The sequence below is a fragment of the Sphingorhabdus sp. EL138 genome, assembly GCF_945882965.1.
Taxonomy (GTDB): domain Bacteria; phylum Pseudomonadota; class Alphaproteobacteria; order Sphingomonadales; family Sphingomonadaceae; genus Sphingorhabdus_B.
Map to the genome: position 1 here is coordinate 55,980 of NZ_CAMCWY010000003.1, position 57,397 is coordinate 113,376.

55 protein-coding genes (2 of these 55 only partly in view) are annotated in these 57,397 nt (G+C 53.4%); 25 read left to right on the forward strand and 30 right to left on the reverse strand.

Translation table 11 applies throughout. The annotated features are described in order from the left end of the window. Positions 1-137, forward strand: partial view of an Hsp33 family molecular chaperone HslO gene (locus tag Q0N43_RS02010; protein WP_295441731.1) — the 3' end only. The gene continues 784 nt to the left of window position 1, outside the view; the window shows 137 of its 921 coding nt (coding positions 785-921); its start codon lies off the left edge, out of view; it ends in the stop codon at positions 135-137. 701 nt (positions 138-838) lie between these two features. Here Q0N43_RS02010 and Q0N43_RS02015 read toward each other — a convergent pair. After that, the gene (locus Q0N43_RS02015; RefSeq protein WP_295441733.1) at positions 839-2,023 is read right to left on the reverse strand and encodes an acyl-CoA dehydrogenase; all 1,185 of its coding nucleotides are present in this window, start codon (positions 2,021-2,023) and stop codon (positions 839-841) included. 253 nt (positions 2,024-2,276) lie between these two features. Here Q0N43_RS02015 and Q0N43_RS02020 point away from each other — a divergent pair, with 253 nt between their 5' ends. The 3 genes from Q0N43_RS02020 to Q0N43_RS02030 are packed head-to-tail and all read left to right on the forward strand — an operon-like array spanning position 2,277 to position 5,135. Further along, positions 2,277-3,251 carry an aldehyde dehydrogenase family protein gene (locus tag Q0N43_RS02020; protein WP_295441735.1) on the forward strand — a complete coding sequence of 325 codons (975 nt, stop codon included), beginning with the start codon at positions 2,277-2,279 and terminating at the stop codon, positions 3,249-3,251. Then, complete coding sequence (locus Q0N43_RS02025; RefSeq protein WP_295441738.1) at positions 3,248-3,661, forward strand: aldehyde dehydrogenase family protein; 414 nt, start codon at positions 3,248-3,250, stop codon at positions 3,659-3,661. Before Q0N43_RS02020 ends, Q0N43_RS02025 begins: the two co-directional genes overlap by 4 nt. A 19-nt stretch (positions 3,662-3,680) precedes the next feature. Then, positions 3,681-5,135 carry a carotenoid oxygenase family protein gene (locus Q0N43_RS02030; RefSeq protein WP_295441740.1) on the forward strand — a complete coding sequence of 485 codons (1,455 nt, stop codon included), beginning with the start codon at positions 3,681-3,683 and terminating at the stop codon, positions 5,133-5,135. Between the two features lie 175 nt (positions 5,136-5,310). On the opposite strand, the gene Q0N43_RS02035 is transcribed toward Q0N43_RS02030, so the two are convergent. Next, positions 5,311-5,580 carry a hypothetical protein gene (locus Q0N43_RS02035; RefSeq protein ID WP_295441978.1) on the reverse strand — a complete coding sequence of 90 codons (270 nt, stop codon included), beginning with the start codon at positions 5,578-5,580 and terminating at the stop codon, positions 5,311-5,313. A 256-nt stretch (positions 5,581-5,836) separates the two neighbouring features. Between Q0N43_RS02035 and Q0N43_RS02040 the strand changes: the two genes are divergently transcribed. Genes Q0N43_RS02040 through Q0N43_RS02060 form a run of 5 tightly spaced genes read left to right on the forward strand, consistent with a single transcriptional unit; the run spans position 5,837 to position 11,951 of the window. Further along, on the forward strand, positions 5,837-7,513 hold the full coding sequence (locus Q0N43_RS02040) for an NAD(P)/FAD-dependent oxidoreductase (RefSeq protein ID WP_295441742.1): 1,677 nt from the start codon (positions 5,837-5,839) through the stop codon (positions 7,511-7,513). Beyond that, positions 7,510-8,304 (forward strand): SDR family NAD(P)-dependent oxidoreductase, encoded by a 795-nt coding sequence (locus tag Q0N43_RS02045; RefSeq protein WP_295441744.1) that lies wholly within the window; start codon positions 7,510-7,512, stop codon positions 8,302-8,304. The genes Q0N43_RS02040 and Q0N43_RS02045 overlap by 4 nt, the downstream gene beginning before the upstream one ends. Positions 8,305-8,319: 15 nt before the next feature. Beyond that, the gene (locus Q0N43_RS02050; RefSeq protein ID WP_295441747.1) at positions 8,320-9,336 is read left to right on the forward strand and encodes an amidohydrolase family protein; all 1,017 of its coding nucleotides are present in this window, start codon (positions 8,320-8,322) and stop codon (positions 9,334-9,336) included. Between the two features lie 27 nt (positions 9,337-9,363). Further along, a complete protein-coding gene (locus Q0N43_RS02055) occupies positions 9,364-10,554 on the forward strand; it encodes a CoA transferase (protein WP_295441749.1) in 1,191 nt (396 codons plus the stop codon). A 26-nt stretch (positions 10,555-10,580) separates the two neighbouring features. Continuing rightward, positions 10,581-11,951: an MFS transporter gene (locus tag Q0N43_RS02060; protein ID WP_295441752.1), complete on the forward strand. Its 1,371-nt coding sequence runs from the start codon at positions 10,581-10,583 to the stop codon at positions 11,949-11,951. Here Q0N43_RS02060 and Q0N43_RS02065 read toward each other — a convergent pair. Further along, entirely contained in the window at positions 11,946-13,571 is a 1,626-nt protein-coding gene (locus Q0N43_RS02065) for an AMP-binding protein (protein WP_295441754.1), read from the reverse strand. The genes Q0N43_RS02060 and Q0N43_RS02065 overlap by 6 nt on opposite strands. 188 nt (positions 13,572-13,759) lie before the next feature. Between Q0N43_RS02065 and Q0N43_RS02070 the strand changes: the two genes are divergently transcribed. The 9 genes from Q0N43_RS02070 (at position 13,760) to Q0N43_RS02110 (ending at position 22,137) form a co-directional block, all read left to right on the forward strand. Beyond that, positions 13,760-14,899, forward strand: a complete 1,140-nt coding sequence (locus Q0N43_RS02070) for an acyl-CoA dehydrogenase family protein (RefSeq protein ID WP_295441756.1) — start codon at positions 13,760-13,762, stop codon at positions 14,897-14,899. 58 nt (positions 14,900-14,957) lie between these two features. Then, the gene (locus tag Q0N43_RS02075; protein ID WP_295441970.1) at positions 14,958-15,530 is read left to right on the forward strand and encodes a TetR/AcrR family transcriptional regulator; all 573 of its coding nucleotides are present in this window, start codon (positions 14,958-14,960) and stop codon (positions 15,528-15,530) included. A gap of 79 nt (positions 15,531-15,609) precedes the next feature. Continuing rightward, complete coding sequence (locus tag Q0N43_RS02080) at positions 15,610-16,083, forward strand: MaoC/PaaZ C-terminal domain-containing protein (protein WP_295441759.1); 474 nt, start codon at positions 15,610-15,612, stop codon at positions 16,081-16,083. A 155-nt stretch (positions 16,084-16,238) separates the two neighbouring features. Beyond that, positions 16,239-17,312, forward strand: coding sequence for a thiolase family protein (locus tag Q0N43_RS02085; protein WP_295441761.1), 1,074 nt, complete (start codon positions 16,239-16,241; stop codon positions 17,310-17,312). Between the two features lie 3 nt (positions 17,313-17,315). Next, the gene (locus Q0N43_RS02090; protein ID WP_295441764.1) at positions 17,316-17,720 is read left to right on the forward strand and encodes an OB-fold domain-containing protein; all 405 of its coding nucleotides are present in this window, start codon (positions 17,316-17,318) and stop codon (positions 17,718-17,720) included. 5 nt (positions 17,721-17,725) lie between these two features. After that, complete coding sequence (locus Q0N43_RS02095; protein WP_295441767.1) at positions 17,726-19,312, forward strand: AMP-binding protein; 1,587 nt, start codon at positions 17,726-17,728, stop codon at positions 19,310-19,312. Further along, positions 19,309-20,475 (forward strand): thiolase family protein, encoded by a 1,167-nt coding sequence (locus Q0N43_RS02100; RefSeq protein WP_295441770.1) that lies wholly within the window; start codon positions 19,309-19,311, stop codon positions 20,473-20,475. The genes Q0N43_RS02095 and Q0N43_RS02100 overlap by 4 nt, the downstream gene beginning before the upstream one ends. Before the next feature lie 13 nt (positions 20,476-20,488). After that, complete coding sequence (locus Q0N43_RS02105; protein ID WP_295441773.1) at positions 20,489-21,292, forward strand: enoyl-CoA hydratase/isomerase family protein; 804 nt, start codon at positions 20,489-20,491, stop codon at positions 21,290-21,292. 95 nt (positions 21,293-21,387) lie between these two features. Beyond that, positions 21,388-22,137: a hypothetical protein gene (locus Q0N43_RS02110; RefSeq protein WP_295441775.1), complete on the forward strand. Its 750-nt coding sequence runs from the start codon at positions 21,388-21,390 to the stop codon at positions 22,135-22,137. Between the two features lie 32 nt (positions 22,138-22,169). Here the strand turns inward: Q0N43_RS02110 and Q0N43_RS02115 are convergent, their stop codons facing one another. The 5 genes from Q0N43_RS02115 to Q0N43_RS02135 all read right to left on the reverse strand — a co-directional run bounded on the left by Q0N43_RS02115 (position 22,170) and on the right by Q0N43_RS02135 (position 25,316). Next, a complete protein-coding gene (locus tag Q0N43_RS02115; protein ID WP_295441973.1) occupies positions 22,170-22,604 on the reverse strand; it encodes a thioesterase family protein in 435 nt (144 codons plus the stop codon). 71 nt (positions 22,605-22,675) lie between these two features. Beyond that, a complete protein-coding gene (locus tag Q0N43_RS02120) occupies positions 22,676-23,002 on the reverse strand; it encodes a DUF4286 family protein (RefSeq protein WP_295441778.1) in 327 nt (108 codons plus the stop codon). Between the two features lie 54 nt (positions 23,003-23,056). Beyond that, positions 23,057-23,260: a ferredoxin gene (locus Q0N43_RS02125; RefSeq protein ID WP_295441781.1), complete on the reverse strand. Its 204-nt coding sequence runs from the start codon at positions 23,258-23,260 to the stop codon at positions 23,057-23,059. A 33-nt stretch (positions 23,261-23,293) separates the two neighbouring features. Then, positions 23,294-24,070 (reverse strand): enoyl-CoA hydratase/isomerase family protein, encoded by a 777-nt coding sequence (locus Q0N43_RS02130; protein WP_295441784.1) that lies wholly within the window; start codon positions 24,068-24,070, stop codon positions 23,294-23,296. Positions 24,071-24,074: 4 nt separating this feature from the next. Continuing rightward, positions 24,075-25,316: a cytochrome P450 gene (locus tag Q0N43_RS02135; RefSeq protein ID WP_295441787.1), complete on the reverse strand. Its 1,242-nt coding sequence runs from the start codon at positions 25,314-25,316 to the stop codon at positions 24,075-24,077. Between the two features lie 157 nt (positions 25,317-25,473). Between Q0N43_RS02135 and Q0N43_RS02140 the strand changes: the two genes are divergently transcribed. The 3 genes from Q0N43_RS02140 (at position 25,474) to Q0N43_RS02150 (ending at position 28,184) form a co-directional block, all read left to right on the forward strand. Then, entirely contained in the window at positions 25,474-26,433 is a 960-nt protein-coding gene (locus Q0N43_RS02140) for an AMP-binding protein (RefSeq protein ID WP_295441790.1), read from the forward strand. After that, positions 26,399-27,169 carry an AMP-binding protein gene (locus Q0N43_RS02145; RefSeq protein WP_295441793.1) on the forward strand — a complete coding sequence of 257 codons (771 nt, stop codon included), beginning with the start codon at positions 26,399-26,401 and terminating at the stop codon, positions 27,167-27,169. The genes Q0N43_RS02140 and Q0N43_RS02145 overlap by 35 nt, the downstream gene beginning before the upstream one ends. Positions 27,170-27,359: 190 nt before the next feature. Beyond that, on the forward strand, positions 27,360-28,184 hold the full coding sequence (locus Q0N43_RS02150) for an aldo/keto reductase (RefSeq protein ID WP_295441796.1): 825 nt from the start codon (positions 27,360-27,362) through the stop codon (positions 28,182-28,184). 306 nt (positions 28,185-28,490) lie between these two features. On the opposite strand, the gene Q0N43_RS02155 is transcribed toward Q0N43_RS02150, so the two are convergent. From Q0N43_RS02155 to Q0N43_RS02175, 5 genes are all read right to left on the reverse strand, one after another. Next, positions 28,491-29,684, reverse strand: coding sequence for a CaiB/BaiF CoA-transferase family protein (locus Q0N43_RS02155; RefSeq protein ID WP_295441799.1), 1,194 nt, complete (start codon positions 29,682-29,684; stop codon positions 28,491-28,493). Positions 29,685-30,055: 371 nt separating this feature from the next. Next, on the reverse strand, positions 30,056-30,616 hold the full coding sequence (locus Q0N43_RS02160) for a cupin domain-containing protein (protein ID WP_295441802.1): 561 nt from the start codon (positions 30,614-30,616) through the stop codon (positions 30,056-30,058). Positions 30,617-30,666: 50 nt separating this feature from the next. After that, positions 30,667-31,218 carry a cupin domain-containing protein gene (locus Q0N43_RS02165; RefSeq protein ID WP_295441805.1) on the reverse strand — a complete coding sequence of 184 codons (552 nt, stop codon included), beginning with the start codon at positions 31,216-31,218 and terminating at the stop codon, positions 30,667-30,669. Between the two features lie 50 nt (positions 31,219-31,268). Further along, positions 31,269-31,712 carry a Zn-ribbon domain-containing OB-fold protein gene (locus Q0N43_RS02170; protein ID WP_295441808.1) on the reverse strand — a complete coding sequence of 148 codons (444 nt, stop codon included), beginning with the start codon at positions 31,710-31,712 and terminating at the stop codon, positions 31,269-31,271. After that, entirely contained in the window at positions 31,709-33,034 is a 1,326-nt protein-coding gene (locus tag Q0N43_RS02175) for a thiolase family protein (RefSeq protein WP_366845926.1), read from the reverse strand. Before Q0N43_RS02175 ends, Q0N43_RS02170 begins: the two co-directional genes overlap by 4 nt. A 44-nt stretch (positions 33,035-33,078) precedes the next feature. Here Q0N43_RS02175 and Q0N43_RS02180 point away from each other — a divergent pair, with 44 nt between their 5' ends. Beyond that, positions 33,079-34,017, forward strand: a complete 939-nt coding sequence (locus tag Q0N43_RS02180) for a LysR family transcriptional regulator (RefSeq protein ID WP_295441811.1) — start codon at positions 33,079-33,081, stop codon at positions 34,015-34,017. On the opposite strand, the gene Q0N43_RS02185 is transcribed toward Q0N43_RS02180, so the two are convergent. The 12 genes from Q0N43_RS02185 to Q0N43_RS02240 form a co-directional block, all read right to left on the reverse strand. Then, positions 33,994-34,320, reverse strand: a complete 327-nt coding sequence (locus Q0N43_RS02185) for a hypothetical protein (protein ID WP_295441813.1) — start codon at positions 34,318-34,320, stop codon at positions 33,994-33,996. The two genes, Q0N43_RS02180 and Q0N43_RS02185, sit on opposite strands and share 24 nt — an antisense overlap. Continuing rightward, on the reverse strand, positions 34,317-34,946 hold the full coding sequence (locus Q0N43_RS02190; protein WP_295441816.1) for a 3-hydroxyacyl-CoA dehydrogenase family protein: 630 nt from the start codon (positions 34,944-34,946) through the stop codon (positions 34,317-34,319). Before Q0N43_RS02190 ends, Q0N43_RS02185 begins: the two co-directional genes overlap by 4 nt. Before the next feature lie 2 nt (positions 34,947-34,948). After that, on the reverse strand, positions 34,949-35,818 hold the full coding sequence (locus Q0N43_RS02195) for a 3-hydroxyacyl-CoA dehydrogenase family protein (RefSeq protein WP_295441818.1): 870 nt from the start codon (positions 35,816-35,818) through the stop codon (positions 34,949-34,951). A 10-nt stretch (positions 35,819-35,828) separates the two neighbouring features. Then, positions 35,829-36,995: an acyl-CoA dehydrogenase family protein gene (locus tag Q0N43_RS02200; RefSeq protein WP_295441820.1), complete on the reverse strand. Its 1,167-nt coding sequence runs from the start codon at positions 36,993-36,995 to the stop codon at positions 35,829-35,831. Next, positions 36,992-37,720: an SDR family oxidoreductase gene (locus Q0N43_RS02205; protein WP_295441823.1), complete on the reverse strand. Its 729-nt coding sequence runs from the start codon at positions 37,718-37,720 to the stop codon at positions 36,992-36,994. Before Q0N43_RS02205 ends, Q0N43_RS02200 begins: the two co-directional genes overlap by 4 nt. Next, complete coding sequence (locus Q0N43_RS02210) at positions 37,720-38,487, reverse strand: enoyl-CoA hydratase-related protein (RefSeq protein WP_295441825.1); 768 nt, start codon at positions 38,485-38,487, stop codon at positions 37,720-37,722. Before Q0N43_RS02210 ends, Q0N43_RS02205 begins: the two co-directional genes overlap by 1 nt. After that, positions 38,484-40,148, reverse strand: coding sequence for a class I adenylate-forming enzyme family protein (locus Q0N43_RS02215; protein WP_295441827.1), 1,665 nt, complete (start codon positions 40,146-40,148; stop codon positions 38,484-38,486). Before Q0N43_RS02215 ends, Q0N43_RS02210 begins: the two co-directional genes overlap by 4 nt. 16 nt (positions 40,149-40,164) lie before the next feature. Beyond that, positions 40,165-40,944 (reverse strand): enoyl-CoA hydratase-related protein, encoded by a 780-nt coding sequence (locus Q0N43_RS02220; RefSeq protein WP_295441829.1) that lies wholly within the window; start codon positions 40,942-40,944, stop codon positions 40,165-40,167. Between the two features lie 11 nt (positions 40,945-40,955). Then, positions 40,956-42,185, reverse strand: coding sequence for a CoA transferase (locus tag Q0N43_RS02225; RefSeq protein WP_295441832.1), 1,230 nt, complete (start codon positions 42,183-42,185; stop codon positions 40,956-40,958). Beyond that, positions 42,185-43,396, reverse strand: a complete 1,212-nt coding sequence (locus Q0N43_RS02230) for a CaiB/BaiF CoA-transferase family protein (protein ID WP_295441835.1) — start codon at positions 43,394-43,396, stop codon at positions 42,185-42,187. The genes Q0N43_RS02225 and Q0N43_RS02230 overlap by 1 nt, the downstream gene beginning before the upstream one ends. Positions 43,397-43,399: 3 nt before the next feature. Beyond that, the gene (locus Q0N43_RS02235) at positions 43,400-44,620 is read right to left on the reverse strand and encodes an amidohydrolase family protein (RefSeq protein ID WP_295441837.1); all 1,221 of its coding nucleotides are present in this window, start codon (positions 44,618-44,620) and stop codon (positions 43,400-43,402) included. Between the two features lie 605 nt (positions 44,621-45,225). Continuing rightward, on the reverse strand, positions 45,226-45,882 hold the full coding sequence (locus Q0N43_RS02240; protein WP_295441841.1) for a glutathione S-transferase N-terminal domain-containing protein: 657 nt from the start codon (positions 45,880-45,882) through the stop codon (positions 45,226-45,228). A gap of 164 nt (positions 45,883-46,046) precedes the next feature. Between Q0N43_RS02240 and Q0N43_RS02245 the strand changes: the two genes are divergently transcribed. Continuing rightward, positions 46,047-47,660 (forward strand): GMC family oxidoreductase N-terminal domain-containing protein, encoded by a 1,614-nt coding sequence (locus Q0N43_RS02245; RefSeq protein WP_295441844.1) that lies wholly within the window; start codon positions 46,047-46,049, stop codon positions 47,658-47,660. A gap of 356 nt (positions 47,661-48,016) precedes the next feature. Next, positions 48,017-50,395, forward strand: a complete 2,379-nt coding sequence (locus Q0N43_RS02250; RefSeq protein ID WP_295441847.1) for a TonB-dependent receptor plug domain-containing protein — start codon at positions 48,017-48,019, stop codon at positions 50,393-50,395. 241 nt (positions 50,396-50,636) lie between these two features. On the opposite strand, the gene Q0N43_RS02255 is transcribed toward Q0N43_RS02250, so the two are convergent. Genes Q0N43_RS02255 through Q0N43_RS02265 form a run of 3 tightly spaced genes read right to left on the reverse strand, consistent with a single transcriptional unit; the run spans position 50,637 to position 53,340 of the window. Further along, complete coding sequence (locus tag Q0N43_RS02255) at positions 50,637-51,131, reverse strand: hypothetical protein (RefSeq protein ID WP_295441850.1); 495 nt, start codon at positions 51,129-51,131, stop codon at positions 50,637-50,639. Beyond that, the gene (locus Q0N43_RS02260; protein WP_295441853.1) at positions 51,128-52,354 is read right to left on the reverse strand and encodes a phosphotransferase family protein; all 1,227 of its coding nucleotides are present in this window, start codon (positions 52,352-52,354) and stop codon (positions 51,128-51,130) included. Before Q0N43_RS02260 ends, Q0N43_RS02255 begins: the two co-directional genes overlap by 4 nt. Before the next feature lie 14 nt (positions 52,355-52,368). Continuing rightward, entirely contained in the window at positions 52,369-53,340 is a 972-nt protein-coding gene (locus Q0N43_RS02265; RefSeq protein WP_295441856.1) for a hypothetical protein, read from the reverse strand. A gap of 896 nt (positions 53,341-54,236) precedes the next feature. Here Q0N43_RS02265 and Q0N43_RS02270 point away from each other — a divergent pair. Continuing rightward, positions 54,237-55,793, forward strand: coding sequence for a long-chain-fatty-acid--CoA ligase (locus tag Q0N43_RS02270; RefSeq protein WP_295441859.1), 1,557 nt, complete (start codon positions 54,237-54,239; stop codon positions 55,791-55,793). 287 nt (positions 55,794-56,080) lie between these two features. Here the strand turns inward: Q0N43_RS02270 and Q0N43_RS02275 are convergent, their stop codons facing one another. Both Q0N43_RS02275 and Q0N43_RS02280 read right to left on the reverse strand, forming a co-directional pair. Beyond that, positions 56,081-56,803 (reverse strand): SDR family oxidoreductase, encoded by a 723-nt coding sequence (locus tag Q0N43_RS02275; protein ID WP_295441862.1) that lies wholly within the window; start codon positions 56,801-56,803, stop codon positions 56,081-56,083. 119 nt (positions 56,804-56,922) lie between these two features. Then, a protein-coding gene (locus tag Q0N43_RS02280) for an NADP-dependent oxidoreductase (RefSeq protein WP_295441865.1) crosses the window boundary here: on the reverse strand, positions 56,923-57,397 show its end. Its footprint extends 521 nt past the window's final position; the window shows 475 of its 996 coding nt (coding positions 522-996); its start codon lies beyond the right edge, outside the window; the stop codon is at positions 56,923-56,925.

Genomic DNA, 57,397 nt, shown 5'->3' on the forward strand with positions numbered 1-57,397 from the left:
TTCATATCCGCGATGTCATTGCCAAATTTCCCGCCGTTGACCGAGCCGAAATGGCAGATGATGCCGGAGACATCGTCGTCGACTGCGAATTTTGTTCGCGCCGCTTTCCGATAAGCCTTGCCAGTTTTAACAACTGAACTGCGCCACAATAGCGGCGTTTTGTGCATCGTTCATGAACCACATACATCGTGCAAAATGTCACAAATGATGTTACGCAAATTAAGAAAAAAGCGACTCGCTTCGCTGTGTAAGTTTAGTTTGCGGACAGAAGCTTATGAACACATTTTACCGTCTTTATGCCGTCCCCGGTGCGCTTTTGCTTTCGCTGGCTACGGCGGGCGCCGCAAAATCAGGTGGCGATATGGCGTTGCTGGACTCACTTGATCGGGGAAACTGGCAATTACGACCAACGGGCGGGAGTGTACCGACTGCCAAAATCTGCCTTGGTATATCGCAGAGCCTTATCCACATCCAACATAGCGGCTTAGCGTGCGAACAATATGTCCTGCGTTCGAGCCCAAATTCCTTGACGGTTAGCTACACCTGCGCGGGGCACGGTCAGGGGTTGACGATTATCCGTAAGGAAACAAACCGGATCATCCATATCCAATCGCAAGGTATCCGAAATAATGCGCCATTTTCGTTTTCAGCGGAAGGGCGAAGAACTGGGCCCTGTTAACCGAACACGTTCTTGGCATGGTCGATTGGCCGTTCATCAATTATTTAATATCTTGGCCTTATGAGGTCAGTTGTGTCTCTCACGAGACACGCTTTCCTTCCTATGGCTGAGAAGCCAAGCCTGGGCCGCCGCTGAAAAGCTGAGCGGCCCAATTTTTTGTTAAAACGCCGCGATTCCCGTAATGGCGCGGCCCAATATAAGCGCATGCACGTCATGCGCGCCTTCATAGGTGTTGACCGTTTCAAGGTTTACCATGTGGCGCATGACTTGATAATCCTCGCTGATGCCGTTGCCGCCATGCATGTCGCGCGCAGCGCGGGCGATATCGAGCGCTTTGCCAACATTGTTGCGCTTAACGATGGAAATCATGTCAGGCGCAAGCTGGCCTTCGTCCATCAAGCGGCCAACGCGTAAGGATGCCTGAAGCCCCATGGCAATATCGGTCATCATATCGGCCAGCTTCTTTTGATATAACTGGGTAGCGGCAAGCGGTTTGCCAAACTGGTGGCGATCAAGGCCATATTGCCGCGCGGCGTGCATGCAAAATTCGGCTGCCCCCAATGCGCCCCAACTGATGCCGTACCGGGCGCGGTTGAGGCATCCAAACGGGCCTTTTAGCCCTTGTACATCGGGCAGCAACGCGTCTTCGCCAACTTCGACATTGTCCATCATGATCATGCCCGTGGTCGATGCGCGTAACGAAAGCTTCCCCTGAATTTTCGGCGCAGTGAGACCCTTCATACCCTTTTCAAGCACAAAACCGCGAATGCCGCCGCCATGCGCTTCGGATTTTGCCCAGATGACAAAGACATCGGCAAAAGGTGCGTTGGAAATCCATGTTTTCGATCCATTGATGACATAGCCGCCATCAACCTTTTTAGCGAAGGTGCGCATGCCCGCAGAGTCTGATCCGGCGTCAGGCTCAGTCAGACCAAAGCAGCCGATCAGTGTACCCGCCGCCAGACCCGGCAGATATTTGCGCCTTTGCTCTTCTGAACCAAAAGCATGGATGGGATGCATCACCAAAGACGACTGTACCGATGCCATCGAACGATAGCCCGAATCGACGCGCTCAACTTCGCGCGCGATTAGCCCGTAAGCGACATATGACGCGCCAGCGCCGCCATATTCCTCCGGTATAGTCGCGCCAAGCAAGCCGGTCTGCCCCATCAACGGGAAAAGTTCAGGCGCGTCACATTCCGTCCGGTAAGCATCGATAACGCGTGGCTGCAATTCGCTTTGCGCAAACGCGCGGGCGCTGTCGCGGATCATGCGTTCATCTTCGGTCAGTTGGTCCTCAAGACGAAAAGGGTCAGACCAATCGAATGCTGCCAACTCGGCCATTTTTATCTCCATTAGCAATGGCCTGCTGAATAGCTACCTGCGGATTGTTTCCCTTTATAAGCGTGCGGGCAAGACAGCAACCCTTGCCATCAATTCTGCGCCTTGCCATGCTTTATGGGAATACAGGACAAAGTCTGGGGAAATAAATGGCATTAGCAGACGAAACAAAAACGCTTCTCGAAACGATGGGCTGCGCTGTTGATGGCGGCGATCTTGCGGTACACAGCCCATTGATGCTAGTCGCATCGGGGCGGTGGCGACCGCTACAGTAGATGATATCAACGATGCTGTTGAAAAATCAAACGCTGCCTTTCTAATGTGGCGCCGCGTCCCTGCGCCGCGCCGTGGGGAGCTTGTCCGCTTGTTTGGTAATGCGTTGCGTGCACAAAAATATGACCTTGCCCGTCTTGTCACCATTGATTGCGGAAAGCCGCTGTCGGAGGGACTTGGCGAAGTGCAGGAGATGATCGACATTTGCGATTTTGCCTTGGGTCTTTCACGGCAATTGCATGGCCTGACCATCGCCAGCGAACGGCCCGGTCACCGGATGATGGAGCAATGGCATCCAATTGGTCCAGTTCTTATCATTTCCGCATTTAATTTTCCGGTTGCGGTGTGGGCATGGAACGCGGCTTTGGCATTGGTGTGTGGCAATAGCGTTATCTGGAAGCCATCGGAAAAAACGCCGCTGACCGCAATTGCCGTGCAGGCCATTTTTGACAAGGCGGTGGCTACTTTTGGCGACGCGCCCGCGCATCTGTCTCAAGTTCTGCAGGGCGGACGCGACATCGGAGCCGCTTTGGTGGCTGACCCGCGCATTGCGCTGATCTCTGCCACCGGCAGCACAGAAATGGGACGAAAGGTCGGCCAAGTGGCCGCGGCGCGCTTTGCCAAAACTATCCTTGAACTTGGCGGAAACAATGCCGCGATTACTAGCGACAAGGCTGACGTCGCGCTTGCGCTTCGCGGCGTGTTGTTCTCGGCATTTGGCACAAGTGGTCAACGATGCACCAGTTTACGCCGCCTTCTTGTACATGACGCGATTTACGACAGCTTCGTTGGGGCGCTTAAGTCGGCCATTGGCTCAATGTCGGTTGGCGATCCGCTCGACAGCGGCAATCTTGCGAGACCATTGATCGACGAGCATGCGTATGCGGGCATGCAAACCGCGCTTGATGAGGCAAGGCACGCGGTGGAAATGTCATTGGCGGCGAACGTATTGCGATGAACGGCGTCTATGTCCGCCCGGCTTGTGTCGAAATGCCTGCGCATGTCGGTCCAGCCTTAAGGGAGACTTTCGCCCCTATTCTCTATATATTTCGCTATTCTGAATTGGCGGATGCCATCGCCCAGCAAAACAGTGTTGGGGCAGGGTTATCCTCGTCGATATTCTCAACCGACATGCGTGAATGCGAAAAGTTCCTGTCTGCCGAAGGCAGCGATTGTGGCATTGCGAATGTTAACATCGGCACGTCAGGTGCTGAAATTGGCGGAGCATTTGGCGGGGAAAAGGAAACCGGCGGCGGCCGGGAGTCCGGCTCGGACGCATGGAAGGCCTATATACGCCGCGCGACGAACACGATAAATTACTCCGACAATCTGCCACTTGCGCAAGGGGTGACATTCGACATAGGCTGAACGCCCAGAGGAGAGCGAAATGCGGGTTGATAAACTACCGCCGGTGAAAGCAACGCTGCAACCGAGCAACCATCCCTATCTCAATGGGGCGTGGACGCCGCAGCACGAGGAAGTCACCGCGACCGACCTTGATGTGATTGAGGGCCGCATTCCCGACGATATTGCCGGCATCTATTTGCGCAATACCGAAAACCAGTTGCATCAACCGCTTGGCCGCTACCACCCGTTTGACGGCGATGGCATGATCCACCAGATCGATTTTTCTGGCGGCAAGGCCAGCTATCGCAATCGCTTCGTCCGCACCCGCTGTTTTCAAGCGGAGCAGGATGCGGGCGGGTCTTTATGGGGTGGGTTGATGGATAAAAGCAGCCTGTCCAAACGCCCGGGATTTGGCGCGCATGGCAGCCTGAAGGATTCCTCTAGCACGGACATCATAGTGCACGCGGGCAAAGCTGTTTCCACTTTCTACCAATGCGGGGAGGGCTATGTGCTTGACCCCGAAACGCTGGAGCAAGAGGGCGTTGCGTCTTGGGTTCCGCTTGATGGCATTTCCGCGCATCCCAAGGTTGACGCGCGCACGGGTGAGTTGCTGTTCTTCAACTATTCAAAACATGCGCCCTACATGCATTATGGCGTCGTCGATCGCAGTGGCAAGCTCGCGCATTATGTCCCCATCCCGCTGCCAGGGCCTCGCTTGCCGCATGACATGATGTTCACGCAAAACTGGTCAATATTGTGCGACTTTCCGCTTTTCTGGGATGAAGAGTTGCTGAAACGTGACGTCCATGTGACGCGCCTGCATGAAGGTCTGCCATCGCGTTTCGCGCTAATCCCGCGTTATGGACAGCCAGAGGAAATTCGTTGGTTTGAGGCGGATCCTACTTTCGTCCTGCACTTCATTAATGCCTATGAAGATGGCGACGAAGTCATACTTGATGGTTATTTCGAAGAAGACCCTTATCCCCCACCGCTCGAAAACGCCGACGGCTATGGTCATATGATGGCTTATGTCGACGAACATAGCTTCAAGCCAAAGTTGCACCGGTGGCGGTTTAACTTGGCCGATGGCACAACGCGCGAAGAGCGGCTCGATGACCGCATTCTCGAATTCGGCATGATGAACCAGCGTTATTTGGGGCTGCCCTATAGATATGCCTATAGCACGACTTCTAAGCCCGGCTGGTTCCTGTTTAACGGTTTCGTGAAGCACGACATGGTCACGGGCGAGTCCTGGTCTCTCGAGCTTCCCGAGGGGCGCTACGGCAGTGAGGCACCCTTTGCCCCTCGTGTCGGTGCGGTTGACGAAGATGACGGATATCTGGTCAGTTTTGTGACCGACGAAAATCGCGGAACATCCGAATGCATATTGATCGACTGCAAACGCTTTGCAGAAGGGCCAGTGTGCCGGATTGCGCTGCCGCACAAGATCAGCAGCGGTACCCATGCGCATTGGGCAGATCGCGTGGCTCTGTAACGCAAAGTTATTGCTATCCTTTCGGCCGGCATCTGGTTTTGAATGGCCCGCCCTGGTGGTTGTAACTGATAACATGTATCTTATTGAGATAATGATATAATCTACATTGTTAATTTTGATTCGGAAACAGTTTGCTGTTTCTTGCCGAAGTTGGCGCGCTTAGTGCTTTGTGCGATTATGCGCTTGACGGTGCACGGATTTCTGGAGGAAAATCAGGAAATTTCCCGAAGTCATTGCCCGCCAGTGCGGACGGCAGCTTAAACTGTCCCCCGATCAACTGCATGCCGTCACCGCTGTCCCCGGCAAAGCGCACAACAACTGCGTCGCTTTGCATTAGTTTCGGGGAGCTAATAGTGCTTCCCATTAACTGCTGTTTTTGAAACGTTATTTCCGTTTTTGTTATTAGCCATACTGACCATGACACCCCATTATAAGGCACTTCCATAGCAACTGAAATTCTAAAAACAAACGGTTGTTTTGCGATTGGAGGCCTGCTATCTCAGTGACAAATATTATCTGAGTTACGCTGCAGGTTGAACTGGATGTGCCGGCGTTACTGGAGATGTTGGTGAGCAGCATGGAGTAGCATCTCGTGGTAGTGAAATCACTTTACAAGCATCAGTCAAATTCCGACTAAACAAAGCGTCGGCTATAATGCTAAAATGCTAAAGAAACCTAAGAAAATTGCGTAGGAGACGATAATGAGCAAGCAGCCAGATTTTGATGCAGTAGTAATCGGCGCTGGCATCACTGGAATGTACCAGCTATACAAGCTGCGTGAGCAGGGCTTTAAAGTGAAGGGCATAGAAGGTGCTCCTGATGTAGGTGGGGCATGGTTTTGGAACCGTTATCCAGGATGTCGCGTAGACTCTGAAAGTCACACTTACAGCTATTTTTGGTCCGATGAACTTAAGCAGAAGTTCAACTGGACCGAACGTTTTGCAGGGCAGCCAGAGGTTCTTACCTATCTACAAACCGCCGCTGACCTTATGGACATCCGCAAGGATTATATTTTCAATCAGCGCGTTAAAACCGCGCGCTGGGATGATGAAAACAAGTATTGGGTAATTCAGCTCGAGGAGGGTGGGTCAACCCCCATCACTTCTCGGTTTTTCTTCTCCGCTATGGGGCCGTTATCTGCACCACAGATGCCAAATGTTCCGGGCGTCTATACGTTCGAAGGCGACTGGTGGCATACGGGGCGCTGGCCACGGGACCCTGATAGCAATTATGGCGCGAAGATCGATTTTACCGGCAAGCGCGTAGCTGTTGTTGGTACCGGTGCTTCGGGGGTTCAAGTCATTCAGGAAATGTCGAAGGTCGCCAAAGAACTTTACGTATTTCAACGTTCGCCCAACTGGACCAACCCTCTAGGTAATGCGCCGGTCAGCCAAGAGGAGATGGATGAAATCAAGATTAATTACAACAAGTTGAACGAGTTCTGTGACACTACATTATCCGGCTTCCCTCACAAATGGATCGATCGCGATACGCTCGACGTTCCTGAAGAGGAGCGCAATGCGACATTCGAAGAACTGTATAAAGGACCTGGTTTCCGTCTGTGGCTGGGCAATTATCACGACTATTTGGAAAATCCTGAAGCCAATAAAGTTGTGACAGAATTCGTAGCACGCAAGATCCGCGAGCGCGTTAAAGATCCTATAACCGCCGAGAAGCTGACGCCGCGTGACCATGGATATGGAACGCGCCGCGTCCCGATGGATACCAAATATTACGAATGCTACAATCAGGACAACGTACATCTCGTCGACTTACGTGAAACGCCGATGGAGCAGGTCGAGGCCACAGGTATTCGCACTTCGGACGGCAAATTGTACGAGGTCGACGTCATCATCTATGCGACCGGCTTCTACGCCATACGCGGTTCGCTGAGCCGGATTGAAATTTATGGTAAAGATGGTCGTTCGCTCAATCAGGTTTGGAAAGATGAGGGTGTTGAAACCTATCTCGGCCTCATGGTTGACGGGTTCCCTAACTTTTTCACGCTCGTCGGCCCCCAAAATGGTACGGTATTCTGCAACATTCCAAGATGTTCTGCGACTGCAATCGACTGGAACGAAGGTTTGATGCAGAATGTGTTCGATATGAACATAAAGACGATCGAAGCTGATCCTACCGCGCAACGTGAATGGAATGAGTTGTGCGAAGAGAAACTCGCGAAGGGGCTCCTGGGTAAAACCGATTCCTGGTTCACTGGTGTGAACAAAAATGTTGCGGGTGCACAAAAGCGGGAAGTTCTGTTTTACGCTGGAGGCATTCCGGAATTCAAAGAACTCTGCGTAGATATCCAAAACGACAATTGGCGTGGTTTCCTGTTTGACGGCGTCCCTGCTGCAAAGTTGACCGAGCCTGCGTGAGCATTTCGGAAACTTTAGAGACACGCCTGTCGCTGGCCGGTAAAACAGCCGTAGTGACAGGTGCTGCCAGTGGAATCGGTTTAGCTACTGCAAGGCTCTTTAGCCAATTAGGCGCACAAACCGTGTTGCTTGACCGTGACCCAGATAAATTGAAATCAGGAACCAATGCGTGCACTGGTCAGCCCGGGCACGCACTTGGTTTTGAAGTTGATCTCGGCAACGCCGCAGCCATTGAAAATTGCTTTCAGCAAATAAATAACAAATGCGGTGGCATCGACATTCTTGTGAATTCGGCTGCCATGAATGTCTCAGGCCCAAGCGTCGATTATGATTTGGCAACTTGGCAGCAGGTTATTGATGTGAACCTGACAGGCTTATTTCTCGCATGCAGGCTTTCGGCCCGGTCTATGATCGAACGCAAGGTAGGCGGATCAATAGTCAATGTTGCTTCGGTTGGAGGGTTAAGCGCCAATATTACGGGAAGGGCAAACGCAAATCCGTCTTACCGGGCAACGAAAGGCGCGGTAGTAAATCTGACCCGCGCGTTGGCTGTCGAGTGGGCATCGCAAAACATTAGAGTTAATGCAGTGGCACCGGGGTATGTGAGAACACCGATGATAAGTCGGCTGACGGATGATCCGGCACGAGAGGCGGCAACTGTGGAAAAGATACCATTAGGACGTTTGGCGGAGCCTGAGGAAATCGGTTGGGTGATAGCGTTCTTGGCCGGTGAGGGGGCCTCTATGGTAACAGGGCAGATACTACCCGTCGACGGCGGCTTGTTGGCATGACAGTTTGGTTGAACGATGTCTAAACGCGCCAAACCCCATGTACATCCTGTCGACGAGGCGTGGCTTGCACTGTCTAGTGAAACGCGCATTGAACCTGACATCGATATTGTCGATTCCCACGTTCATCTTTGGGACTTTTCCGATCCCAATTACTTTGCTGATAGCTATATCCGCGATGCAAAGTCCGCGGGCATTTCGTCATCGGTCTATGTTGATTGCACCATGGCCTATCGAGAAGATGGTCCAGTTGAATTGGAACCTGTGGGCGAAGTAGAATTTGCCTATGCTCAGGCTAATACTTCACCTCACGACGTTTCGGTGGCGGCGGGGATCATTGGATGGGCTGACCTTACATTAGGCAAGGGCGTTGGTCATGTCTTGGATGCGCTTGAAGTTGCCGGCAGAGGGCATTTTCGGGGTATCAGAACACGCGCAACATATGACCCAGATACTGCCGCTGGTTATGGCGCTTTGGGTGTCGGCCCCAGCCATATTTTGAGAAACGATTTTATGCTAGGCGCTGAGCAACTCCATGCGCAGGGGCATGTGCTGGATTTATATGCTTTCCACACCCAGCTAAACGAAGTTGCGGACTTAGCCCGTGCATTTCCCGGCTTGCCGATCATTCTTAACCATATCGGCGGGCCGCTTGGTGTGGGGCGCTATGCCGATATTGGAGAGCGAGTCTTTGCTGATTGGGCGCAAGGTATGACCGATGTTGCGTCCTGCCCGAATGTCCAGGTGAAAATCTGTGGCTTTGCAATTTCGCGCATTGCCATCGTGCCGCTGCACGCGCGCGAACGACCATACTCATCGATGGAAGTTGCTGAATTTTGTAAGCCTTGGGTTGACCATTGCTTATCAGCCTTTGGCGCGCAGCGGTGTATGTTCGGCAGTAATTTCCCCGTCGATAAAGTGGCTACGCCTATGCTGACGCTTGTCAATGCGATGAAGCACCTAACTTCGCATCTTTCTCATTCCGATCGTCAGGATTTCTTCGCGTCCAACGCCCGGCGGGTCTACAAAATTTAGCGGCAAGCGCCGAAAAGGAAATTTAGAATGTCGTCGCCATCTTCATCTGGCCAGTCGTTATCCGGCCTCAAGGCTCTTGATATTTCGAGGGTCATGGCTGCTCCATTCGCGGCCCAGATGCTGAGCGACCTGGGCGCCGAGGTCATCAAGGTTGAAGCTTTGGGCGGTGACGATACCCGCATTTGGGGCACTCATTATTTTCGGTCAGCCAATCGTGGTAAAAAGAGCATCGCGGTCAATCTTAAAGACAAAAGAGGGCAAAAAATTGTCCAGAAACTTGCGGTACAATCGGATATTTTGCTCGAAAATTTCAAGGTCGGAGATCTGGTGCGCTACGGCCTGGACTATGAAACTCTGAGCAACGAAAATCCTGGGCTGCTTTATTTGTCGGTAACCGGCTTTGGCCAAACCGGTCCTCGCAGCGCACAACCTGGCTATGATACGATCATCCAGGGAATGACCGGGATCATGACTTTGTGTGGCGAGCCGGATCGGCCACCCGCGCGTGCCGGTCTACCGATGGTCGACATCATGTCTGGGTTAGTGGGGACTGTCGGGATTCTTGCTGCCTTGCATGAGCGGGTTCGATCTGGCCGAGGGCAACATATCGATATCTCGCTTTTTGACGTCGGTATGATGATGCTGGTCGATGCAGGGCAGGACTTTTTGGATCACAATCATGTCCAATCAAGATTGGGCGGTATTAATCGCAATTTTTCGCCCGCTCAGCCATTCCAAACATCGGATGGTTGGATTACGTTGGCAGTAGCAACAGACGATCAGTTTAAGCGCATGTGCGATGCGATGAACATTGGCGAATTCGTTAATGATCCCAGATTTTATGATAATACAGCCCGTGTCGCAAACCGGATTGCGCTCGCTCAACTTCTGGCGCCTCTTTTTATAACGGACGCGACAGCCCAATGGGAGCGTATCTTCCTGGATGCTAAAGTCCCGTTGAGTCCGATTTTTAACATAGAAGAGGCCTTTGCCGAGCCACAAAGCGCTGCGCGAAATTTGATTTGGACGGTGGAGGACAAAATGCGGCTGATTGCAAATCCGCTTCAGCATATGAGCAGGACACCAGCGCGTCCTGCAGCACTACCGCCAGAGCTGGGGCAGGACGCACGCTCGGTTTTATGCGACAATCTTGAAATTTCTGACGATGAATTTGAAACGCTCGTTGCCGATGGCGTTGTTGGATCGCCGCCAGAATAAATTGTCGCTAAAATAAAAACAAATATTTGTGTACGCCATGGCATCGAAAAGATAATTCGAAAGGGAGGAGAAACATGGAGCCAGTTGAAAAGAACGCAGAGGTCGAGAATAGTCAGGGCGGACCTTATGCTTGGTACGCTCTCTTTGTGCTCATCGTCGCCTACACGTTTTCGTATTTAGATCGCCAAGCGCTAACGTTGATGGTTGGTCCTATCCGCAAATCTCTGGACATCTCGGATACTCAACTCAGCCTGCTTCACGGTCTTGCGTTTGCAATCTTTTACACCTTGCTTGGACTTCCCATTGGCCGCCTTGTTGATGGACACCGCCGAACCACGATTATCGCGATAGGCATCGCCATTTGGAGCATCATGACGGCGCTTTGTGGTCTGGCAAAAAACTTTACGCATATGTTTCTGGCCCGAATCGGTGTCGGAGTTGGCGAAGCAGCACTGTCACCGGGAGCATATTCGCTCATCAGCGATTATTTCCCGCAGCGGACCAGGCCAATCGCACTCAGCCTTTATTTAAGCGCAGTTTATGTGGGCTCTGGCCTCGCGACCATAATTGGCGGTGCGCTTATCTCGGTTATGCCTGCATTCGACGCTCCTTTTGTTGGTTATCTTGAACCATGGCAGGCCGTTTTTATCGTAATCGGACTTCCAGGCATTCTTGTCGCGATTTGGGTGCTGACAATGCGTGAACCCGCGCGCACTGGTAAAAAAATTGGCTTGGAGCCTACGATGGGGGCCACTTTTCGCTATGTTTGGGCAAATCGCAAAACCTACCTTACGTTTATCATGGGCTATGCCATGTTCACGCTCATGTGGACCAGCGCCACCGCATGGTACCCAGAATACTTCATGCGCATTTTTGGATGGACAACCAGCGAAGTAGGAACACGATTTGGCCTGACATTAATGATTGCAGGCGCAGCAGGTGTTTTGCTGGGTGGCATGCTGTCCACCAAGCTGCGTGATCGCGGCAAGCTAGATGGCGGGATCCTGACGGCTATTATTGCAGCTGCAATCGCCCTGCCAGCCGGCCTGATCAGTTGCTCGCTTGGCACGGCGTGGGGAACGTTGGCTGCGGTTTTTGTTTTTCAGTTCGGCTGTGCGATGCCGTTTGGCGCGGCGGCGGCTGCACTGCAAGAAATTACCCCTAACCAGATGCGTGGCCAGGTTACGGCCATTTATCTATTTGCTGCAAACATGTTCGGGATCGGTCTTGGGCCAACGGTAGTTGCCTTGATTACAGACAGGGTTTTTCGAGACGATTTGGCGCTGGGTAGTTCAATTTTTGTAGCAATCGGCATCAGCGGTCCGCTGACACTGGTGCTTCTCTGGTTCGCGCGCTCGACATATAAAAAGACTTTGGCCAATGTGGATTTTTCATGAAGGAAATCTTCCGGATTGCGAAAGCCGTTCGATTGCTAATTCGGTAAGCATGAACTTTTGCGGCCGTCCGGTGGCTGTGAGTGGGACGTACTGAGGCTTTAACAGGATCCCATATTTAGGGACCTTGAACTTTGCCAGTCGCGCAGCACAATGGGCGATTACATCGTCCACAATCAGCGTAGCGCCATCTATCGGAACGATGCACAAACAGCCCACTTCTCCCATTTTGGGGTCCGGAATACCAATTGCAAAAACTTGCGCGATACCGGGATAACTTATAAGCAGATCCTCAATTTCGCGGGGCATAACCATTTCACCACCGCACCGGTAGGTCTCCTTGAGGCGTCCGGTCAGTTTCAAATGCCCACCTTCAGAAAGCCGACCAATATCGCCTGACCTGAACCAGCCATCGGTTGTAAATGCTGCATCGGTCTCTTCAGGTTTTTCAAAATACCCCTGCGTAACAACTGGCCCACGAACTTGTAGCTCGCCATCACAGTTAAAGGGTAGTTCTTGACCTGTCTCGGGGTCTACCACACGGTATTGCGCCACCGATCCTCCAATCGCTTCGTCACCGGCTGTTCCTGCGAACTTGTAACGGCCATTTGAGTCTAGCAAAATCTCTGCGTCGTCCTCCGTCCAGGTGCACATGGTCGATGCAGTCGTTTCAGTCATGCCGTAAGCCGTATGAATTTCTGCGGCACCGAGCACCTCGCTAATGTCGGCCCAGACCGATGGCAGATTGACACCGCCACTGTTAAACACCGACAGCAACGTTTCAGAGTGGAAGCGACGCATGCGCGCTTGCTCAATCAAAGCTTGCGTCATCACAGGTACGCAAACTATGTCAGTTGCGTCCAGATTTTTTGCGAGGTCCAGCATTTCAGTTGGCTCGAAAATGGTTTGGGGAATAATTGAACCGCCAACAAACAGTGCCGCGACCCAACACTCGACGTAGCCAAATACATGGTACATTGGTAACGCAAAGAGAATGCGGCGACCGTCTTCAAATGACCGCGTTAAAGCCGAAGAGAACGCAGCACGAAGAATGTTGTCATGCGTCAACATCGCACCTTTGGGCCACCCGGTAGTACCCGACGTGTAAACGATGTCCGAGACCGACGAAGCGGAAGTCTTCGCTTCACGTTTCAAGAGATCAGCATCGCTCGCAGCGGTCGCAACGCAAGCAAGGTCAGAAATAGATCGAAATTCTGACGGTTCGCTTCCGTTTTGTGGCAATACAAATATATGCTCTAAGTCCGGCAGGCTCGAACGCAAACGAGCAAAATCACTTGTGTAATCGCGCCCGCGATGCTGGCTCATGCCGATCAGGATTTTGCTTTTTGATTGGTCTACAACATATCGCATCTCTTCATATTGGAGTAGATAATTTATAGGAACAGACACGTAGCCAGCGCGGGCAATCGCAAGTTTCATGATAGGAAATTCGGGATAATTTGCCATCACAATTGCGACGTGCTCGCCAGCATTTAATCCGAGACCAATGAGACCAGACGCCCATCGGCGGCTCATGGACTGGGCTTCACGATAAGTAATGCTGTTGCCTGGCGTAAGCACGACAGGTCGCTCAGGAAACTCGCTTGCGATGTGGTCAAACAACCCGCTGATTGTGAGCGCTGGCCATGAAGGAAACCGCGAGAGTAGCTTTGATCGTCTGATTGACGGGCGTTCCAACTTTCCTTTACTCCTCCATTGACCAAGCTTGCCAAACGCATTAACAAACATTTGTTTATTAGCAAGCTCGCGCCATTTGTGCAGCTAAAACCGCCATAAAAGGATGTTGGTCGATGGATTTTAGTTTTACCGAAGAACAGCGGATGTGGAAAGACGTTGTGCATAATTTTATGGACAATGAATTTGGCCGTGAGCTCACGTTAAAGCATGATCAAAGTCGCGAGTTTCCCGAAGAGCTATATCGCAAGATGGCGAAAGAAGGTTGGCTCGGCCTTTTAATCCCTGAGGATCAGGGTGGTCTTGGAATGGATAAAGATCCGGTCATGTTCGCAATCTTTTGCGAAGCGATCGGCAAGCTCAGTCTCGATACCGCAGCATGCATAATGACTTCGATGTTCACGGCAACAAATGTTGCAAAACATGGAACGGCGGAGCAGCGCAAAAAATATCTTGAGCCCTTTTTGGCCGGTGAAGCAAAATTCGCCATTTCTATCAGTGAGCCTCAATCCGGCTCGGACGCTGCAGGCGCAAGGTCGACCGCCAAGCACGTCGGTGATGAATGGGTAGTTAAAGGGAGCAAGGTCTGGTGCTCTGGCGCACACCACCCCAATACGTGCATTGCTATGATGCTGCGTACAGGTGAAGGGCGTTATGATTTTAGCGTACTACTCGTTCCGAACGATACGCCGGGATTGGAAATTCAGAAAATGGACACGCTTGTCCGCCGCAGCCTTGGAACAACATCACTGTTCATGGATGATCTGCGTGTGCCTGAGAGCGCTTTGTTGGGCGAAGCGGGTAAGGGATGGAAATATATCGGGGAACATCTTGATTTTGAGCGTCTGTCGATCGCAGCTTCTCAAATCGGCAACGCGCGCACTGCTCTTCAGGATACGCTTACTTATTTGAGTGAGAGAGAAGCTTTTGGTAAAAAGCTTGTGCAGTTCCAAGTACTAAAACATCGTTTGGCCGAAGACCAAGCAAGATTGTCAGCTGCTTATTATCTTGTATATGCGGCTGCGTCGGCGATGGCGCGTGGCGAGAATGCAACCAGTCTGGTCTCTCAGGCGAAGCTGATATCGTCTCAAACTCTTTTTGATATTGCTACAAACGGGATGCAGGCACTCGGTGGCTATTCCCAGTTGCCAGAATATCATATGGAGCGTTATTTCCGCGAAGCTAAGCATGGTATGGTTGGGGGCGGCACCAACGAAATACTTAGAAGTATAATCGCAAAATCGATGGGGCTATAAGCGCGCTCGATTTGTCGTTGGGGTAGAATTCAATATGGCAGGAACGCAAAAAGTCGACATGGATGGCAAGCCTCGCGCCGTTATAATGAACGTCGCTATGCATCTTTTCGGTAAGCAGGGCTTCAATGGGACCTCTATGCGTGTCATTGCAAATGCGGTGGGATTGCTGCCTGGGAGCCTTTATGCGCACATTGAGAGCAAGGAAGCGTTGCTACTTGAGATTGTGGCAGATGGGATCGAGCGTTTCTTGGCTGCCGTCGAACCGCACGTGGCATCGTCAGGCAATCCGTTAGACCGCCTTCGTAAAATGATCATTGCCCATGTTGAGGTCGTCGCGGACAACCCAGAGCGGTCGCAGGTCGTTTTTCATCAATGGCGCTTTTTGAGCCCTGAATATCTGCCCGAAGCGATTGAGCGAAGAAGGCGTTACGAAGCCTGCTTTGTCGAAGTTATCGAAGAGGGCGTAAAGACGGGACTGATAAGATCCGACTTGAATCACCGAATTGCTGTGCTTTCTATACTTGGGGCGATGAACTGGACCCCGGAATGGTTTTCCCCTGATGGGCGATTGAGCGCAGCTGAAGTCGGCGATTTGATGGCAAACACTTTGCTTGGCGGCATCTTAAGTTAAAACAATTTTTTGGGCGCTCGCTTGACTCCCGGGACAATTAAGCATACCAAAAACAAATGATTGTTTTAATGAGGCTGGAATGAGCAGGGCATTCGTCGATCCGGAACCCAAGTGGTTCGAAGATTTCGAACTCGGTGACGTTATGACCACGCGCGGTCGAACCGTCGATATCGGCGATATCGCCAGTTTTGCTGGCCTTACTGGAGATCATTATCAACTTCATACCGACGCCGCCTTTATGGAAGGCAACCGGTTTGGTCAGCGCATCGCGCATGGGCCATTAACATTTTCATTAGCTGTCGGGCTTGTGGGCCTGAGTGGTTTTTACGGAGACGCGATTACTGCGCTTATAGAAATTACGGCCCTCAAGGCGACGAAACCTGTTTTCGCAGGCGACACGCTGCACGTTGTGGCGACGGTTACCAATCATGATGCGAGCGGGCCAAAGTACGGAACACTTGGTGTGACATATTCGGTCCGTAATCAAACAGGAGATGAAGTGATGACTTTCTTGCAAACTATGCTGGCCAAGCGCCGCAAATTGGAGGGTTGAATATGTCTGAAAAATGGACACTTAATGTTGGACCCGGGACCGATAATGATCCGGTTTTTGTTGGCGTTGGCGAAATTCCGACGGGAAAATTCCCTGATCGGGGGTTTATTCAGGGCTTGACCAAAGTTGCAATTTTGGCGCTCAAAGACGCTGGCATGGTTCCACGCGATATCGATACCATTTTACTTATCCCAAATCTTCATTCCGCTGCCGATCAGGCCGACCTTATCTTTTCTAGAATGGTCGAAGAACTTGGAATTCACGGTACGTGCAAATCAAGTATGATGGTGCATTCCGGCGGCTCCACAAGTGACAATGCCGTTCGTACCGCGCATGGCTTAATAGCTGCGGGGCATGCTCAAAACGTGCTCGTTCTTCATTGCGAGCGCTGGGGATCAGCTGACCTCCAAGAGATGATAACAATGCTCTCAAAAAATGGAATTCCAGGAGAGTGGGAACTGCCAACGGGGATCCAGTTTAATGCGATTGGTGCTATGATCACGCGCCGCTATATGCACGCTTCGGGTAGTACTGCGGAAGAAATGGCTTCCGTGTGCGTAACGCTGCGCAATTGGGCCAATCTCAATGAAAATGCCATGTTCTATACCAAGCCGCTCACGGTTGAGCAGATCCTGGCATCACGCATGGTGGCAGACCCACTGCATAGTTATGAGTGTCCACCAATGGCAGACGGTGCATGCGCGTTCGTGATGACCAATACGGGCAATGCCAAAAAACGGGGCATTTCAAACTCCGTCCGCGTTGCTGGTTCGGGTGGCTGCGTCAGCCATTATTGCCTAAGCCAAGAAGCTGACCAAGCGGTGCTCGGTTGGCCACTTGCTGCGGAGCGCGCCTGGAACCAATCGGGTTGGGGGCCTGAAGACGCAGACATCGCAGAAATTTATGACAGCTATGCCGCAGTCACCGCAATAGCCTTGGAAGGTATTGGTATCGCAGCAAAAGGCGAGGGTGCAAGATGGTTTGCCGCAGGTCATGGCGATCCCGGAGGTAAGCTTCCGATGAACACAAATGGTGGATTGCTCTCGGCTGGTCACACTGGTGTTGGAGGCGGAACGGCTTTGCTGGTCGAAGGTATCAGGCAATTGCTGCACCGCGCACCTAGCAAACGGCAGGTTGAAGACTGCCAGCGCGCAATTATCGGCGGATCAGGCGGAAGCTACATGGATGCACAAATCCTGCTCCTCGAACGCACCAAATTGGGAGCCTAAGACATGCAAACGCCAATAATCGTAACCGAATTCCGTGCAGGGCTGTCCGACGGTAAATTACTTGTCCAGCTATGCAAAGATTGCGGTAAGCCTAATATGTGGCCGCGTTATGCATGTCCGCATTGCCAGTCGGAGAATTTAGATTGGCAACACTCGGGCGGTGTTGGAACGCTGCATAGCTTCTGTGTATTACGCCAAGGCGCACCCGAGGGGTTTGAAGAAGACCTTCCTTATGCAATCGGTGTCGTAAAGCTCGATGAAGGTGTGCAGCTGGCGGTGCGACTTGTTCCTAGCGCGCCAGATGACTGGTCAGAATATCAGTGCGATGACCGCGTCGAATTTGTCCCGGTTTCAGCGGACCAAATCGAAAAGCGCCCTTGCGCTACATTCAAGCGGATTGCGGACTAAGGTCCGTGAACACCTTTGCGTTTCTGGCTAAATCGGCACGCCACGGGCCAAATACCACAGCACTTCTGCAAGGCGATGAGGTTGTTACCTATCGTGAGTTTCATGACCGCGCTTTGGCGATAGGTGGCAATCTTCTTGCTGCAGGTTGTCAGCCTGGTGACCGCGTCGCTTTCTGCCTCGCCAATTCACCGCGCATCATGGAACTGATTTTTGGTTGTTTTGCTGCGGGATTGGTCGTTGTTCCGGTCAATGCCCGGCTTCATGCGCGAGAGATGGCATATATTGTTGGTAACAGCGGTGCCAAGATACTGGTCCATGGCGCCGAGTTTCAGGATGGCATTCAGACGAACATCGAATTGTTTTCTGGCGTTACGCGCTACTGCACCGACGCAGTCGATGGTGCCGTTGATTTTTCGGCGCTTGTCTCGGTGGAACATGCACTCACGGCCGCAGTCGACGCTTCACCCGAAGATATCTGCTGGTTGTTCTATACTTCCGGTACAACCGGCAAACCCAAGGGCGCGATTTGGAACCATCGGATGGTTCGGTGTGTGATCATGAACTATCTGGCTGATCTGCATAATATTCAGCCCGGCGAGGTCGTCTTGCATTGCGCACCCATGTCACACGGAAGCGGCATTGTTGCGCTGCCAACTGTTGCGCGCGGCGCGGTTAATGCAATTACAGAAACCGCCAGCTTCGAAATTGACTCTTTGCTGGCAACGGTTGAACGCCTTCGTGTTTCGCATATTGCCTTTATGGCCCCCACACAGATCGTCAAACTGTTGGAGGACTTTGAGCCCGGAAAATACGACATCTCCAGCCTTCATGCCATATGCTACGGCGGTGCCCCGATCTACGTGGACCAGTTAAAGCAAGCAATCCAGACATTCGGCCCGATATTTGTGCAGCTTTACGGGCAGGGGGAAGCGCCAATTACGATTACGGGCATGTCTGGTGATCGGCACCGCGAGTTGCTGGCAAATAACGATCCACGTATAGGTTCTGCAGGCCAGACACGCACCGACGTTGAAGCGCATTGTGTCGACGAGAATGATAACCCTTTACCGCCGGGCAAAGCAGGAGAAGTGGTAGCCCGGGGCGACGTTGTAATGCCCGGTTACTGGCAAAATCCTGAAGCAACAGCCGAAGCGCTGCGCGGAGGCTGGCTGCACACGGGCGATATCGGTTATTTTGACGATCAGGGTTACTTGTTCCTGCTAGACCGTGCCAAGGACATGGTGATTTCGGGTGGGAACAATGTATACCCGCGTGAAGTTGAAGAAGTTATCATTCTTCATCAAAAAGTCGCCAACTGCGTCGTCTTTGGAATTCCCGACGAGTATTGGGGCGAAGCTGTCCATGCGGTGGTGGTTCTGAAAACCGGTGAAACGATGACGGGCAGGGAAGTCATCGATTTTTGCGGTGAGCATATGGCTGGTTACAAAAAACCGAAAGCGGTCGATTTCGTGAGCGAACTGCCCGTCAGTGGATACGGTAAGATACTGCGTCGAGAAGTGCGCGATGCCTATTGGGTTGGTCACTCTAGTCGCATTGGCGGTGGTTCAGGCACAAAGGTTGCAAGCTCATGAGACAGGTTGCAATTGTTGGCGCCGGTATGTCGCAATTTGGAAAGCAAATCGGAAGGGGTCTTAGAAGCCTTTCGCTTGATGCTGTCGATGGTGCGATGGCATCATCGGGCCTTCAGTTCGACGATATTCAGAGGGTCTACTTCGGAAATGGTATAGCCGGTACCGTCGTTCAGCAGGATATGATCAAGGCGCAGGTAGTATTCCGGCATCATCCGCTTGCGCATGCGCCGATGATCAATGTGGAAAATGCTTGTGCGTCTGGCGGCTCTGCTTTTCTTTTGGCGGTAGAGGCGGTAGCCAGTGGATGCGTTGATGTTGCACTCGCAGTTGGTACTGAACAGATGCACCATGTGGATAAAACGCGCGCTTTTAACGCGTTACGTGGCTCTGCTGATATTGACGAAATTGGCGAGGTCGAACCAGGTTCCACGAGTGCTAATTCAATTTTGATGGATTTCTATGCAGGCGTCGCCCAATCCTATCTTGATAAATATGGCGCTTCGGTTGAGGATTTTGCACGCGTAGCCGTCAAGAACCGCGAACATGCCTCGCATAACCCTTTGGCCTATTTGAGAACGCCACAAACGATCGCAGAAGTGTTGGAAGCGCGAGTAATTGTTTCGCCGTTGACCTTACCAATGTGTTCACCGGTTACGGATGGCTCTTCGGCAATAATCGTCTGTTCGCTTGAAAAAGCTACAGCTATAAGCGACACCGCCATCTTGGTTCGCGCGTGTATGAACGCCTCCGGTGCTGCCGGCCGGCCAGTGGCGACTGCCGCGCAACAGGTCTATGCATATTCGGGAGTTAGCCCACACGACATTGACCTGTTTGAATTGCACGATGCAGCTGCCCCAGCCGAACTGATACAATATCATGAAGTCGGTCTGTGTGAGGTTGGCGACGGTTCACAACTGATCCGTGATGGCGTAACCAAGCTAGGAGGAAAATTCCCGGTAAACACCAGCGGCGGGCTTTTGAGTCGTGGGCACCCGCTCGGTGCGACAGGTTGCGCACAAATATATGAGTTGGTGCAGCAGCTGCGCGGAGTTGCTGGTGCAAGACAGGTTGAAGGTGCGCGCCTCGGGCTGGCAATCAATGGCGGCGGCTGGCTTGACGGGTCATACGCGTTGGCGATAGCCACACTTCTCGAACGGGTGTAGCATAGGCGAACTGATGACATATCAAACAATCATCCTTGATCGTCCTGCGGACGGTGTGGCCATGATCACCCTTAATCGCCCGGAACGAGGCAATGGGGTTGTACCGGAAATGGCGGCAGACTTGATTAACGCGCTTAATGCGCTCGATGCCGATCTGACTGTCCGTGTTTTGGTTATCACAGGTGCAGGAAAACAATTTTGTGCGGGCGCTGATTTGGTTGAATTCAAGCGCTACTTGGAAAATGAGCATGCAGCAGCACAAGAGCCATACAATGCCCGTGTCCTATTTCCAGTTACACAGAAGGTCGTTGCTTGCCGATTGCCTGTGATTGCAGCAATTAACGGCGGTGCTACTGCGGGTGGATTGGATTTCGCGCTTGCTTGCGATATCCGGATTGCGTCAACGGCGGCGAAAATGGGTGAGACCTATATCAAGCTGGGCCTGGCACCAGGCAATGGGGGAACATATTTCCTGCCCCGCTTGGTCGGCAGCGGGATGGCGGCCGAGATGGCGTTGACAGGTGACATTGTCGATGCGCAACGCGCGCTCGAAATTGGATTGGTCAATCAGATCGTTGAACCCGATTCGCTGATTCCAACTGCCGTTGCTCTGGCCGCACGCATTGCCGAACGTCCTCGCCTTGCGATTGAGGCAACGAAGCAGCAATTGCGGCAAAGTTGGCATACGGATCTGCAAACGTCGATGAATGCAAGTTTTTGGGCCGTGGCGGCGCTGACCTATAGCGACGATTTGCGCGAAGGCGTCAACGCAGGCTTGGAAAAGCGGACACCTGAATATAATCGACCTAAGTCATAAACTGGTTTTGCAGGTCGTTGTTTAACTAGATGCAGTCTTTTCGCCTTCAGCGTGTCTCAGACCAGAGCCTAGAAATATCCGATCTTGGCCTTCGTATGCCCAAGGCATCGGGTATTATTGACCCCGAGCCCTTTCGTGCAAGGGCAAGAGGTGAGGGCGATCCACTGGCCGAGTATCATGCAGCGTCAGGTGGAATGCGGACGATCTACCTCCCTGAGGGTAAAGATACGGCTCTTTTGGGGCTCGAGTGCTCCGCCCTTACATTCGTAATTTCGGGCAGCGTTGAAATCCAGTCGGCTAATCGCTCGATGGCTGTTTTGTTGCCGGGTGACATTTTCCTTGCAGATGCCAGTATCCCTGAACATCTTGTCGTGGCTAAAGGCGAATGTAGGCTTATCCAAGTGTTGGTTGAACCTGACTGGCCGGGAGAGCGCACTAACCCGGTAAACCCGAGGTCGGATTGTCCGCGCGGCACGCACCACATTAATTGCAAACGCATGGTAAAGGGTGCGAAAGATCAGTCCTACTTCCATGATTTTGGATTACTGTTTGGATCGCCCGGAAGTTGGAGTGACATCACGCCCCTAACCGGTTTCCGATTTATCGGAATGGCGGAAGACACATTTATCGATTGGCACCCAGAAATCGTTAATAATCTCGTGATTGTTATGTCAGGCGGACTTGAATTAGAGGTCGGCGGGAACGACGGTGCTGTCGAAATTTTTCGACAGGGAGATATTTGCCTGGCGGAAGACCGCACTGGTGAAGGTCACATTGACCGGATGCACAGCTATGTTCAGGTTGCTGTTTTAATCGTGGATGATGCAGATCTTTGGCCGCGTTAAACTGCCCAAGTTATGGAAGTATAATCTTCAAGTCAGTTAAGTTCAGCGTTAACCAATAGCATTGCACTAAGGGCAGACTTAGCCTCATCGGACATTGGCTGTGACGACTTGGCTGCAATGTTAACCTGAGCCATGGTACTTGAGGAGACCGATGCGCAGCGACCATTCTGAAACAGAGCTTGCCTGACAGTCAGTGAACTATTTCCGATCCTTTCGATGCCGTTGGATATGGTAACGATACCTGGGTAGTGAATCTCGCCAACGAAATCGATTGTCGTTGTGACGATAACAAAGAAACAATCCGGCGATAGCAGCTTTTCATTTTCAAGCACGATTGCAGCCCGGCCCGCTTCGAAGAAAAAAGAGAACGCAACGTTATTTACATGACCTTGTCGGTCTGTGTCGCTCAGCCTGATTTTTTCAGTTATCATAACAGGGTAAGCGGTGATGTCTTTTGGATCGAACATCAATTTATTTTCTGCATTTTGAACCTTAGCTCTTTTGCCGACGTTTCAAACAATGGTGAATGCCCCGTATGTTAATCATTGGTTTTGGTAAAAAACGGAATATAACTTAAAAGCATTGGGTCTGCGATAGACTCGGTCATGGTAAACGTTGATCGACGTTCAACCAGCGCTTCGAACGCTGCTTTTGGGTCATCTAGATCATACACTGCTAGATATTTGTGCTGTGGTTCTTGTCCCGCAGGCGTTATTTGTTGGACAGCGCGATAGCGGGTCATCGACCGCATCGTTGGCAAGGATAGTAAATCCTTGGCATGCACTTCGTTATACCACCGATTAAATTCTGCGTCTCGTTCGGGTGACAAGCTGTTCGTCAATGCAATCCATACCGGCCTTGCCATCTTCACTCTCCTCAAAAAATGTTTGTCGAAGCAAGCTGATGCTGCGCTTCTACTTCAGTCCTCGACTACTGATATGGCTCGCTCCGGGCAGCTTTTCATTCCAAGCGCTGCGTTGCGTTCTTCGCCGACGGGCACATCGATCGTTTTGCCTGCATCAGCATTGTAGCCGTCTTCGTCATTCAAGCGAAATACGTTGGGAGCGTATTTTGCGCAGCGACCGTGGCCGGTGCATTTTTCTTCGTCGATATATACCTTCATGATGCTTATCTCCCTAACAATATCGGCTAGTTTTTAGCTTTGCGCTTTTGAGAGCAAATCAACGACAGCTAGCGCTTCCAAGCTCAAACCAAGGCTGAGGCCTTCATCCATAAGTCGCTTATAGCGCTGGGTGAGCACCACGCGTGAGTAGCGGAGGGCCAGGTCGGTCTTTCCCGCAAACACCTTCGCGATTTCCATTGCACGTGCTTGCAACTCACCCGGCGGAACGACCTCGCCAACGACACCGAAGTCCAGCGCTTTGCCGGCGCCCAGCTCCTGGCCCATGAGCAAAAAGTAACGACCGCGATTAGGACCAAGAAGATGCGTCCAAACGACATGTGCCCCATCGCCAGGAACGATGCCGCCCATGAAATGCGGGGCGTCCTGAAAAATAGCGGTTTCGGATGCAATGACGATATCGCTTAGTACAGGTATTTCAGGATGAAACCGTGCCGGCCCGTTGACAGCGCTGATAATCGGCACTTCGATGTCTAGCAGATTTTTAAGAAGTTTTCTGCCATCGTAGAATGTGTGATCCCACTCAGAAGCGGTATTTAGCTTAAAGCTAGCGAAGTCTATTTCTTCGCACCAAACGCTACCAGTACCGGTCATTACAACGACACGATTGCCCCGGTCGGCTCCAATATCCGCGAAGCAATAGCCTAGCTCTTCGTGGCTCTCTTCGCTCCACACGAAAGGTCCGCCCTTAGTGTGCAAACGCATTAGCAAGATGCCATCGTCATCACGTGTCAGCGCAATGTTGTGATACCGATTTCTGTAGTCTTCGAATTTTGGTGCCAGTCTGCTCATGCGATCACCATTCAAGTTGGAGGGTACGCATGGAGCGCAAAAAGCCGGTGACATAGGTTGGCTCACCGCCCGGCTTCACGCGATATTCGGGGATACGCTTTAGCCACTCTTCCAATGTCGCTATCAATTCAATACGCGCCAGATTGGAGCCAATGCACCGATGCGGACCAACGCCGAACGTGGAATGCGGAATGCCCTCGCGGCTCAGGTCGATTTTTTCTGGTTCATCCATGTGGCGCGGATCACGTGACGCACACGCGTAAGTCAGCATAACGAACTCGCCTTCCTTAATTGAAGTGCCGGCTACTTCAACATCCGCAGTCGCAGTGCGTCCTAGTGCAACAACTGGAGGAAAAAAGCGGGCATATTCCTCAATGGCGTTTTCGACCAATTCCGGGTTGTCAATCAACAGCTGCCGCTGGTCTGGGTTCGTTGCGAGATGGTGTATTGCTGAGCCCATAACAAATGTGGTGGTGGCGATGCCGCCAAAGGTCAAATCGACGAGGATACTGACCTTGTGTTCCCATGGTGATTCAGTGCCATCGTCATAAGTTACCCCGGCCAAAATCGTATCGATTAGATCACCGCGCTGCGGTTGCGTCGAGCGCCACTGAAGATGTTTATCGAGATATTCAAATACCTCACCAAAATTTCGGGCACGTTCGGCAAGATCGAGAGCAAACGTCCCTTCTTCGACGCCATTTACCAGCATAGCCAAATCGTCAATGGGCAGGCCAAGAACGTTTTTAAAGAATGCCCAGCCTGGGAGCAGCGCACCAAATTCGCTTATGAATTCGCATTCTCCACGATCAATGAATTTGTCGATCAGCGCATTCGCATCGTCCCTTACAACTTGCTCATAACCTGCGCAAACCTTCGGACTAAGGTGGGGGTTCAGCACTCGGCGCCAGCGCGTGTGGATCGGTGGATCGCTCTCTTCAGGCATCAGATAGGGCAAGCCGTCCGGCCGATTGGGCATGTAGCCCTTTGCGCTACTGAAAGTCTGCCAGTCCTGTGCAGCGGCGCGGACGTCGTCTTGCGTGTTGATCATATAATACCCTTTGCCGACCTTTGAATGGACGACAGGGCATTTATGAGCCATAAAATTGAGTGTTTCGTCGAAGCGATCATTGAAAACGGGATCATCCAGATCAAAGTCATTTACCAGATCGCGTCCAAAACGCTCAATCAGAGCTTCGGGCGTGGTTTCTTGATCCAGCGGTTCGGTTGGCGAACTACCATTCATGGTTGCAATTCCTCTCTCACGAGCTATTTACTCAAAACAATCATTTGTTTTTGTCATAACCTAATCGTGACGTCAATAGAAGATGCACGCCCATACAAGCGAGGCTGCGCTTTAATGTTTTAGTTTTCAGAGGAGCTGCCATTGTGCTGTGTTCATAATGACTGATGGGATCTCACGCCATAATAGTCAAAGCTATGTTATGGGAAAGCAATTGCCTTTTCTGCCAATGGGACGAATAGGTGATGCGCTTAGACAGGCAGCTAACAACTGGCCGCACTTCGAAGCATTGGTTTCAGTCGAGCAAGGAATCCGTCTCACTTGGTCAGGCCTCGATCATGCGGTTGATGACTTGGCGGCAGGCTTGCGTGCGTTGGGTCTTTGCCCAGGTGATCGTGTGGGCCTGTGGGCTGTCAATTCTGCTGAATGGGTGATTGTCCAACTGGCCACTGCACGCGTTGGAATGATATTGGTGACAATTAACCCCGCGTATCGCGTGGAAGAATTCAAGCACGCTGTGGCAGCGTCAGGCTGCGCGGCGCTGATCGTCGGGCCAGCTTACAAGACTAGCAATTTTGCAGAGCTGACCTTAGAATCTGAACCAAATTTAGGCAGTGTAAGTCAACAAATTATGCTGCCTACCATCCGGGTCGCAATTCAGTTCGGTTCCGAAATAACGGCAGGATTTTTGGACTGGGATGAAGTCATCGCGGCGGGCAAGCGCAACATTGACATGCTGCACGATAATGAGCCCGCAACTTTCAACGAACTAAGCCCAGTAAATATCCAATTTACGAGCGGCACCACTGGTCTTCCCAAGGGCGTGACCCTTAGCCATCAGAACATTCTGCAAAATGGCTGGTTCACTGGTAGGGCGTTAGGCCTCACTGAACGTGACCGACTCTGCATTCCTGTGCCACTTTATCATTGCTTTGGTTTGGTAACCGGGGTGCTGGCTTGTGTAGCGCGCGGCGCCACGATGGTGTTGCCTAGCCCCACCTTCGATGCAGAGCGGACTTTGTCGACACTCGCGGAGGAGGCATGCACCGCAGTTTATGGAGTGCCAACTTTATGGAGTGCCAACAATGTATGCGGCAATTCTTCGGTTACCGAATTTTGACAGTTATCAAATCCAGTCCTTGCGGACAGGAATAATGGCAGGATCAATCTGTCCAGAGGATCTCATGCTTGACGTCATGACCCGCATGCACGTGTCTGATCTCGCCATTTGCTATGGAATGACAGAGGCACCAGTGAGTTTTCAAACGTCCCCCGCAGATACAATTGCTGAGCGCACCGGCACCGTCGGGCGCATCCAGCCGAATGTTGAAGCTAAGATAATTTCGGAAAGCGGAGAAACCGTTCAATGCGGCGTTACCGGGGAAATATGTGTGCGCGGATATAATGTGATGGTTGGATACTGGGGCGACCCAGCATCAACAGCGACGACGAAAGATAGCGAGGGGTGGCTTCGTACCGGCGATTTAGGAACGATCGACACCAGTGGATTTTTGAACATCGTTGGTCGCATAAAAGATATGGTCATCCGTGGAGGAGAAAATCTCTATCCCAAAGAAATCGAAGAATATTTGCGAACACATTCGGAGATAATGGATGTTCACGTGTTCGGAGTAGCCGATGCGCATTATGGGGAAGAATTATGCGCGTGGGTGTCGGTTGCTTCGACAAGCACGCTGACTGAGGGGGATGTGAAATCCTTCTGCCACGGGAAAATATCTCACAATAAAATCCCGAAACATGTTCGCTTTGTAGAGACTTTTCCCATGACGGTAACAGGTAAAGTGCAAAAGCACATAATGCGCGCCGAAATGGAAAGTCGCCTCGTCCAGCACTGATATGAATCCTGAATCTTGTGCAACAATAAGACCCCACGGCAGAGCCCCTAACCCGAGATGCATATTCAGTAAACAAACACTTGTTTTATCTGGAAAAGCTAGGCAACAGTGCTAATTGTTATGACGACGGACAGGCTGAAGAAGGGACAAGGTCATTAGCGCGCAATTGATACTGAATGATGGTAGGTTGATGCCGCAATTGGGCTTGGGCTTGATGCGCTTCGGCTCAGAATCGGAAACGGTCGCGGTACTAAGTCGGGCCGTTAGCGCTGGTTATCGGTTGTTCGACAGCGCCGCTGTTTATGGCAATGAGCAGCTAGTGGGTGAAGGTCTTCGCCAGTGCGGGGTGGTCAGGCAGGATCTGTTTGTTACGACCAAGTTGTGGAACACGGAGCACGGTCGCTTAAAGGCCCGCGCTGCGCTGACGGGAAGCCTTGATCGGCTCGGACTTGATCAAATCGATCTATATCTGATCCATTGGCCTCTCCCGATGGAGGACCTTTACGTCGATACGTGGCGTGCGCTGATCGAATTACAAGGCGAGGGGTTGATCGGTTCGATCGGTGTTTCGAACCACACTCAAGAGCAGTTGGTGCGCTTGATTGAAGCAACTGGCGTTGTTCCTGCCGTTAATCAAATCGAGATGCACCCGCGGTTCCAGCAGCACATGCTGCATGAATTCCACAAGCAGCACGGCATTGTAAGTCAAGCTTGGTCACCATTCGGCGGCGGCGGTACCGGCGAAGTTCCAGTGCTTTCCGAGCCGGTTCTTATTAAAATTGCTGCCAAGCATGATTGCACAGTTTCACAGGTTATCCTCCGCTGGCTTACACAACTGGGTGCGTCAGCTATTCCCAAAGCAACAAGCATGAAGCACCTTGCAGAGAACATTGGCGCGTTGGCATTTGATCTTGACCATGCAGACATGGTTGAGATCGCCTCTCTAGATAGCGAGTATGGCCGGACAGGGCCCAATCCAATGACCTTCGCCGTAAAAGATTGGTCCGCTTCTTGATCCGCCCTTTCCCTGCACACCTACAGTTCAATTCTGCGGTACCAGGTGATCCTAGAACGTACATGGTCAATGTACGGTTCAATTTTTAATCGCACTGTCTAAAACGAATTGATTATCGCCTCGGAGAGGCGATATCGAATATATGGGCACACTCTTTTGGGCTCTGGTTTTGGTTCCTCTTGATTGCAGCCTGTGGCTTTCCCCAATAGCTTGGCGATGCTGGCTATTCTGATATTGATAATAAGCTTCAGTAAGACAGATCCTCGCATTTTTCAAATGTCAGAAGTTTAAAAAATGTGTGCTTTGTCAAGTAGGCATTCCTCTTTCGGCTTTTAGTGAGTGACGCGGGTCGTCGGCCGGATGGGAGTGGTGAGATGGCCCGATGGCATCGGCATCTCCGCCTTCGTAAGAACCTAGCGCTGGAGCTGGGCGCATTGCATCCTTCGATCGAAAAACCGGCGCGATTGGCAATGGGAGAACAGGGATGTTCACGCCGTCCGCAGTTAGGGTGCGATCGAACAACCCTGTGTGTTTGTTTTGCGGGTGGGAAACCGCAGTCTGCAGATCTTCAATCAGCGAACAGCACACGTCCTCGCCTTCAAATGCCGCCATCCATTCCGATGCCGTTCGAAGGACGATCAGGCTTTCAATGGCATTCGTGGTAGTTTCAGCTTGTGCCTGATCGGCGTCCCGCAATTCGTCAGGCAACCCAATAATTCGGCAGAAATTTAGCCAGAACTGCTGCTCCAGTGGCGCTGCTGCGATGAAGCGATCGTCGGAGGTGCGATATATCTGGTAACGGGGAGTCCCGCCCGTTGTGAGGCCACCCTTACCCTCCGGCCATTTTGCAAGGCCCAATCCTTCGCCGAGCGTTTCGTAGGCGAAAGTGTAGAGCGAATCCGCCATAGAAAGGTCGAGATAGGCGCCTTCACCGGTTCGCTGCCTACGCATGAGTGCCAGCAGGATATTGATTACTGCTGGGTAGGTGCCGCCAGCTATGTCCGCTGCAAGGACAGGTGGAAGACCTGGCTTGCCGTCGGTCCCGACCGATGATCCCAGGAGGCCGCTTTCGGCCATAAAATTGAGATCATGTGACGCCTTGCCGGCCTTGGGGCCGCTCTGGCCCCACCCAGTCAGAGAGCAATAGATTATCCCCGGATTCTTCGCCACTATATCTTCGAACCCCAATCCAAGGCGAGACATGACCCCCGGTCTGAACTGTTCGAGAATGATGTCGGCCTTTTCCAGCAGTGGGTCGAGTCTTGCGCGGTCCTCGCTATCCTTGAGGTTCAGCGTGAGACTTTGCTTGCCGCGATTGAGCATGTGGAAATTGATGCTGCTACCGGCCAGCCGCGGTTGGTAACTGCGCATCTCGTCGCCGGTACCTGGCCTTTCTATTTTGACGATCGTTGCACCGGCTTCTGCTAGCATCAAGCTTGCAAGCGGACCGGGAAGAAGGGTGCTGAAATCGAGAACGAGAAGGTTGGTGAGAGGGGGCATGTTCGTACCTGCCTATTGGTTGTTGCTGGATGGCGATAACTGTCTCGGGTTTCTCGGTACTGCCGCGATCGGCGCTGCTAGCGACATCAATTTTGCGAACGGCTCAGGTTGAGCTCCTCTTTGACACCGTGCCTTGGGACACATTTTGATGCACACAAGAAGGGAATTAAAAAGGTTGTGTCATTGCTCTCTATGCCGCGCGGGGTCGGGCGCGCACTAGAAAAGATCTAGCAGATATAGATGCGAGGACCAGAAGACAAAATACGCAGAGCAGTATCTCGAAAACAACGATTTTTCCTAGCAGTGAGAGGCAGCGCCCCGATGAGCGTTCCTGTCCGCCGGTTTCAGAGACTTAGCTTTAACCCCAACGATTACCAGCCCGACCCATCATCGAGGGCTGCCGCTGCGAGAGCGGCCTCAGGCGTCAGCGTAGCCCCCGATTCGTTAACGAAATAGATATCAAACGGTGCGTCGGCAACCATGAAAATTAGGCAGTCTTCAACGGACGTGCACCGAAAACGGTGAATGTGGCCACTGGGTAGTTGAGAATAGGATCCAACCTTCAGGATAACAGGCCGTTCACCCTTCATTTGCGCAAGCGGGGCGCCTTGCAGCACTACCAATTCCTCCGTCGGAGTATGCCAATGGTTGGGTACAAGGCAACCCGACCGCATCCGCACCATCAAGGTAGATGCACCAGTTGCCATATTACCTCGCAAAGGCGCGATAGTGGTGCAGGAAGGTACCCCTGGAACTGCCATGAAGGCTGCATCGGCGGGGCGCTGCAAAAGTATTGCTGGTGTGCCCGACGCATGGGCGGCATGCGCGCCTTGGGAAGCCTCATCTCCCCCCAAAGCTGCCGCAGCATTGGCTGCACCGGCACTCAACAGGGCAAACGCGGCGGCAGTCAGAGCTGAACATCTTATGGTCATGGCAGGTCTCCGGAGGGGTATCTGGTTTCGAGGCGGCAGACGCCTTGGGACTATTTCGCGTGCAGCGCTTGGAACGGCGGTGGCGGCAGGTGATCAGCCGCTCCGTTAGCCTTAGCTGTGCGATACATCCATTCGCAATCGACGAATTCACCCGTTGGCAGCCCGTCCTCGCCGACGCCACTCAGTCCAGCATAGAAGATGACGAAGAAAGTTGCGCCATCGGGCCCGATGGTAGGCTTGTGATGAATGCCGCCAGCTTCCACGATATAGTCGCCCTTGAACATCGTACCATATTCGTAGGAAAACTCGCCCTCGAGAACAAAGGCATGGGCCTCACCGAAGTGATGGTGATCTGGTGTTTCGAGCCCACCGCGCATACGGATAAGCGCCGTAAACATGCTGTGTGCACGATTGATGTAGAGCAACTTGAACTCGCTGCCTTCCATAGCCCAATTCGTCCAAGGCACTTGCTCGCACCGCACCAGCGATGAACCATCCGGAAAGATCTTCGACATGTAGCGGTCAGCCACTGCGAAGCCGGATCGATCGTTAGAAGCATTTGGGGCTCCGGTGCTTGCGGATTGCTGAATAATAGTTGACATATAACTCTCCTTGTTTTTTTCGCATCAATTGAAAGGTATAAACATCCCTTTTAAACCATATAACTGTTATGTGAACCCCCTTTTTGCCGTGCGCCGAAAAAGGGGCCGTCAGCATAGATGACGCTTACCATTTCCACAGCCATACCACACTGCCAAGCCGCATCGCCAATGAAAGGGCAAGCCACGCGTATACCACAATCCAGATCGACGATCCCGATGGCATAGGGCAAGTCTTCCTCGAAAATAGCCGGACCGGCGTGGACCCGCGTCCACGAATAGATCCTTCCCTCGGTTGTTATTTCCTCCCAATCGATCACATCTGTCCAGCAATGTGGGCAGATTGGCTTTGGAGGAAAGCTGTGACGTTGACATCCTCGGCAACGGGTAACAAGGAAGCGGCCTTCGGCAAGCGCATCCCAGAACACACGCGTGAACTCGGTGGCCCGCGGCGGATAGCGGCGACTGTGAGACAGTTTCACCAAAGGCATTGTCATTTCGCGGCCTCCAGAACATGCACAAGTGCAGCGTTGTAATTGCCTAGCTCGTTCATAAGGAACCCAATCCTTGCGCTATCAACCTGACGCGGACCAGCGCGACCGCGTAGCTGGTCAAAAAGTTCCACGACGCTGTAAAGCGGCGTAGCGTAGGAGGGGTGGCCTCGCGAAGTCAACCCGCCAGACGTGCCGATAGGTATCTTCCCGCCTAACGATGTCATGCCAGTGGCAGCGGCATGCGCTCCAAGCCCTTTGGGAAAGAAGCCTGCCGCTTCGCTGGCCAACACTTCGACGATGGTGCAGGGCGCATAGAGTTCAGCCAAATCGACAGCATCGGGGCCAAGTCCGGCAGCCTCGAATCCGGCTGTAGCCGCTGTGGCAGCGGCAGTAAAACCGATCATGTCTGCAGGGACATCCCCTATCTGGTGAACACCTTCATGGTGAAAGGCTCGCGACCGGATAATGACATAGGAAAGTCCCCGCCGCCGCGCGTATTGCTCGCTGGCAATCACAACGCATGCCGCGCCGTCACCCCTGGGCGGTACTTCGTATAGCCCCAGCGGTTCAACGATGGAGCGCTGGGCAAGAACTTCTTCCAGCGTGATAGGTTTGCGAAACTGTGCAAGTGGATTATGGGCTGCATGGCCACGGTTCTTGACGGCGACAGAGGCCACCTCCGAGCGACTGACGCCGTATTCAAACATGTAACGCTGCATGTCGAGTGCATACCAGCTAATCGGCGTAAAACCGGCTGGGGCGTGAAAATCAACGTCACCCGTCTTGCGCATGCTCTCCATCATGTGATCTCGAGCACTGATAGCTGTTTCCATATTTATGCCCAGCGCGAGGGCCACTTCCGTGCGACCCAAGGCAACCTCGTCCAGAGCCTTGTCGAAGGCTAGGGCCCCAGTGAGGCCGTTGCCCAAGACCTCCATGACAATGCCGTCGCAGGGAATGCGTAGATAGCTGGTCATGAAAGTGCTGAAATATTGTTGGCGCGTGTAAGGCCGAGGCTGGGCCACAACAATTGCCCCAACCCTCTCCCTCTCGGCACCTGAATCGGCCATGGCCTCGACTACCAGCCGAGCGAGCAGCTCGTGTTCCACCACATGGACTTCTGCATTGGAAGGTGTCTGGTGGCGACCTACCGGTAACGCACTGCAGCCAATGATTACGGGGCGGCAAGACATAAGCGCCTCTCCAATTGATATGTTTTCCAAAGGGGTGCTAGGAGACGTCCTTGTTGTCCCACAATTGCAATCGTCGAGGTCATCGTATAGGCGAAATAACGTATTATATAGAAAAAATATGGTAGACGCCATAAGAGCGGTTGGCGATAAAATAATCCAGTCAAGGAGTACGCCTTTTGGCCGAATTGTCTCACAAATCGATCATCGAATCCCGCAGATTGCTGTATTTTTTCTATGTCGCCAAGCATGGCAGCTTTAGCAGGGCTGAAGGGGTGCTGGATGCGCCGCAGCCAGTAATTAGCCGTCAAATTGCGAAGCTTGAGGATGAGCTTGGCGTGCAGTTGCTGGATCGTAATGGTCGTGGCGTCACGCTGACCCCGTTCGGCGAGATTCTGCTGCGCCATGCCGAGACCATACTGCGTGAAATGGGTAATGCCATTTCTGAGCTCGACATTGCCAAACGCAAGCCTGCCGGTCAGGTTCGATTGGCTGCGCCTGCTACCTTTATGACCCTCTACATGCCAGAGATTTTGCGTCGGTTCATGGAGGAATTGCCCGACGTAGAACTGGTTATCACACAGCTCCTGACGGGAGAGATTTATGAAAGGCTGGTCTCCGATTATATCGACATCGGTATCGTCCACTCGGTACCCAATAAGACGCGGTTCGAAGTGCGCGAACTGCTGGTGGAACCCATGGTCTGTCTGGTGGAGCATAACCACGCATTGGCCGGAACATGCACCATCGCTCGCAGCGATCTGGCCGACCAAAGGCTTGCCGTTCCCTCTTCTGCGCATGGCTTGCGGGGCCTGATCGACAGTTACATGGCCGCGGGAGATATTAGTTTTACGCCGCATGTCCAGATCGACAGCGTTCCTTTGATTCGCGAAGTCGTGGCAGAAGGACAAATGGCAACAATCCTGCCGCAATCGACAGCCGCGCTCGAATTTAACGACGGCCGGTTTGTTGCGCTTAATCTGCGTCCGACATTCAAACGCTCGCTCTTTGTCGCGCATTTTAAGGACGCTCGCAACAAGGCAATCGTTGATGCCATGGTCCATCATATCTCGGCAGTAGTGAATGAGAGAACGTTAGCCCTCACCGGCTTGGCCTGACGCTGAAGGCGCTTCATTCATGCAGTCTTCCTGGTAATCATAGTCCGCGTCGCTGCGCACCAGATGCAGCGTCCCGCGGTTGTAAATGACCTCAGTCCAAGCATGGTCGACATATCTGGCGGCGGTGGCGAGATCTTGTGAGGATCGCCATGTCGTCCAAAGCTGGCCGTCAAAATCGATCATAGACTCAATCCGTTCGGCTAGGTGCACCCCAGCTACCCGTGAACTGGCCTCTAGGGCTGCCAATATGCGGGGATCGGCCGTGCCGCGGACGCCATGCTTGGTGCAGGGTGGCAATGTCACTTCGAAGCCCTCTGCCAGGCAATTTGAGCACGTCGCGCTGGGGTGAAATCATTGTCACCAAGCGCGCCTTCTAGGACTGCAGTGACTTCATGATGATCGGCCAATCCAGTTCGCGCAAGTAACGCATTAGGCCCTTCGGGATAGCCAAGGCCCAGCATTAGGGTCTTGTCCATGTCCGCCGCTGACGCCAGTCCATCATCCAGACGCCGGAGCACGGCATTGAAATAGGGCCTAATCAAGCGGTTGACAATCCGGCCGGGCCGATCGGCGCAGCATGCCACCACAAACCCGCCGCCTTCGAAGGCCGCCTTCGCCGCAGCGACGGCATCTTCATCAGTCCAATCCATCGAAACCAGTTCAATCAGATTGCTGGGATCGGCTGTTCCCAATCTAAAACGTGCAAAGCCCACAATGCGCGCAGCAATTGGGTCGGCATCCAACCCAATATGGTCGCCCAAGCATTCGTTATTTAGCTCAACTGCTACAAAATCCAGACAGGCTTTTGCCGCGCCGGAAATCACATCGGCAGCTGCAGTTCCAGCTAGAACGGTCCCACTGCCTGGCATCGGCGGGACATCTTTGGGGAATGAACGGCTCCGTCCAGTGATGATCACGTTTACAGGCATTGTCAGGCTCCAAACATCTTGCTGTCATCGTAATGGTGAAACCCGCGGCCGCTCTTCTTACCGAGATGACCAGCCGCTATCATGCGCCTGATGAGCGGTGGACAAGCTGCTCGCTTTTCGTTGGTAAGTCCGAACATGGCATCGCAAAGCAGTTTCTGCGTGTCTGCGCCCACAAGGTCAAGCAGCTCAAATGGGCCCATCGGATAGCCCATTGCCGCCTTCATAGCGATATCAATATCCGCTGGGCTAGCCACGCCTTGTTCCACCAAACGGATAGCGTCATTATGATATGGGATTAGGAAATAGTTGAGCACGAAGCCGGGAGTGTCGCTGGTCGCCACAGGCTTTTGCCCCAGAGCTTCGCAGAACGCCCAAGCCGCTCTCCAAGTTTCATCGCTGGTGTTCAGACCCGGAGACATCTCCACTAGCCTCATCAACTGCGCCGGCAAGCAGAAATGCATGCCAACAAACCGGTCGGCTCGACCAGAGCCTGCGGCGATCTCCGTGATCGAGATTGTCGAGGTGTTTGAGGCAAAGATGGTTTCCGGCGGACAGACTTGGTCAAGCTGGCCGAACAGATCATGCTTGGCAGTTAGGTTTTCATAGATTGCCTCAATCACAAATTCGCAATCGGCCAAATCCGCGATCCGGGTAGAGCCGATCAATCGGGCAAGTGTCGCGTCGCGATCACTCGGCGAGAGTTTACCCCGCGCCACCGACTTTTTGAGAAAGTCTGCGGTCTGCTCATGTGCGCGGTCTAGGGCCTCGCTGCTGGTGTCAAAAACACGTACGGTGAATCCCGCCCGTGCCGCGACGATAGCAATGCCTACCCCCATAGTGCCGCATCCGGCTACACCGACCGTTCTTGTCATAGGAAAATACTCATCGCGAAATAAAACTCCTGCCAATGATCTGGCGATGCACCTGATTGGTACCCTCCCAAATCTGGGTAATCTTGGCGTCGCGCATCAGGCGCTCCACTCGGTAATCCTTGCAATAGCCATAACCGCCAAGCAACTGGACGGCTTCGGTGCTGGCGCGCATTGCAACGTCTGACGCGCGCAGCTTCAGGATTGACGCCTCGATTCCGAAATCGGTCGCCCCGGCATCAATCATCGCGCCCACTTGCCAAAGATAGCTTTCGGTAAGAACCAGTTCGGCGGCGACGTCGGCGAGAAGGAACTGGATACCCTGAAACTCTATAATCTTGCGGCCCGATTGGCTGCGCTCGTTTATATAGGCTGTGGCGTCTTCAAAGGCTGCGCGGGCGATGCCGAGCGCATGCGCGGCGACGCTGGGGCGCGAGCGGTTGAGAGAAGCCAATAGCACCGTCAACCCGTCTCCTGGATTGCCGACAAGGTTCGCGCGGGGGACGCGACACTCGTGAAAGCGAATGGTCGCTGTGCTTGAGGCCCGGGTGCCCATCTTGTCCTCGTTGCGCAGGACCTCAAGGCCTGCGGTGCCTTTTTCCAGAACCAGAACGCTAATAGCCTTGCGCGGATCTTGAATGTGCGTCCACTTGCCAAACAGCAGGTAAAGGTCGGCGACATCGCCATTGGTGATAAAGGTCTTGCCTCCGTCAATGATGATGTCATCGCCATCTGGGCGGAACGCGGTTGTCATGCCAGTGGCGTCAGATCCGGCCTCTGGCTCAGTAATCGCCAGCGATGCCAGCGCACCCTCGGCGATGCGAGGCAGGAAACGACTTTTCTGCTCTTCATTTCCAAACTCGATTAGGGGCTTCATCGCATGAAAGTTGGTTGCCCAGATGATACCGGTGGCTGCACAAGCGCGGGAAATTTCCCGCACGCAGGCCAAATAGCAAATGTAAGACAGACCCATGCCGCCATAGGCCTCGGGCACAAACATCATGTTCAGGCCAAGGGCATTAATGTCATGGACATTATCCCACGGAAATTCTCCTGTCCGATCAAATTCGGCGGCGCGCGGAGCGATGCGCTCTCTTGCCAAAGAGCGAACGCTGGCTAGCACCATCTGCTCGTCCTCAGGGAGGTTTAGGGAACTGTCGAGACGATCAAATACGGTCAATGGGCAACTCCTTGTGCACCGTCGATATAGATGGTTTCTCCGCTTAGGAAGCTTAGGTTTAAAGCGTAGAGTGATGCCACAAGCCGTCCGACGTCGTCGGCCGTGCCTGGCTCACCACCAGGAATGCGCTTCTCCAGATAGGCGCGCAACGACCCTTCCAGTATCGTATCACGGTTGAGGTCGGTAACTATGTAACCCGGCGCAACATCAAGCACAGCGATTGCGTGCCTTGCCCATTCAACGGCGAGAACACGGGTTATGGCACCAACCGCCGCCTTGGACGCGCAATAGGCTAGGTTGCGCTTTACCCCGATCTTGTCGAAGAACGAACCGATGTTGACTATTAGTCCCCCCGCCGCCTTCAGGTGTGGAAAGGCAGCCTGGCAACCAATCAGCACGGCCGTGGCGTTAATCGCTATCTGGGCGTTCCAATCAGCAATCGAGAGTTCTGCAGAGGGCGCTTCTGTATGTTGTCCGGCATTGTTCACGATGCCAGCTAGCGCCCTGCCGCTTGCCGCACCCTCGATCACGGCCCTCATGGCCGTTGCGTCTGTCACGTCGACGGCATAGGGGATGAACCGGTCAGCGAGCTCTGGCGTAGCTGTGGGCAGGGCCCCGCTGCGCGAAAGGCACGCCACTGTGAAGCCCGCCTCGGCCAGATGCTGCGCAATGGCTGCGCCTATACCTCTACTGGCGCCTGTTACGATCACTAAGGGATTGTCCATCAGCAGTCCTTGAAAACGGGGGGGCGCTTGTCGAGAAAGGCGGCCATGCCCTCATTCGCATCTGCGGTCTGATAGGCCAATGTAGAGAGATCGGCTTCAGTCTGAAGACCTTCGTGCAAAGGGCAGTCCATGCTGCGTCGGACAGCCTCTCGGGCGAGCCCGCTAGCGACTAAGCTGAACCCACCAAGTTCGACAGCGAAGGCTACTGCAGCCTCAAGCAGGTCGCCCTCCACGAGGCGATTGACGAGGCCGATTGCGAGTGCCTCTTCTGCACCAACCATCCGCCCTGTGAGAATTATCTCCAGTGCCCTGCTCTCGCCGACGAGGCGCGGCAGGCGCTGGGTGCCGCCATAGCCTGGGATCAAACCCAGCTTGACTTCCGGTAACCCAAAGCGCGCGCGGGGGGTGGCAAGACGGAAGCTGCAGCTTAGCGCTAATTCGCAGCCACCGCCCAAAGCGAAGCCGCTGATCGCAGCAATTGACGGGATCGGCAGCGTGTCAAGTTTGGAGAAAACGCGCTGGCCAAGTTCCGCCCCAGCCTTCTGCGCCAAAAGTGTGCGTCCGGTCAGTTCGGTAATATCAGCCCCTGCGCAAAAGGCGCGATCGCCTGCGCCGGTGATGACCAGCGCCCGCGCGTCGGATCGCGCCACTGCATCCAGAGCCTCGCTTACGCTTTCTATCATACCGAAATTCAGCGCATTAAGCGCATCAGGACGCGAAAGGGTGAGGATTGCCGTCCGGTCACGATAAGTCAGGTCAACACTCATAGATTAACTCCACTTGTGCGCCAGCGCACGGTCTGGGGAGCGAGCGTTCCGGCTCGCAACCATTGAACCAGTTCCCGCTTAAGGACCTTACCGGTAGGCCCAAGCGGTAGCCGCTCAGTTTGTCCAAAAAATTCCGGCATGTCATATTTTGAAAGGCCTTCCTCGGCGAGGAACTCGAGCAGCGCGCCGCCGTCGATCGGTTCGGTGCCAGTGACTACAAGGCAGACCTTTTCACCAAGCCTTTCGTCGGCAACGGGCACCGCCGCCGCCTTCGTGACGGCCGGGTGGCGCATCGCCAGATCCTCAATCCGCGCCGGGTGAATGTTATGCCCGCCCCGAATGATGATGTCCTTACTGCGGCCGACGATCTCCAAATTACCCTGTTCGTTAACCCTGCCAAGGTCACCGCTGAGAAACCAGCCGTCGGCATTGAACGCCCCCTCGGTCGATGCCTGATTGTTGAAATAGCCAAGCATCCGCATCGCCCCGCGACCAGCGATTTCACCAATTTCACCATTAGCAACGGCGACGTCACGGTCATTCTGGTCGAAGATAGCAATCTCGTAGGCAGCGCAAGCCTTGCCGCAGGTGCTGATGATGGTGTTCACGTCATCATTGGGCAGGGTATACTGGTGCGATCCGTTTTCGGTCATCCCGTATACGTTCTGTGGAGTTATCCCTCGATCCAGCAGGGATTGGGCGGTGACGCGCGGAATGGGCGCCCCAGCTAGATAGAAGACTTTAACCTCTCCAAGGCAGGCCTGGCCACGATCTACAAGTGCAGCAAGGATATCCATGGCGTGGGTAGGGACCCCCATGATATAGGTGGCATTGGTCTGTTCGATCCATTCGATCGGGTGTTGCCCCGCCGTTACGTCGTTCAGTACCAGCTCAAACCCGCCGACTAGCGCCTGGCAAAGGGCAACGGTGCCGATATGGTGGCTCATCTGGCTGAGCGTGAGCAATACCGTTTCCTGACTGAAACCCCAGTCTGAGACCATTGCGCGGGCATTCGCTAACAGGGTATTGTTGCTGTGCATCACAGCCTTAGGCGCTCCGGTGGTGCCCGATGTAAAGGCGAGGTAGACCACCTGATCCGGGTCGCTAGAAACTGGAGGTAACGCAGCCCCTACCCCGACAGGGTAGGCCGTCGCGGGCAAACCGGAGGCATCATCATTGCGCCGCGGGAGAGCGAAAATCGCGCGCATTTCTGTCTGCGACCGAGCCATGGCGAATATGTCGTCGCGCGCACCACCGGCGCCATGGCCTACCTCGGCAAACAGGGCACGCGATGAAACCTGGTCAAGTAAGGTGGCAACTTCGCTAGCGCCATAGGTGGCATGAAGCGACGTGTTGAAGACATAGCCATTTCGGGAACAGGCTAGGAAGATGGCAATAGCCTCTATCCGGTTGCTCATCCAAACCGATACTCGGTCTCCCGTTGTCAGTCCACATTGGTGCAATGCGGCGGCGACCCGATCAGCCTCAGCTAAAAGTTCGCGCCACGAGAGGCGACGGTGATGATCACGCACTGCCGCGCCCTCACCCCGCTCCGCCGCCCAATGCGCAGCGAGGTTGTAGAGTGTGTCATCCTGCCAAAGACCAGACGCGTAATAACGTCGCGCTTCGGCGGGGTGATGAAGGGTGAGTAGCCGATGCACGGCGCCTGTCCTGCGTCTAGCAGCCGAACTTCGAACTGTCCGGCTTCCGCCGCTCCGCGAACGACGCGGACAGTTCCTTTGCCTCTTCGCTTCGCAGATAGCCCGGCAGCAGCAAGTCGTGGGAAACGCGCGAAAGTCCGCTTACGCCGCCATGGCGTGCGCCGAAGGCTGCCTTAATGCTGGCAAGGGCAAACGCACCGCGATCAGCGATTTCCAAGGCATAAGCCCGCGTGGCCTCGGATAAGTCTGCGTCAGGTACGACCTGGTTGATCAACCCGATCGCCTCAGCTTCCTTTGCTGAGAGCTTGGGGTTGCGGAACCACATATCCTTCGCCCGCTTCTTGCCGATTAGGTCTTCAAGATACCATGTGCCATAGCCGGCATCGAAACTGCCCATCATTGGACCGACTTGACGGAACACGGCGCTTTCCTTGGCGATGGTCAAATCGCAGACCATCTGCAATACGTTGCCACCTCCAACTGCAAACCCGTTGACGCAGGCGACAACCGGCTTCTGAAGGCGATCAATGCTTTCATACATTTCCAGCGTTGGCAGCACGCCGGCGTACAACCGCGAATCCTGCATACCGTCTTTGCGCCCACCGATGCAGAAGAACTTGTCCCCAGCGCCCGTTATTACGAGCACCCGCGTGCGGGTTTCGCGGCGCACTTCATTGATGCAGTCGCGAATTTCATGGCACATTGTTTCGGTGAACATATTCCCATCATGGGGGCGGTTGAGGGTAAGCGTCCCGATTGGCCCGTCTTCGCTGTAAAGAATTTCTTGGTATTTCATCGGATGCTCCTTCAGATTATGCCTGTACGTGACATTGCTTCAATTTCGTTGGATGCAAGGCCCAGCCAGTCACCGAGCACAGCTGCGTTGTCTTCGCCCATGCGCGGTGGCGGATGGTTTGCGGCCTCGCTCTGGCCATCGAACTGGATGCCCAGCCCTACTTGCGGCACGCGCAAGCCGTCTCGGTCCAGCGCGTAGAGAAAACCGCGACGGCGCAGCGCCGCATCGGCGCCGATTTCGTCCAGTCTGTAGATTGGACCTGCTGGCACGCGGGCGGTCGTGAAGAGGGCGAGCCATTCATCGCGCGGACGCTCAACGAGGCGGCCTGCGATCACGTTGACAATGTCGGCGCGGTGCTGGCGGCGCAGGGCGTTAGTTGCATAGTCAGGGTTCTTGGCGAATTCGGCATCCCCCAGAGCGTCCCAAAACCGTTGCCAGATACCGTCATTGCCGAGGCCTAATGTAAGCGGCAGATCAGCCGTCTCAAAGGGCTGATAGATTGCGATCACGCTGTCACGCCCACCAGAACGGCGCACAGGTTCGCCGGACCCCAAGTGCGGCATCAACCGCGGAGCCATGAAGCGCGTCATGCTTTCGACCAGCGAAATGTCGATCGCCGCGCCTTTACCCGTCCGTTGGCGGCGAACCATCGCGGCAAGCGCTGCCAGTGCGGCATCTTCGCCGGCAAGCAAATCAGCAGCCGGCGTTCCTACCTTCTGCGGCGGACCATCGGGCTCGCCGGTCATGTCCATCACACCGGAATAGCCTTCAGCGATAAGGTCATAGCAAGGCATCTCGGCCCTTTCGCCAGCGAGCCCAAAGCCCGTAATCGAGACATGGATCAAGGCCGGATTGGCGGCAGATAGGGCGGCATGGTCGATGGCGAGTTTCTGCTGCACCCGGCCAGTCACATTGACAAGAACGATATCGGCCTTCTCAACCATCTTCAACAGGGTCGCGTGGCCCGACGGGTCCGTGATGTTTAGGGTCACGGCGAGCTTGTTGCGGTTAACGCTCAGGTACCAAAGAGATTCTCCGCCTAAGAAAGGCGGGCCCCATGCCCTACAATCGTCGCCCGCGCCCGGCCGCTCCACCTTAATCACGGTGGCGCCCAGATCTCCCAGCAATTGCCCCGCATAGGGGCCGGCAACCGATCCCGTTAGGTCGAGTACAACGACGCCTTCTAAAAGATCGAGGCCTGCATTAGATTTTAATGGCAGCCCGTCCGCGGGAATGGTCATCAAGCCGCCCCGCAAGCACGCAGGGAAGCAATTGCATCGGCAGACATGCCGAGAATGTCGGCAAGGACTGCATCGGTATCGGCACCCAGAGCTGGTGCCGGACGCATTTCAGGCGCGGGGCCATTGCTAAAATGGGGCTGAATGGCAGGCAGGCGCAGTTTACCGATCACTGGATGATCAAGCTCTGCAATAGCGCCACGCGCAGCGTAGTGCGGGTCAACCGCAATATCAGCGGGTGTGAAGATAAGGCTGTGGGGAACGCCGAACGCCTCTAACGCGGCGGCAGCCTCTTGCGCCGACCTCTCAAGAAACCAATCGATCATCACGGCATTGATCGCATCGAAATTCTCAACGCGCTTGATATGGCTAGAGAACCGCTCATCATCCGCGAGCTCGGCACGCCCGATGGCATCGCACAGGCGCCTAAAGACGTTATTGGCGGCCACTGTCATGGCCACATATTTGTCATCCGCAGTAAGGTAGTGATCTCCAGGCGACGCGGCAAAGTGCCGATTTCCTGAGCGGTTGCGGGGGGTTCCAAGCTTGTCGTAGGCCGTGATCATGACATCTGTGAAGCGAAACACAGCCTCAAACAGCGATAAGTCGATTTGCTGTCCAGTGCCTCCCCCTCTATCGCGCTCATACAGCGCTATCATTAATGAGAAGGCCCCCAACAAAGCAGCCTGATAGTCTGCAAGGGCCGTGCCTGGACGGATCGGTGCCCGGTCCGCGTAGCCTGTCATATTCAGGAACCCAGCAAAGGCAAGCGATATGCGGTCATATGCAGGACGTGCGGCATTGGGCCCTGTCTGCCCAAAGCCGGATGTACTTAGCATAATCAGGCGCGGATTACATTCGCGCAGGCGGGTATAATCAAGCCCCCAACGCTCCATGGTGCCCGGGCGGAAGTTTTCAACCAAAACGTCTGCATGCAGCACCAACGCGCGAAGCACGTCCTGTCCCTCAGGCAGGCGCAGATCAAGGGTGACCGAGCGTTTTGATCGCCCCTCAACATTCCAGTAGAGGCTTTCCTCGCCCACAAATGGCCCAGAATGCCTGATCGGATCGCCAGCGCCGGGGGGCTCGATTTTTATCACCTCGGCCCCAAAGTCACCCAACAACGTGGCCGCCACAGGCCCCGCGATCATTGTACCGAGTTCAATAACCCTTATTCCAGCGAGCGGTCCCCCCCGGTCCTGTCCATCGGTCATATCTTAGGCTGCCGCCGCGAATTTCTGGGGAATAGGAATGTTGAAAAGTTTGGCCGAGTTAAGACCGACAATCTTGGCAATCTGCTCTTGGGTAAGGTTCTTGGACCACGAAGCGATCGCTTTTTCACTGTTCGGCCAAGAGCCCTCAATGTGCGGATAGTCATTACCCCAGAGCAGATTGTCTACGCCAACGCGGTCCAACAACTCGATACCAATGGGGTCAGTTTCGAAACTGGCATGGCCATGCATTCGGAAATATTCCGACGGCTTGTACTTCAGTTGCGGTGAAACCCAGAAAGCAAAGCAGTTATGGCCGTGGTCCATCGCCCACAGGGCGTAGGGAAGCCAACCTGCGCCAGCCTCGATAGTGGCAAATTTGAGCTTAGGGAAGCGGTCGAATACGCCGGAGCTACAAAGCTGGACTGTGGGCTCCAGAACAGTGTTCATTGCGTGGACAACATAGTTGATTATGGCCCCACCATCGCCGCCGGCCGTGCGGGGATCCTTACCTGTGCCAGCATGGAATGTGACGGGCAGCCCAGTCTCGGAAAGCGCGTCCCACAGCGGATCGAACACGGATTGATTGTAGCTTGCACCCTTCACCAGCGGCGGCATCATAACGAACTTGAAGCCGCGATCGGCTGACCGTTCAATCTCACGCACGGCGGCCGGGATATCCGCCGGCGCAACGCAGGCCGACGGGAAGCTGCGGCTGTGGCCACCAAAGGCTTCGAAGGCCCAGTCATTCCAAGCCGCACACATAGCAACATTTAACTCGGGATCGGGTGACTGCCAGTTAGTTAACCCCTTGTTTGGAAACACTATCTCTGCGTCAACCCCGTCATAGTCCATGTCCCTGTAGCGGTCGGCGCTGAAGCCGCCCTGGTTTTGGAACATTGCCCCCTTCGTCCTGTCGAGCGACGGGCGGTACGTTTCGTTGCCAGCATCCTTGATGAATTCATCGACAGGAACCGAGAGGTCTCGCGGCGCCTCACGAATCATCGACGGCCGAATTCCTTCCGCAACGAACCACTTACGTCCCTTTTCGTCAACCTTGACGTGCGGCAGCCGCTCGCGAAAGCGTGGCTCAACCCTCGCTGACCATACGTCGTTGGGCTCATTTACATGACCATCGGCCGAGACCACAAAAAAGTCCTTCAGTGCGCTCTTGTCCGCAGCAACGTCGGGCGCCGCTGCGATATCATGATTTAGTACTGTTGCCATATTGACCCCCATTTACCATATATCTGGTATGCAATTTTTTATCCCGTGTCAACGACACTCATGGGCAAATATCAGAAATTCCGTTGAGCATATTCTGGCTCAGCGCCGTAAACTGGCGACTGGCCCGTCCACACTGATGATGCGGATGACGCTAGGCTACTTAGTGCCAACCACCGCCATATTCCGAGCAAGGAATTGGCAGTGCTGCCGAGTGTCCATTGGCGCAGATGAAGGGGAACAGCCCAGTTATCCTGCAGGTCGGGTCCAATTCACAGTTACCTCCTGGGTATACCCACCGACTTCGCGGCACCTCAGTTGGAGGCTGTCTCATAATCATGTTTGCCGACGCGGCGTTCTATACATCTTTTTCTGTACGAAACGCGGCTTGCACTGACTAACTAGGCAGCGCCCGCAGTAGGGGCACTTGACGACGTGTTGGGTCGCAAAAAAACTAAGAGCTTGCGAAAAAAGCGTCTTTTTGAGTTTATAGATTTTCGGGTCTTCTGATCAGGATGAACATACTGGCGCTTGGAGGCTGTCCGATAACACATTAATGAGCACCCCGGAGGCTGCTCATGCTTTAACCGCTCGCGGTTCCTTAATTTCTATTTTAGTTCAGTATCGAAATCGACTGTCATTGGCTTTGGGCGACTTCTTTCAAACGATTCCCGACATTCTAAGCGGCGAACAAGTTTTGCGATGTTGGAGAAGCGTGACGACCAAACAAGCGCTGGTAACTTAGGGATCATCCCTTGTTCGATAACAAATTCCCACGCCAGCACGGTCGTTGCTAATGCTATCTCGCCAAGGTGCGGTCGATCGCCTTCAATAACACTATTTGCCACCAGTTCTTCCGCTGCAGCTAAGCCGCTATTCAATTTTCGCTCCTGCCGCTCTATCACTGCTTGCGCGGATGCCGGACGATGATGCTCGAAAATCATCGCCTGCGCGACCTCCATCAACCGTTCGCCCAGAACTTGCAACCGTCTCGCCTGCACACGGTCCTCAAGAGGGCCGGGAAGCAACGCGGTTTCTGGGTGAAACCATTCCAGCCAATCCAGAATGAAGCTTGAATCGTATATGGCCTCACCATTATCCCTCAGCAATATCGGCAATTGCTCCAGTGGGCTGTGGCGCCGCGTCTCGGTTGCTTCAGCCCATGGTAAATCGTAGATTGTCTCGAACGGCAGTCCTTTCTCGTGAAGTGCGACTGCTACTTTGCGGCCATACGGGCTTGGACCGGCGTTCACCAACTTATACATCTTTACGGTCTCCTATGTCGCTGCAAGCTAGCTATGGGCCAATAATCATTGACAATCAAATAAGGGATATACGAAAATCAAATAGGGGATATACGAAAAGTGTATGAGTTGTTATTGGATCGCGGTCGGGCTTGACCCGGGACGAAGCGATGGGAAAGAGACTAATGGATTACGAGTCAACGGACTATGACTATATCGTTGTAGGTGGCGGATCGGGCGGCGCGGTGGTTGCCGCAAGATTGAGCGAAGATCCCGCCAACAATGTTCTATTGCTCGAAGCTGGACCTGCAGACAGCGGACGTTGGATCGATATTCCCATAGGCTTTGCCCGCGTGCTGGCAGATCCGAAATTCATGTGGCATCTTGAAACTGAACCCGAAGAACACCTCAATGGCCGCAAGATATCGGCGCTGCGGGGCAAGGTTTTAGGAGGTTCAAGTTCGGTAAATGGAATGATCTACGTGCGGGGCATACCTTCAGACTATGCCATTTGGGGGCAGATGGGAGCCCGCGGCTGGTCCTTTGATGAAGTACTGCCGTATTTCCGCCGAAGTGAGCGCTACGCCGGAGGTCCGGACGAATTTCATGGGCAAGACGGCCCGCTCGGGGTCGAGACCGCTGGCTGGCAAAACCCGCTGGCTGACGCATTTCTGGACGCTGCTGTAAGCGTCGGCATACCGCGCCGAAACGATTTTTGTCAGCGTGAAGTCGAGGGGGCAGGTTATTACCAGACGACGACGTGGCGCGGCAGGCGGTCGTCCACAGCCAAGGCATTTCTGGATACTGCGCGGAAGCGGCCAAACTTAACTATTCTAACCGAAGCGTTGGTTTCAAGGGTCGAATTTTCTGGGCGAGACGCGACCGGTGTGCTGTTTAAACGTGGCGACACAGTTCAGCGGGCGACAGCGCGGCGCGAAATCATCCTGTCGGCCGGTTCGTTTGCTACTCCGCAGTTACTGCAGCTTTCCGGAATAGGTCCGGCGGACCTGCTTCGGGACTTGGGCATAGCCGTGGTGCAAGATCTGGCGGGCGTAGGCAGCAATATGATTGATCATATTACCACCAAGCGAACCTTTACGACAAATAGTCCGCACACATTCAACAAGATGATGTCGAGCCCGGTGTCGCAAGGTATCGCTGGCTTGCGCTATATAGCCACGCGCAAGGGCCCGCTGGCAGTCGGTGCTGCACTGGCAGGCGGCTTTGCACGAACACGTCAGGGGCTTGATGATCCCGACATCCAGATGTTCTTCATGCCCTTTGAGGCCAATAGCTACTCTGGAGAATTACTTCCTGAATCGAGCTTCCAAGTGGCGTTTTATCAAAACCGGCCAGAGAGCCGAGGCACTGTGCGCATATCCTCAAGCGATGTCCGGAACGCACCGACGATATCTCCAAACTACTTTTCAACTGATCGCGATATGCAAACTGCGGTAGACGGCCTGCGCTTGATTGGTAGGATCTGCGCCGCGGAACCGATGCGGCGCCTTGGCAATAGAGAGCTTCAGCCTAATCTAGCCGATGAAAGCGATGAAGCATTGATTGCCTATGTCCGGGAAACAGCGAGCACTGGATATCATCATATTGGCACATGCCGTATGGGTGCAGTGACCGATGGGAGCGCTGTCGTCGATTCCGAACTGCGAGTGCATGGGATCGGCCGGTTGCGGATCGCAGACGGGTCGATTATGCCAGCTATCACATCAGGAAATACTAACGCCGCATGCATTATGATCGGCGAACGGTGTGCCGACTTTTTAGCCAAGGCGGCGCTGTAAGATAAGACTATTGATCTCAAAAATGCTCAGCTGTGCGAGTAAAGTCAGTCATTCTAGGCGTTTTAAGTATAGATCAACTCGACGCTTGCGCAGCTTGGCCAATGATCGCAACCTAGTCCGCCACGCTGTTGCCATGCATATAGACCCACTTCAAAGCTTCCGATTACGGGCACTCGTCAAAACGGAGGCCGAAGATTGAGATGGACATAACCATGCCTAACGAGTTGCAAAAGAGCCACAGTAAAGAAATATCGCAAAAAATGCATATCAGTTATTGATTTTTCGTTTATAAAGTGGTTTATCTTTTAGACTATCGACCTTGGACCTTTAAACCAAGGCTCAAGGGAGAACGGATTATGATTAACAGAATTCTTTATAAAACGCTGCTTGCTACAGTTGCAGTGGCGTCGCTGGTGCCGCACACAGCGTTCGCCCAGGCGCAGGCTTCGGAAGAAGCTAACCGCGATGAGCAGGACGATGTTATCATCGTGACCGCGCAGCGCCGCGAGGAAAGCTTGCAAGAAACGCCGGTTGCAGTTTCAGTAATCGGCGGCGAAGCCTTGGCTGAGCGATCCATCACTAGCGAAAGCGACCTGCAGACTACTACACCGGGCTTGATTGTGCGCGCGTCTCAAAACTCGAACCAGCTCAATTATGCTATTCGCGGTCAGAACCTTGACGCTTTCAGCAACACGCGCCCTGGCGTTCTGCCATATTTCAATGAAATACAGGTGGGCGGAGCCGGCGGTAGTTCGGCTTTTTATGATCTTCAGTCGGTCCAGGTGTTAAAGGGCCCTCAGGGCACATTGTTCGGCCGCAACGCCACTGGCGGAGCAGTGCTGTTCACTTCTGTAAAACCAAAGAACGAGCTTGGCGGTTATATCGATGCCCGGGTTGGTAACTACGATCTGCGCCAAGTCGAGGGCGCGATTAATGTTCCATTGGCGGAGGATCGGGTTCTTGCCCGTGTTTCCGGGTTTTACCAACAGCGTGATGGCTACCAGGTAAATCTTTTCAAGAACGAGCGTGCCGGCGATGTCGATCGCTTTGGCGCACGGCTAAGCCTTTATACGCAGTTGTCCGACACGATCGAAAATGAAATCGTTGTCGATTACCTCCATTCAGGCGGGAACAACTCGATCGGCGGGATCTACAGTATCAATCCTACTGGTGCTGTGCCGGTTACCCTGCTCACCAACTTTGGTGATGCCGGTACCTTCGATTTCCTCATCGGTGCCTTTACTGGCCAAGCACCAGTCGCCGGATCGGCGGCGGCTTATGCTGCAGCAAATCCACGCCTCGATCCGGGCGGTATCACCTCATATATCAACACGCAGCTAGCGCGCGGTCCGTACTTAGTAGAATCAGATGGACCCAATTCATATAAGGGCCGCAATCTGGTCGTCTCGAATATCACTACGATAGACGTAGGCTCCAATGCGAAGATCAAGAATGTTTTAGGCTACACCAGTCTGATAAACGATGTCTTCGGAGATATTGATGGGATCCCTTATGGGATCGATGATAACGGAATTATCGGAAAACGCGATAAAACCGAGCAATTTTCGAACGAGCTTCAATTGCTGGGCGAAGCAGCAGGTGGTCAACTTGAGTATGTCACCGGCGTATATTTCTCGTCGGAAACTAACCGCAACATCACGGGTAGTGATTTATTCAACTTTCCGCTTATTCGCCAATTGCAGATTAATACCTCAAAGACGGGTAGCAAAACTTACGCTGGCTATGCACAAGGCACATATGACCTGTCGGGTGCTACAGGCGTAGAGGGTCTGGCAGTGACGGCAGGCCTTCGCTACACCAGTGAGAAGCTGCGAATCCAGATGCTGCCTGATGATCTTTCATTTGACGATCCAGCAGCAGTTCAGGCTACTTACAAGCCAAATCAAAGTAAGACTTACAATAATCTGAGCTGGACATTGGGGGTACAGAACCAGGCCAATTCTGACCTGCTGCTTTACGCGGTTACCCGCCGGAGTTATCGCAATGGCGGTTACAACGGAGTGGTTCGTCCGCGACCAGGCCTTGGGACCGTGGGCGGCAATGGCTATGACGTAGAGACGGTGACTGACGTTGAGTTTGGTTTCAAATTAAGCGGTTCCGGCTCGACCCAGTTCACTTTCAATGGTGCGGCCTATCAAAATTGGATCCAAGATGCGCAGCGGGTTGCCTATACGCTTGTTGGCGGCTCGCCGGCGGCAATTACGGTCAATGTACCGAAGGCGAAGGTCAAGGGGTTCGAGTTTGACGGTACGGTTGAGCCTTCAGATTGGCTGAGCTTGGGTGCTTCGCTGTCTTACACTGATGCTAAATTTACGGATAACGAAGTATCGGTTGCAGGTGGGGCGCCAGTCGCTTTCGGAACATATCCAGATGCGCCTAAATGGTCGGGTTCGGTATTCGGCGTCCTGACTGCTCCAGTCGGCGAAGACATGGAAGCATCGTTGCGTGCCGACTTATACAAGCAGACGTCGACCTCTTTCAGTTCTACCGGCAACCTGAACCAAGGTACTGTCCTGCCATCATATGAGGTTGCCAATTTGCGTTTGGCGCTGAAGCACCTTTCCGCAGGCTGGACAGTTGCAGCATTGGTCAAAAACGTCTTCGACAAGACCTACTATGTCGGCGGCGTCGCGCTGGGCGAATTGTTCCAGTTCAATACTGCGGTACCAGGTGATCCCAGGACGTATATGGTCAATGTACGGTTCAATTTTTGATCGTAGTGTCTAACTGAATTGATTGTCGCCTCGGAGAGGGGATATTGAATGAGCGCCCGTATAGTCGTTACATATGACAAATATACGGGCGCACTCATTTGGGCTCCAGCTTTGGTAGCTCTTTAATACAGCCTTTGGCTCTCCCCAATAGCTTGGTGATGCTGGCTATTCTGGTATTGATTCGAGGCGTCAATTGAACAGAACTGACCAATTGTTAGATGAAAAGAAAGTCGGGTGTCGGTTACCAAGCCGCCAAGGGTAAGTTTTCTGGCTGTAATTCAAAACCGAATGAAGCGGTCCATTGGCGATTTTGCGCGATCAGCACGCCAAGCTTCTCAAGGATAACCGAATCGAGATCTGCCTCGTAAGGTTGGCCGACAGCGGCAGCGGACAAAGCGGTGACGTGATCGCGCAATTGGCGGCTAATGTTTTCGAAATCAGCAATGTCCGCTTCCGGATCGGTCAATACGTGAACCCCATCGGCTATCGTTTTTGCCATAACATCTGGCACACTAACAATCTGAGCCGCGTTCTTCGATAATTCGATCCAACTTCGAAGGTCCATGCGATAGAAGCGGCGGGCTTCGGGTAGCCGCGCCTTTACGAAACCTACCGTCGCAACTGAGAGCATCAACTGCTCGATCACATGATTGTCCGCTCCGGAAAGGGCCGGTGCGACGATGTCCTGCAAGGCAGTGAGGGCAACCTGAAGCTGAGCATCAAAATCCCGGATCATTTCACAACTCCCAAGTAATAATCGCGAAGGTCAGCCAAAGCGGGATAGCCAAGCCCAACAACATAATTCACCAGAACGTCCTGATGCGTGCCGCGGCTTCGTGAGGCTCGTGCGGACGCTGCCAATGTCAATATAGCTATTAGATAGCGATTGTAGATATTGAAATAGGCGATCCGCACCGGATCGACGGTCAGGCCGGACGCCTTTTCGTAAGCGACATAGAGGTCATTCTCTGCCATCATTCCCGATCCCAGAAGCGTCGTTTCGTCCTCCGCGAGATGAGCAAATGACGGCATAATGGCATAGGTCAGGTCCTGATGCCGATCGCCTAAGGAGGCACCTTCCCAATCGAGCCAGGCCGTTATCTTACCCTGTTCCTCGTCGAAGAGAAAATTGCCGCTGCGGTAATCACCGTGAACGATTGAAACATGGTCCAGAGGCGGTGCATTTGCGATCAACCAGCGATAGATTATTTCCATGATCGGTTCTTCCTCGATCCGATCTTCTTCCCAAATGCGCCGCATCGAATTGACCTGCCGGATTATGGACTGGTTGCTTCCTACGGTTGGTCGGTCAAAATGCTCCATGCCGTCTATGCGTGCCACATCAATCGTATGCAGCTTGGCCAGCAGGCCAACAAATTGCGGCGCCAATTGGGCACGCAGTTTCGGTCCATAATTTTGACCCAATCCGGAAACCTTGCCGGCATCATAGGATGGCTTTGCGGAGCCCGACGCAAACGCGTAAACCATAGCGGGATAGGGAAGAAAACTGCCATCTGGATCAACCCAAAAGGCGCGCGGCGCGGGAATGATCCCATTTACCGCATGGATAACTTCGAATTCGCGTGTGCGACTGGACTCGGTGACCGAGGCCGCAGGCTCCATTCGCAGAACCAGCACGTCGGTGCGCTCCTCGCCATTGGGCTCGGTCCAATCGAGTTCAAACTTCATCTGGATCTTCGAGGCTCCGCCAGACAACCATTTGGCGTTAGAGATCTTCACCGGTCGACCAAGACGATCGGAAATTAAATTTGATGTGCCTTCGACCAACTGGTTCAGAGTTGCGGCCTCGAAACATTTGCCCGCTTGGCGACGTTTCATCTTGGAGGTTAAGACCCGGTCGATTTCTGGCTCGGTGGGATATCGGTCGCGGATTTGCGCAATTATCGCATCGCTCGGCCGCTGGCGTTGTCCTTCATTGATTATCTCATATTCACCCATCGTCATCTGCTTTCTCAATCATAGAGGTCGTCAGCCATGCTGAGCGAAAGATAATATTGCCCAACAAAGTCAGCGATATGGCTGTGCCCTACTCGGTCTCCGGATGTCCATCGCAACAGACACTGATAGCCCACACTGGAGGGATTGAAATTATACCATGGGCCTGCGGCAATGGTCTGGCCAACAGCCTCATAAACATCGCCTTGATCGTCTTCAAAGCGGACCTTTGCGCTGGTCACGAGCATGTCAGATCGGGTAGCTGTCATTTCGCCGGATAGGAGCGGGCGCCGCTCACCGCCCACGAGAACGTATCCGTATTTCAGCGAACCATACCGAACCTGACGCCCCTCAATGTCGAGATCGAGCACAAGAAACGCAGTCAGGTCCTCGCCAAGATCAACGTGAATCCAACTCGCGCCCTTGTTGCCCCAATCATTCCGTGGGCCCCAACTCTTGTTGACCCCTTCAACACAATCAATCGTGTAGCTCTTGTCTCGCAGCTTTAGTGTCCCGACGACCCGGCTTTTGCCTTCGAGGTGGCCATTATTCCAGCCAGCATACCCTTTGACTTCACTATTGCTCGCTTGAGGGACTTGATTGGGATCGCGAGCATCAGTTGGATCACAAACCGCTGAAGACTTCAACTCCAGCGAACAAAGTCCATCGCAAGATTTATAACTCCACTCTTGCTCGCGTTCCGAGTGCGCTTTGAAGGTCAGGCCGTTGGGAAGAGTGAAGTCAGAAAAATCCTCCGGGCAGCGCATATGCATCTGCGAGTCATTGTGGTGAAGCTGCCATGGGTGCATGCACAATCCCTGATGGATCTCGATTGAGCAATGGCAAACGCCCAAATTTGGGCGGGTGAGCACATAGATATTTCCGCTGATGCCGAGTTCTGGAACCGAAAATATCTGGAAGACGGTTTCGGTCCAAGTGTCGTCGGCGCTATCGCGCTCATGAAATTTGTAATCTGCAGCTGTAATCATAGGTTCACCCTGGTTTACATCTAAATCGCGCGAAACACGGGACGCGAAGGTGGGAAATAATCGAAGGCCATTCCGGCCTATTTGATCAAACTGAACGTTTCAGATAATGCCTCAATAAAGTTGTCATGAGACACCCTTCCGTAGCCCAAAAAACTCGCATCTGCCTCATTCGGTAAAACTAAAATATCAGTATTAGACTTGCAACGGTTTGGTTCCGATCACTTGAGATTTTATAACTCCCTTAAGGAGACCACTCATGGAGATCAAACATACGGGCGATTTCAAGCAAGAGGCGGTTAGGATTGGTCTGAGAAGCCGGTTTCCGCACCGTCGGGTGGCACTCGATTTAGGCGTGGGCCAGTTCAGATGCGCAAGCAAGGTATTAACCGAAGCGGTCGAAGATTAGGTCATAATCGCGCTTACAGGATCGCTGGTCGGTAAACGCCTTGCCGAGGAAGAGTAACCGACTTTTTATGTTGTCCTGTATGATTTTCACCGCATTCTCTCCTGCGCTGATGATATATAGTAAATATGTTTACCGGAGTAGTCACGGCACGTTTTTTTGATAGAGTAACTTCCGACTGCCGTCAAGGCTATCATGATCCCGGATTGGAGGGATGTTCGGCCTGAAGTTGGGTTCGAGTCAATGGCAGCAAGAGTGAATTGACTCGGCCATCTGCATTTAGTAAATCGATTCATCAAAAGGAAATATGAATGTCCCTTACACCATTGTTCATATCCGTCATAAACGAACGTGATCGGCTGGCGCTTAACAACCCGAGCAAGGGTAATCCGATTAACCCTTTTCTATGGTCTGAAATATGTGAAGCGGCGATAAAGGTCTCGGAAAGCTCCCTAGCGCGCTGCGTGTTCCAAATGTCAAAGGGCGTTGGCTAATGTGGGCTTATCCTGAAATCCGAACGCTGGGCGATTATCCTGATTATTGGGCGCGGCACGACCCGGAACGCACCGCATTCAAAATGACTGGGCGGACTGTTAGCTTTGCCGAGTTCGACCGCCTGGCCAATCGTTCCGCCCATTTCTTGCTAGGTGAGGGTGCGCAGGCCGAAAAATTGGTGGGCTTTATGGGTAAAAACACCATTGATTTCTATGCTGCATTCTTTGGTTGTGCAAGGACTCGTGCTGGTTTCGTTGTGCTTAACTGGCGACTGGCTGCGCCCGAGCTTGCTGAGCAAATAACTAACAGTCAGGCAACATTTGTGATTGTTGAGCGCGAACAAGGGTCGTTGTGGACAGGCGCCTGTGCGCACATGACCAATCCGCCACGTGCAATCTGGATTGACGAAAACGACACTTATGAAAGCCTAGTAGCAACGCAGGTCGAAGTGCGACCCACCACTTTGGTCCGCGAAGATGACACTGCATTTCAGCTTTATACATCGGGCACTACAGGTCGGCCCAAAGGTGTCATGCTCTCGCACCGCGGCACCAATATGATGCGGTTGTCCGAGCATCTCGAGCCGGCTTATCATTGGGAGCGCGATGACAGTTTCATTAATGCGCTACCAAACTTTCATCTGCTCCATTTGGGGATTACACTGCAATGCTTGTATAATGGCGTGTCGATAACCATCGTGCGCCAGTTTGATCCGGCGTTGGTGTTGCGCACAATTGCGCAGTTGCGGCCGACATTACTAACGCTCACCCCGACCATGCTGCAAATGCTCCTCGATCATCCAGATGCAAAGACGACCGATTTTGCGTCACTGCGGCTGACGCTCTATGCGGGTTCTCCGATTTCCCTTGGCCTGATCAAGCGTGCTATTGCGACCATGCCGGGCAAATTTATGCAGTTTTACGGGTCCACCGAAGCGGGCGGCGCTTCGTCAATCCTGCGGCCAGAAGAACATGATTTGAGTGACGAGGCCAAGCTGCAAAGCTGCGGTCGTCCCTTGCCTTTGGTTGAATTCCGCATCGTGGATGCCGACGGTAATGAGGTTGCAGACGGCGATCCTGGCGAATTGCTGATCCGGCAGCCCGCGATTACTAAGGGCTATTGGCAGCAACCGGAAACGACGGCCGCCGCGTTGCAAAATGGTTGGTATCGCAGCGGTGACATTGTTCGCAAAGATACCGAAGGGCTTTATTACATCATTGACCGTGCCAAGGATATGATCGTCTCAGGCGGGGAGAATATCTATTCCGCCGAAATCGAAAATGTCCTTTCAACACATCCCCAAGTAGCGAGCGTCGCGGTGATTGGCGTGCCTGACCCGCGTTGGGGCGAAGCGGTGAAGGCCATCGTAATTGCAAGAGAAGGTGGAGCAAGTCCCGAAGACCTGATTGTCTGGTGCCGTGAACGGCTGGCGTCCTATAAAGTGCCAAAGAGCATAGATTTTGTTGACGCATTTCCACTGGTGCCGTCGGGCAAGGTTTCTAAAAAAGATTTGAGATCGGGCTATTGGAGCAAAGACGAGCGCGGCGTTGCTTGACTAGGGCTGATGTTGATACCCTGAAGTCCACGCCGCCGGTTGCTTGATCGATGATAACCCTGTTTGAATTACTTGGCCGTGATAGCGAGTATAAGGCGACGGCATTAAGGCTGGGCACGGTTTCGATCGAAGGGCCGCAAATAATCAACAATGACCAAATTAGATCCGCCATCTTTATCCAGATACCCCCTTTTACAATGACCGGCAGATATGGACGATTAAAGGCAGGTCTCTCATCCGGCAACAACCTTTGACGGCGCCAGCTTAGCTTGTTAAAATTGTCTGGGTCACATGAATAAACGCCCACCATCAACGATGGCGACCTGCCCGGTCGTATACCCTGCACGCATGAAGTACAGATATGCCTCGGCGACCTCTTCGGGCAGCCCCGGACGGGGTAGCGGTTGGCCATCGACCATCGTTTGCATTGCTCCCTCTGGTAGTCGGGACCAGACTTCTGTTGCGATCAATCCCGGCGCTACCAGATTGACGCGCAATGGTGCCAGATCGACGGCTAGCCCACGCATCAAATGTTCTGCGGCCCCGGCGATCGCGGTCGAGAGTGCTGCTCCTTTTTGCGGTCGATGCGCGAGTACGCCTCCGGTGAGCGTTATTGACCCGTCTGGTGCAATCATGGGCATAGCATGTTTGACCGCCAGCAAAGCGCCCCAGAACCGAATTCCAAATCCTGCCTGCGCATCGGTCAGGTCAAAATTGTTACCGATGTTATTGTTTCGCCGTTTCCAATCGCCCGCAGTGTAAACAAGGTGATCAAGGGGGCCCACTTGTTCAAAAAATGCCATGATGCTGGATTCATCATTAACGTTCAGCACTCCGCCTGTTGCCGACATGCCCAGTTCGGCGACCGCTGCATCTATCTTTGCTCGGTTATGTGAACCAACAACGACCGTTGCTCCATCCGCCAACACCGCTTTGGCAACCGCAAGGCCAATTCCTGAAGTTCCGCCCAGGACAACCACTTTGCGACCTTGCAGCGTTGTAGGCATCATAAAATCTCCTATTAATAATGGGCGCACTGCGATCATTGCTTCATACCCGTTCACAAAACTTCGGGCAACACGCGCCGGTTCTCCGAATACCTGTGTCAGGCCCTTAATGGCTCTCTAGTTTATAGCTTTATGATGCGCTTGCCCTTGTTTTCGCCGCGGTATAGCCCCGCCAATGCGTCGGGACAAGTATCCAGCCCGTTTAAGATATCTTCTTGATAGCGGAGCCAGCCCGAGCGAACCCAATCAGCGAGCTGTGCCACCGACGCCTCATATTTGTCCATATGGTCAAAAATCACAAAGCCCTGCATCCGCGCGCGTTTGAGTAGGAGATGACGCTCGACACGCGGTCCATCTGGCCACGGCGACCATGAAGATATTGCTGCTGTTCCGCATATCACTACGCGCGCATTAAGCGATAGATGAGGATAGACTAAGTCACTGATAGCGCCTGCCGTGTTGTCATAATAGACATTCACGCCATCGCTACATGCGGCGGCCAGCGCCTCGGAGAAATTGGCCGCTTTATAATCCAGCGCGGCATCATATCCGAAATGTTCGGTGCACTGCGCGACCTTTTCGGCGCCGCCGGTTATA

What these genes read in the sequence shown, in the direction of transcription:
- Q0N43_RS02240 (WP_295441841.1), bottom strand. Translation starts at nt 45,882, where the DNA reads ATGTATAAGTTGGTGAACGCCGGTCCAAGCCCGTATGGCCGCAAAGTA.
- Q0N43_RS02170 (WP_295441808.1), bottom strand. Translation starts at nt 31,712, where the DNA reads ATGACAATGCCTTTGGTGAAACTGTCTCACAGTCGCCGCTATCCGCCG.
- Q0N43_RS02055 (WP_295441749.1), top strand. Translation starts at nt 9,364, where the DNA reads ATGTCGTCGCCATCTTCATCTGGCCAGTCGTTATCCGGCCTCAAGGCT.
- Q0N43_RS02050 (WP_295441747.1), top strand. Translation starts at nt 8,320, where the DNA reads ATGTCTAAACGCGCCAAACCCCATGTACATCCTGTCGACGAGGCGTGG.
- Q0N43_RS02135 (WP_295441787.1), bottom strand. Translation starts at nt 25,316, where the DNA reads ATGAATGGTAGTTCGCCAACCGAACCGCTGGATCAAGAAACCACGCCC.
- Q0N43_RS02245 (WP_295441844.1), top strand. Translation starts at nt 46,047, where the DNA reads ATGGATTACGAGTCAACGGACTATGACTATATCGTTGTAGGTGGCGGA.
- Q0N43_RS02070 (WP_295441756.1), top strand. Translation starts at nt 13,760, where the DNA reads ATGGATTTTAGTTTTACCGAAGAACAGCGGATGTGGAAAGACGTTGTG.
- Q0N43_RS02150 (WP_295441796.1), top strand. Translation starts at nt 27,360, where the DNA reads ATGCCGCAATTGGGCTTGGGCTTGATGCGCTTCGGCTCAGAATCGGAA.
- Q0N43_RS02175 (WP_366845926.1), bottom strand. Translation starts at nt 33,034, where the DNA reads ATGGCGTCTACCATATTTTTTCTATATAATACGTTATTTCGCCTATAC.
- Q0N43_RS02100 (WP_295441770.1), top strand. Translation starts at nt 19,309, where the DNA reads ATGAGACAGGTTGCAATTGTTGGCGCCGGTATGTCGCAATTTGGAAAG.
- Q0N43_RS02080 (WP_295441759.1), top strand. Translation starts at nt 15,610, where the DNA reads ATGAGCAGGGCATTCGTCGATCCGGAACCCAAGTGGTTCGAAGATTTC.
- Q0N43_RS02120 (WP_295441778.1), bottom strand. Translation starts at nt 23,002, where the DNA reads ATGGCAAGGCCGGTATGGATTGCATTGACGAACAGCTTGTCACCCGAA.
- Q0N43_RS02035 (WP_295441978.1), bottom strand. Translation starts at nt 5,580, where the DNA reads ATGGAAGTGCCTTATAATGGGGTGTCATGGTCAGTATGGCTAATAACA.
- Q0N43_RS02125 (WP_295441781.1), bottom strand. Translation starts at nt 23,260, where the DNA reads ATGAAGGTATATATCGACGAAGAAAAATGCACCGGCCACGGTCGCTGC.
- Q0N43_RS02220 (WP_295441829.1), bottom strand. Translation starts at nt 40,944, where the DNA reads ATGAAATACCAAGAAATTCTTTACAGCGAAGACGGGCCAATCGGGACG.
- Q0N43_RS02260 (WP_295441853.1), bottom strand. Translation starts at nt 52,354, where the DNA reads ATGGGTGAATATGAGATAATCAATGAAGGACAACGCCAGCGGCCGAGC.
- Q0N43_RS02015 (WP_295441733.1), bottom strand. Translation starts at nt 2,023, where the DNA reads ATGGCCGAGTTGGCAGCATTCGATTGGTCTGACCCTTTTCGTCTTGAG.
- Q0N43_RS02225 (WP_295441832.1), bottom strand. Translation starts at nt 42,185, where the DNA reads ATGACCATTCCCGCGGACGGGCTGCCATTAAAATCTAATGCAGGCCTC.
- Q0N43_RS02165 (WP_295441805.1), bottom strand. Translation starts at nt 31,218, where the DNA reads ATGTCAACTATTATTCAGCAATCCGCAAGCACCGGAGCCCCAAATGCT.
- Q0N43_RS02195 (WP_295441818.1), bottom strand. Translation starts at nt 35,818, where the DNA reads ATGACAAGAACGGTCGGTGTAGCCGGATGCGGCACTATGGGGGTAGGC.
- Q0N43_RS02205 (WP_295441823.1), bottom strand. Translation starts at nt 37,720, where the DNA reads ATGGACAATCCCTTAGTGATCGTAACAGGCGCCAGTAGAGGTATAGGC.
- Q0N43_RS02105 (WP_295441773.1), top strand. Translation starts at nt 20,489, where the DNA reads ATGACATATCAAACAATCATCCTTGATCGTCCTGCGGACGGTGTGGCC.
- Q0N43_RS02075 (WP_295441970.1), top strand. Translation starts at nt 14,958, where the DNA reads ATGGATGGCAAGCCTCGCGCCGTTATAATGAACGTCGCTATGCATCTT.
- Q0N43_RS02025 (WP_295441738.1), top strand. Translation starts at nt 3,248, where the DNA reads ATGAACGGCGTCTATGTCCGCCCGGCTTGTGTCGAAATGCCTGCGCAT.
- Q0N43_RS02230 (WP_295441835.1), bottom strand. Translation starts at nt 43,396, where the DNA reads ATGACCGATGGACAGGACCGGGGGGGACCGCTCGCTGGAATAAGGGTT.
- Q0N43_RS02265 (WP_295441856.1), bottom strand. Translation starts at nt 53,340, where the DNA reads ATGATTACAGCTGCAGATTACAAATTTCATGAGCGCGATAGCGCCGAC.
- Q0N43_RS02115 (WP_295441973.1), bottom strand. Translation starts at nt 22,604, where the DNA reads ATGTTCGATCCAAAAGACATCACCGCTTACCCTGTTATGATAACTGAA.
- Q0N43_RS02190 (WP_295441816.1), bottom strand. Translation starts at nt 34,946, where the DNA reads ATGCCTGTAAACGTGATCATCACTGGACGGAGCCGTTCATTCCCCAAA.
- Q0N43_RS02110 (WP_295441775.1), top strand. Translation starts at nt 21,388, where the DNA reads ATGCCCAAGGCATCGGGTATTATTGACCCCGAGCCCTTTCGTGCAAGG.
- Q0N43_RS02140 (WP_295441790.1), top strand. Translation starts at nt 25,474, where the DNA reads ATGACTGATGGGATCTCACGCCATAATAGTCAAAGCTATGTTATGGGA.
- Q0N43_RS02090 (WP_295441764.1), top strand. Translation starts at nt 17,316, where the DNA reads ATGCAAACGCCAATAATCGTAACCGAATTCCGTGCAGGGCTGTCCGAC.
- Q0N43_RS02160 (WP_295441802.1), bottom strand. Translation starts at nt 30,616, where the DNA reads ATGACCATAAGATGTTCAGCTCTGACTGCCGCCGCGTTTGCCCTGTTG.
- Q0N43_RS02155 (WP_295441799.1), bottom strand. Translation starts at nt 29,684, where the DNA reads ATGCCCCCTCTCACCAACCTTCTCGTTCTCGATTTCAGCACCCTTCTT.
- Q0N43_RS02130 (WP_295441784.1), bottom strand. Translation starts at nt 24,070, where the DNA reads ATGAGCAGACTGGCACCAAAATTCGAAGACTACAGAAATCGGTATCAC.
- Q0N43_RS02030 (WP_295441740.1), top strand. Translation starts at nt 3,681, where the DNA reads ATGCGGGTTGATAAACTACCGCCGGTGAAAGCAACGCTGCAACCGAGC.
- Q0N43_RS02270 (WP_295441859.1), top strand. Translation starts at nt 54,237, where the DNA reads ATGTGGGCTTATCCTGAAATCCGAACGCTGGGCGATTATCCTGATTAT.
- Q0N43_RS02250 (WP_295441847.1), top strand. Translation starts at nt 48,017, where the DNA reads ATGATTAACAGAATTCTTTATAAAACGCTGCTTGCTACAGTTGCAGTG.
- Q0N43_RS02085 (WP_295441761.1), top strand. Translation starts at nt 16,239, where the DNA reads ATGGTTCCACGCGATATCGATACCATTTTACTTATCCCAAATCTTCAT.
- Q0N43_RS02255 (WP_295441850.1), bottom strand. Translation starts at nt 51,131, where the DNA reads ATGATCCGGGATTTTGATGCTCAGCTTCAGGTTGCCCTCACTGCCTTG.
- Q0N43_RS02275 (WP_295441862.1), bottom strand. Translation starts at nt 56,803, where the DNA reads ATGATGCCTACAACGCTGCAAGGTCGCAAAGTGGTTGTCCTGGGCGGA.
- Q0N43_RS02145 (WP_295441793.1), top strand. Translation starts at nt 26,399, where the DNA reads ATGTATGCGGCAATTCTTCGGTTACCGAATTTTGACAGTTATCAAATC.
- Q0N43_RS02210 (WP_295441825.1), bottom strand. Translation starts at nt 38,487, where the DNA reads ATGAGTGTTGACCTGACTTATCGTGACCGGACGGCAATCCTCACCCTT.
- Q0N43_RS02040 (WP_295441742.1), top strand. Translation starts at nt 5,837, where the DNA reads ATGAGCAAGCAGCCAGATTTTGATGCAGTAGTAATCGGCGCTGGCATC.
- Q0N43_RS02235 (WP_295441837.1), bottom strand. Translation starts at nt 44,620, where the DNA reads ATGGCAACAGTACTAAATCATGATATCGCAGCGGCGCCCGACGTTGCT.